Below are 57671 nucleotides of genomic sequence, written 5' to 3' on the forward strand. Positions count from 1 at the left end.
GATTAAGACAAGCCCTTCTTATTAAAGTATTTTTTATATTTGCGGTAATAGTTCAGACTGTTTAATGTCAGTTTTGCGTAGCGTGTTACATTCATATCTTCCTTATAGAATAATGAATTCGTTACTTTACCTTCTTTAATGAGTTGACGTGCTTTTGCTTTCAACTCTGGGTTTTGTGCATATTTGAATAATACACCGTTCGGAATAACCGTCCATAAATGCTCATTATCTGCATAGACTAAATCTTGTTTTTTACCAAGCATGTAGTCATCTGCTACATATTGCATTAAGTTATAGCCAGCTGCTGTCACATAGTAACTTGAGCGACCATTTCGTAAGTTAATTTCGAATAATTTATATTTACCATCGCGGTAATCATATTTCATATCGAAGTTGGCAATACCTTCAAAACCGATATCTTCTAAGAAGAACTTCACTTGGTCCATTAACTCTTTATCGTATGTTGTAATAATTGCTGCGTAACTACCGATTCCTTCAGGTGAGTGTTCCTCAAGAATTGGATTACCTAAACACATTAATTTCGCTTTACCATCTGTTCCAATATACGCATTTAATACACGCATATATGAGTCGTCACCAGGAATGAATTCTTGTACAATCATCGCATCTTGGTAAGACGATGAATAGATTGCTTTTAAAATCGCAGTTTTTTCAGCCTCATCTTGTGCAACGAATACTTTTTTCTTACCTGGGAAAGAACAAGCCCAGTATTCCACTGAATTCGATGCTTTTAAAATGATTGGATATTGAATATCTGGCGAGAAGTTCTCGTAGTTTTCAGCTGTAACGATATCTGTCTTCGGATAGCTGAAATTATACTTTTCACACATCTCGTAGAAATTCTCTTTTAAGAGAATTTGATCCATTAATTCTTCATTAATGTAAGGCACCGTAAAGTCTTTTACAAGCTCATCTTTATTTTTAATAATGAGTTTTACATAATCATCACCGCAACCCATTAATAATAAATTTTGCCCTGCAAATTTCTTCGCAGTACGTTGCATAATTGCTAAAAAGTCTTCTTTTAACTTTGGTTCTTCGTAGAAGTCTAAAATACGACTATTTTGTGTTGGTGTTAAATGTGCACGTCCAATAACGACGGATTTAATTCCATATGCTTCGTAAAAAGCACGTGCCATTCCATAGGCATTCATGTCGGAACCTATTAAAATGGGTAAAAATGATTGCTCTGCCACTTGTTCATCATCTGCCTTATCTTTATTTTCCAAGCACAATTGCTTGTGATTTCATCTCTTTAAAACTTTTAAAAAAGTCTTCTTCATTATGGACGACATATCCTTTTAATGGATCCATTACAATTACTTTTCCATCTTGATAGCCTGTCACAACAACAACATGTAAATTACGATACATTTCGATGCGATGATCTGTTCCTTTAATCGTCCACCCTTGTTTCATTTGCGGTGGTGTTAAATCAAGTGTCACCCATGTAATGACCGGAATTCCTTTATTTACTTTATCCAAAATTTGTTCTTTTGAAGCACCTGTCATGTTATGAACTTTTAATGCTGTTTTTGTTTGCTTAATGTAATTTTGTGCTGCTTTTTCAATTACAGGCGCAAAAGCATACATACCGTCCGTCTCGCTTGCAGGGTTTCCAGCATATTTTTTCGCTGGATCAGGACCAATCCAAACACCATTTGCTCGCACAAGTGGCCCTTTTGGTAAATATTTTTTCTCCATGACTTCTTTTGTCACATTGGCTCCGTAAAATTGTAGAACTGCTGTTAATGCTGTAATTTCACAACCATGTGGAAAAACAGGCTTTTGCAAAACAACAGGTACATTGGCTCCTTTGTGATTACGTACATAGTACGTTTCTAAACGAATATAACTTGTTGATTCTTCTACTTTGACAAGTTGAGCAATCCCTTCGCTCTCACTCTCATAAATAGAAGACGGTGTAAAGAGATACTTCTTACCGTCTTTTAAACCATAGATATCCACTTCTCCATTGGCATCTGCTGTTTTTTCCATAACCAACTCATTCGTATTCGCGTCACGAATGTTCACTTTCATATTAGGGATAGGCGTCCCGCTTCCGAACTCCACAATCAATATTTTAATCGCTTTTTCTGATTGCTCCTCTTTTGCAGGAAAAATGCTCGTACATCCACCTAATAATGCACTAAGTAATAAAATGCAAAAGAGGAGCAAAGACAAACTGACTTTACTTCTCTTAAACAATGTCATTAGCTCCCTCAATCAGATTATCCGAAATATTGGTTATACCATACAAGGAATACATAGATTGACCAAATTTTGCGTTGGTTTTTCGCTTTTCCTTCATAATGATCTGTTAACAATTGTACAATCGCTTTTTGATCGAAGAATTTCGCTGCTGTATCTGATTCGAATGTTGCTTTAATTTGGTTATAGTATTTTTCCTCTTGCATCCATAGACGAATTGGCACTGGGAAACCAATCTTTTTACGTTTTGCCCACTCTTGTGGTAACGCACGTTCAGATGCTTTACGGAATGCGTATTTTGTATTTTCTTCATTGATACGGTAACGTGCAGGTACTTTTGAAGCGACACGCATAATTTCGCGATCTAAGAATGGTACACGTAGCTCAATTGAATGTGCCATTGACATTTTATCTGCTTTTAATAGAATGTCATCCACTAGCCATAAGTTTAAGTCTAGTAATTGTTTTTTCGTTAAATCATCTTCGTTTGGATTTTTACGATAAACAGGCATAACGATTTCTTCAACTGTTGGCGCATCTAAGAATTCTGGTTTTAAGATTGCTGCTGACTCATCTTCTTCGAAAATGTGTGCTTGTCCGATGAATGTTTTTTCAACAGGTAAGCCACCCTTCATTAAGAAGTGTTTACCGCGTACTTCTGGTAATGCTTCTGCTACTTTACCAATTGGTTTACGGATGAATCCTGGTACTTTTTTATATTTACGCATCGTTGGTGAATCATCGTATTCTTCGTAACCACCGAATAATTCATCTGCTCCTTCACCTGAAAGAACAACTGTCACATGTTTACGCGCTAGTTCTGCTAAGAAATAAAGTGGTACGATTGATGGGTTTGAATGTGGTTCATCCATCATGTACTGAATATCACCAATTTTATTGAAGCATTCTTCTGGATCTAATACTTCACTTACGTTTTCAATGCCTAATTCATCAGATAATGCTTTTGCGTTGTCTACTTCTGAGAATTTTTTCGCTGCGAAACCGACTGAGAATGTTTTATCTGGTTTTAAAACAGATGCTACATAACTAGAGTCTACGCCTGAAGATAGGAATGAACCTACTTTTACGCTCTTATCTGAGAATTCGTGTGCCTTAATGGATTCACGTACTGTATCATCAATCTCACTTACGATTTCATCTAGTGGACGCTCTTCTGGATTGAATTTTGGTTCCCAGTAGCGTGTAATTTCAACTTTACCGTTCTCATATGTCATATAATGAGCTGCTGGCATTTTGAATACGCCTTTAAAGAATGTTTCGTTTAATACAGGGAATTGGAATGTTAAGTATGGTTTTAACGCTTTTTCATTTAATGCTTTTTCGAAATGAGGGTGTGGTAAGAAACTTTTGATTTCTGAACCAAACATTAATGTACCGTTCATTTGCGCATAATAAAGTGGTTTAATACCAAACATATCACGTGCCGCAAATAATTTTTTGTTATTTTTATCCCAAATAACAAACGCAAACATGCCACGTAGTTTTTGTACTAATTTTGTACCGTATTCTTCATAACCATGAATTAATACTTCACTATCTGTATGTGTTGTAAATGTATGTCCTTTTGCAATTAAGTCTTCACGAATTGATTCAAAATTGTAAATTTCACCGTTGAAAATCAATACAAGTGAACGATCTTCGTTGTAAATTGGTTGGCTACCATGCTCTACGTCAATAATACTTAAACGACGGAAACCAAGTGCCGCCTCACCATCTGTATAAGCCCCTGCTGAGTCTGGACCACGATGAATAATTTGGTTCATCATATTTTCTAAAACTACATCTGAGTTTGCTACTTCGCCTACGAATCCTGTAAATCCACACATATATTTATATTCTCCTATCTATTACAATCAATGTCCTATTTCAATCTCTTCATTTTAACATTTTTTCTTGTATTCTTCTCGCTTTTTTTCAATTAACTTACGTGTTTTCTATACTCCTGAACAAGGATATGTAATGGAACTTGATATAGTTGTAAGTCTTTGATTTTATATACGCCAATCGCCATTAGTTGATCGATTACATCATCTTTTAATGTCTGTTTTTGTCGGTCTTGTTGTGTCATACGATCGTACTCCTTCTTCTTCAATGCTACACAATCCATACCCTCTCATCGTTTTTTCAAACGATTAAAGTCATTGAGGTTCTACCACTTGTTCGGTTTCTACGCTAATAGGACCTCAAAAAACGAAAGAAGTTGCATAAATCATGATTTTTCAGAAGAAAAAAGGCGAAATATCGTACGTTTTCATTTTATGCCTAAGTTCCCTTTCACACAACCATTTCCCATCATTTTCTACCAATTGATTTGACGCATTTTATTTTTGTTTGAATAGTTCATTCAGATTATTAAATGCCATCACCATTTTCCCATTCACAAAGCCAATCCCTTCTGGTTCTCGCTTTGTCTGCAGTGCTATTCGTTTTAGATTACCTTTCGCATCAATCACACCATATTGACCATCTGACAAAATATAATAAAGCCCTTTTTCATACGTAAAGCCTTGAACTGGTTTTTTAACTGTTGTTCCAACTAATCCTTTTACAACGATTCTTTTCTTCGTATCCAGTACAGCTTGCTTACCTGTTAATGTAATACGATTGATATGATAACCCTCTGTTACTTTCGATACGACAGAAGCTTCGCGTTCATTATGCATGTAGAGTACGTTCGGGTGAATATTAGATGGCAGTATCCATGACTGCTTCACACGCAATGTTTTTTCATCGATTTTGTACATTTGATAGCTTTTCTTACCTGAAATATCTACAACGACATAAATTGAATCTTTATAATTAGAAATCGCTTGTCCATGTCCTATCACAAGACGCGTACTTTTCTTTACTAGTTTTCCTGTTGAATAATAGTGATAAATATAGCCATATGTTGTTTTGTCATCTGTCGCATAGCTCACATAAATATCCTTTTTCGCATTGATTGTAAAACCTTGTAGACTACGAATCGCATTTGCCGCAACCTTCCCTGCTGGATCTCGATAAGGATAAAACCAAGTTTTCATCACTTGTTTATTCGAAAAAGTAATGGTGTTTGTTTTAGCTGCTACGTTCTTTTCAAATGCGACCGTAAGGCAGCTTAAAAATAAAAGTAGAATAAGTATGTATTTTTTCATGTTGTAGCTCCTAGTTGTTTTTTATAATATCGACAACATGAATAGAAAATAGATAAAAAAACACCAAAACACAATTGCGTTTTGGTGTCATCATTTATGCTTTTGTATCTTCGCGGTATTGCATTGTCAAACCACGTAAAAAGTTACGGGCGAAACGGTCGCCACAAGCTTTATAGTTACGATGTGTTGGATTACGTAAAATCGCACCTAACTCACCTTTTGATACACTTACGCCACCATCATATAGTATGTCGAGTACATCTTCACTTGTCATCGATAATGCGATTTTCACTTTTTTAATTAGCATATTATTCGCATGATCTTTCACTGCTTCTACTTTTGGCTTTTCTTGACCTGGCTTCGGCTTTTGTGGTCCACGTTTGAATGTAATTAAGCCATTTAAAAAGGCTTCTAACATGTCATTCGTTACCTCAATATAACCTGCTGGTGGTGCTTCATCTTCTTGCACCTTTTTCAGCATATTTAAGATGTCATCCTTTGTGTACTTCATACCGCCTAAACGGAACATCTCTACTACATCTGTATTTTTAATATCTAACGCATAACGTAGACGAATTAAAATATCGTTATTTGTCATGTTAAACCTCCTACAATCTTTACTTCAATAGTTTAACATTGAACGACGAGAAAGGCGAATGGACATTAGTGTTGTGTAACGTATTTCTCCAACAGATGTTTCGGGATATGGCAGTAGTCATCTGGACAACGCGCAAGGCGGTCTTGGTGTTCTTCTGCACTGCGCACATAATTCGTCAGTGGCTTCACTTCTACTGCGATTTTTGCATGGTCCAAACGTGCATCAATGAATGCTCTCGCTTCTTCCAAATGCTTCGCCTCTGTACTATATAATCCTGTACGATACTTTTCACCAACGTCGATTCCTTGTTTATTGACGCTATACGGATCAATCACTTCGAATAAATATCCCATCAATTGTGTGACTGTCACTACCTGTTCATCAAATGTAACACGTACACATTCTGCATAACCGTCATATGCACCTTCTAATGTCGAGTTTGTGCCATTTGCACGCCCTGCTTCTGTCTCAAATACACCCGGTAATGTTTTAAAAAATGCTTGGACACCCCATAGACATCCACCAGCTACATAAACTGTTTCCATCTCACCACAACCCCTCTATGTAAAAAGGCTAGGAAAAGTCCCAGCCACTAAATTATTTTTCTAATGCGATTTGAATATGCGCTAAATGATGTTCTTCATGCCATGCCAACTTCGCCATCTTCGTTGAGACGAGAATCTCACCATTTTGTTCATGGATAAATGAACGATTCAGTTGATCTTCTGTAAGTGTTTGACCTAATGCGATAATACGCCCATTAATTCCTTCTAACATGCGAATCGAATATTCCACAGGTACTTCTGTATCTGGTGTAATCGCCCATTCTTCTTCTAAAAAGGCTGGAACTGTCGGACAATCATCTGTCAGTGCCAACTTTAGACGTTGATACATATTTAATTGTGAATCTGCAATGTGATGAACAAGTTGACGGACATTCCATGCACCCTCACGATACGTTTTTTCAAGTTCTTCATCACTTAATCCGTCTACTGCATTTCGTAGACGGTCTGTGTACGTATCCATCTGTTCAAGCCACCCTTGGACATCTTCAAACGTTACTTCTTCTGGTACTTGTAATTGACCAATTGGATATTTTACATCCATATGCCATCTCTCCTTTGATGTATAAAACTACTTTATCACATCATACCTACTTTTGATTTTGGAGTACAAATTATACGTGCATGAAATCAGAGAAATTTAGAATCAACCAACATTTTTCCGTCTTTTTTTCGATAAAAAACGAACAAAATAACCCTTTTGCACTAAATTAGGCTTGATTTTTTCAAAATAAAAAACTTCGACATGTTGCCATGTCGAAGCCATTTTTGATTAATTCGCAAGCTGTGTTGCTGGTGTTGTACTTCCTTTTTTCAATGTTAACATCATAACGAATGAGATAATGTATAAGCCCGCTAAATAAAGCATCGCCATCTTCATATCGTAATTTTGTAAGATGTAACCGACTAAGATTGGTGAGAAACCACCAACTGCACGACCGAAGTTGAAGATTGTATTCGTCGCTGTACTGCGGATTTCGGTTGGATATAGACCGCCGATTAATGCACCGTATCCTGCAAACATACCATTTGAGAAGAAACCGACGATGGCTCCACCGATTAATACACCGGCACTACCTGTCGCATATGCGTAAATAAACACTGCACACGCTGATGCTAGTAAGAAAATCCCGAAAGCACGTTTTGTACCGAAACGGTCTAAGAACTGACCAAATGTTAACATACCGATAATCATGCCGACTGCTGTACTAATCGTCCAAAGTGCTGAACCTGATACCGATAAGCCTTGTGATTGTTGTAACATCGACGGTAACCAAATCATTAAACCGTTATAACCAGCGATTTGTACTGTCGCCATAATCATTAATACAATCGTTGTAAATGTTGTTTTTGATGAGTTAAATAACTGACCTAATTTATTTTTCTCTCGTTTGTTACTCGCTTTTTTCAATTTTTGAGCTTCTAACCACTCTGGTGACTCGTCTAAATTTTTACGTACGATGAAAGCGAAAATAACGGGAACTACACCTACGAAGAATAGTGCGCGCCAACCTAATGTTGGTAAGATGACTGCACTTAGTAATGCCGCTAAAATAACACCGTACTGCGCACCAACACTTACATAAGAAGATGCACGACCTTGTTTATTTTTTGGCCAAGCTTCTGCAACAAGCGCCATACCAATACCGTACTCACCACCTGCACCAAGACCAGCGATGAAGCGGAATAAGTACACTTGTTCAATATTTGTCGCAAGACCTGTTAAAGCTGTTCCTACTGCGAACAGCAAAACTGTATATGTGAAAACTTTGACACGACCATATTTATCAGCTAATACTCCGAATAGAATACCACCGATTAACATGCCGATGTTTGTGATGGATGAAATCAATCCACCTGTTGCTAAATCAATGTGAAACTCTGCGATAATCATCGTCATCGCAAATGAGATGAACATAATGTCCATACCTTCTAAAGTCAAACCTGCGACCGACGCAACGACGGTCTTTTTACGATAGTCCATTTCAAAATCCTCCAATGTTCTCTAAGATGTAACCGAGCTCTTTTATGATGAATGGATGATGAAAAGACTCCATTCTCCTTTTGGGCCTCACAGGACCACTTTTAAAAGAGTGACGTAACTTTTAGCACATAAAAATGCCCTTCTCGTCCAAAAGTAGACAAAAAGGGCATGAATAAACAAAGACATCTAAAAATGTAGACAGTTCGCTCTCAAGTTGTTCCCTTTTCAGTCTCTCTGGACTGTTCTTAAAGGTGTGCTATTTCAAATAGTAATTCTAGCAAACTTGAAATCAATGTACAATAAAAATTTTCACTTAAAACGATTTTTTTAAGTCATTAAATCCATCATTTTACAAATCAATCGCTTCGCCGCCTGTTACACCATAAATTTGTCCTGTAATGTAGCTGCCTTCATCAGAAGCAAATAATACATATACAGGTGCCAACTCTACAGGTTGTCCTGCGCGACCAAGTAATGTATCTTGACCAAAATTTGGAATCGTTCCTTCCAATTGACCATGATCTAATTGAAGTGGTGTCCAAATTGGTCCTGGTGCTACACCATTTACACGAATCCCTTTTGGCGCAAAATAACTGGATAAGTTCAAAGTAAAATTCGCAATCGCAGCTTTCGTCCCTGCATAATCCATTAAATGCGTAGAAGGATTAAACGCTTGTACAGATGTCGTCGTAACAATGGCGCTTCCAGGTTCTAAATGTGGTTCAGCTGCTTTCACTGTTTCATACATGCTAATCACATTCACTTTATACGTATCTTCTACCTGTTTGATGTGTAAATCCTGCAGGCTCTCTTGTGCAATTTGCTGTGCCGCATTTAATACAAGAATATCGACACCGCCAAATGCCTCGACTGTCTTTTCGACAATTTCAGAAGCAGCCGCATCTTCACGTAAATCATACGGTAGTAAAAGTGCCTTCTGACCTTCTTGTTCGATAATTTCCTTTACCTCATGCGCATCTGCTTCTTCACCAGGGAAGTATTGAATCGCTACATTTGCTCCCTCGCGCGCATACGCAATCGCCGCTGCACGACCAATACCCGAATCGCCTCCTGTAACGAGCGCATTTCGCCCCTTCAAACGACCATAACCTTTATACGATACCTCACCACAATCTGGCATCGGCTTCATCTTTTGCTGTAAAGCAGGCGTGTCCTGCTCCTGATCTGGAAAACCCTCATTCGAAAACTTCTTACGCGGATCAATTAAATGTTCGTTCTTCATACTCACTCATCCTCTCCCATTTTATCGATCAATTCATGCTATACACACCTACAATTTTTCCCTTTTGAAAAAGGATTAAACGGATGATAGGCAGATTGAACGATTTTTACTAGAGAAAGACATGAAAAAACGCCAGAAGAACTAGCCTCTGGCGTGGTGGCAAAAATTAAATGGTGGCATTTCGACGTGCATTTTCTAAGCACTGTACAAATGAATCCCACTGCTTTGGAATTCTTGATGCCCATGCTTTTCAATTCGTTCGAAAGGTGTGTCGATTTGCAGTGACCACATCGTACCATCAAGAACATGCTCCATGATATATTCGTCTGACCAATTCAGTACGTCAAGCTGTATTAATCGCTTTCGAATACGCTTTAATTCTGTTTCTTTCAGCACATCAATTTTATCTATGCTATATGCAATACGATTTTCATTTTTCCCTGACCAACAAGCACTTGATCTTGCACTTTTTGATTATGTCCATTGGTTTAATAATATTAGAATACATGAATCATTAGATTATTTAACACCTACTGAATATAAGTTGATGCACTCTAAATAATTTGTACAGTTTAGAGTTGACATTCCAAGGTATATTTTATTATGCTTGTAAACAATACTTAGAATGAAGTGTTACTTTATGGAAGAGGAGATATTTTATCTCATTAAAAAAAGGGATATCATGGACACTTTGTTCTATTGTACCATTTTGTACAATTAGTTCATTATAATATATATATTATAATATATATGATTTAATTGTTGTCTTAAGTATTTATTGTTGTCTTAAGTATTTCTAAAATTTCTTAGGAGTGATATGTATGAATAACGGATATTTCAATAATGATTTTGATTCAATTTTCAGAAGAATATTCCAAGATATGCAAGAATCTGTCAATAGCGGTACTAAAAGATATTATATCAATGGCAAAGAAGTTTCTCCGGAACAATTAGCACAATTACGACAGCAGCAAGGTGGGAATTCTGCTGAGCAAAACGCGCATGCATTTCAACAATCTAATTCTCAAAGACAAAATGATGAAGGTAATTATTTAAATCAAATTGGCCGTAATTTAACACAAGAAGCACGCGATGGTTTATTAGACCCAGTAATTGGTCGTGATAAAGAAATCCAAAAAACTGCTGAAGTCTTAAGTAGACGTACTAAAAACAATCCTATTTTAGTTGGTGAAGCTGGTGTAGGTAAAACAGCTATTGTTGAAGGTTTAGCACAAGCTATAGTTAAAGGCAATGTACCATCATCTATTAAAGATAAAGAAATCATCTCAATAGATATTTCTTCCTTAGAAGCTGGTACACAATATCGTGGTGCTTTTGAAGAAAATATTCAAAAATTAGTTGCAGCGGTTAAAGAAGAGAAAAATATTGTGTTATTCTTTGACGAAATCCATCAAATTATTGGTTCAGGTTCAACTGGCAGTGATTCTGGTAGCAAAGGGCTATCAGATATTATTAAACCTGCATTAAGTCGTGGTGAAATTTCAGTTATTGGTGCAACTACACAAGATGAATATCGGAATAATATTTTAAAAGATGCTGCATTAGCACGTCGTTTTAATGAAGTACTTGTTAATGAACCAAGTGCTGATGACACTTTTAATATTCTAAAGGGTATACGTGAAAAATTTGAAGAACATCACCATGTTGAACTACCAGATGATGTATTAAAAGCTTGTGTAGATTTATCCATTCAATATATTCCTCAACGTTTATTGCCAGATAAAGCTATTGACGTACTAGATATTACTGCAGCTCACTTGTCAGCACAAAGTCCCGCAATAGATAAAGTGGAAATTGAAAAGCGCATTGCACAATTACAAGATGATAAAAGTAAAGCCGTGAGTAATGAAGAATATAAAGAAGCTGACAAAATTCAAAAAGAAATTAAAGAACTAGAAGATAAACTAAAAAATAGCAATGTTGCACATAATACTAAAGCTACTGTAAAAGACGTTTTAGATTCAATTGAACGTTTAACTGGTATCCCTGTATCTCAAATGGATGCAAGTGATATCGAAAGATTGAAAAATATTAATAAGCGTTTAAAAGATAAAATTATTGGTCAAGATAGAGCTGTTGATCTTGTCTCTCGTGCAATTCGTCGTAACCGTGCTGGATTTGATGAGGGCAACCGCCCAATTGGTAGCTTCCTTTTCGTAGGTCCTACAGGTGTAGGTAAAACAGAACTTGCAAAGCAGTTAGCAATTGATTTATTCGGTAATAAAGATGCATTAATTCGCTTAGATATGAGTGAATATAGTGATCAAACTGCTGTATCTAAAATGATTGGAACAACTGCTGGTTATGTAGGTTATGATGATAATTCAAACACATTAACAGAGAAAGTTAGACGTAACCCGTACTCAGTTATCTTATTTGATGAAATTGAAAAAGCGCATCCACAAATCTTAACTTTATTACTACAAGTTATGGATGATGGTAACTTAACAGATGGTCAAGGTAATGTCATTAACTTTAAAAACACAATTATTATTTGTACTTCTAATGCTGGCTTTGGTGATGGAAATGAAGAGTTTGATGATATTATGGATGAAATGAAAAAATACTTCCGCCCTGAATTCCTTAACCGTTTCAATGGTATCGTTAAATTCAATCATTTAGGTAAAGATGCATTAAAAGACATTGTGAACTTATTACTAGAAGATGTTCAAAAAACATTAGATAAAAAAGGAATCACAATGGACGTTACACAAGATGTCAAAGATTGGTTAATTGATAAAGGCTACGACGATCAAATGGGTGCGCGTCCGTTACGTCGTGTTGTTGAACAAGAAGTACGCGACAAAATCACAGATTACTACTTAGATCATACAGACGTAAAACATGTAGATATCGTACTTGAAAATGATGAAGTAATAGTTAAAGGTAAATAAACTGTTACACTAAATAAAGAAATTTATATTAAAAAAGAGTTTGGAATATAAATCAAAAACAGCAATAAGAGAATTTCGGTTCTTTGTCAAATGACGTTGGTGAGACTATTTAACAGAATAAACGAGTCGGTTTTTCGAGCGAGTTGTGTTTCATTTATGAAACGCAGCTCGCTCTTTTCAATTTGAAATGAATGAAGATCCGCTGACGGTAGTTCGTGAAATTACGATACCCATAGGCAACACGATTTAAGACTTTGATTTTATTGTGGATGCCTTCAATTCTTCCGTTATTGAATGGATACATAAAACTATTTTCAATGGAACTTAAGTGATGCTTTAATGTGCGCATACTTCTTCTAAAATCGAGTGAAATTTCTTCGTGTAAAGGCTGTTTTAAGAGCGTTTGTAAGGCGTTTATATCTTTGTCTTTCATGGCGTTTAATAGGGATTGATACAGTGTATAGTTGACTTGTAAACGTTCATCATAACTCAATAATGTATCGACAACGGTCCTGTCAAGTCGTTTGCCCAAATAACCCAAACGGTTTATAAACGGCGTAGGTTAGGTCTTTTTCGTTTTTTAAAAGTAGTTTCCAATATCTTTTCAGTCGACGATATTTCTTCTGATCTTCGTTGTGCCCGCGTCTAAAACCATTCATGACTTGGATTCGCAGTTGATTCATCGAACGACTGATCAATTGAACGAGATGGAATCGGTCGATGATGATCTTCGCTTTTGGAAACAGTTCTTGTATGAGTTTTTCATATCCGGCATTCATATCAATCGTAATGGTTTTGACCGAACAGCGTTCACAATAGCTGTAACGCGTGTAGAAATGGTTCTTAATATGAAAACTGAAACGACTCGGTAAAATATCCAAAATCGTGCCGGTTTAGGCATCAATATATTGAAAAGTCAAGTTATAATACAATTAGCTAGGAAAAATATTAATTTACACCACACCTGATATCCAACTCTCTATAGTCGCTTAAAATAGTTTTAGGAACAGCTTTTCATTTATAAAAAAGAGTTAGTTTCCTTTGTTTTTGTTATCATACTTTATATGCCTACGTTAAAGATCACTTTCAGCTTCAAGCAATGCTTTGATTTGATTCATAAACTGTTTCTTCAAGTAACCACTTACGTCTTTAATACCATTGATTTCCACCTATATTTTATTCTATATTAATTCAGATGTTTATACCAATGAACTTACGCTACTATTTCTCAATTAAAAAGCATTAGCACACCGGCATGTTGTTGTGCCAGTGTGCTAATGTACTGTCCTTTCATTACTCGATCATGATGCGTTTAGAGGTGTCGACCTGTTCCTTTTTAGGTACCTTAATTGTCAACACACCTTCTTCTAGTTTTGCCTGAATACTTTCTTCATTTGCATCTGCAAGGAATATGCTTCGTGACATCTGAGCATATTTTCTTTCACGATGAATATATTTTTTGTTTTTATCTTCAGAAACTTCTTCTTTTTTCACTGAAATGTTGAGTCTTCCTTCGTTAAGCGTAATCTCTACATCTTCTTTCTTTACTCCTGGAAGCTCTGCTTCAATTGTGTACTCTGTATCATTGTCCTGAATGTCAATCTTAAATGTATCTGCCGCTAAACTTCTTTGCAATGGCCAGCTACCTGTAAAAAAGTCATCAATCATGTTGGAAAAATCTTCAAAACCAGTATTCGCTACATCATTTCGCTTTCTGTTGAATGGAATTAATCCTGCCATAATAACCACTCCTTTACTTGTTTTCATTTTTTATATTAACATTGTTAAACAACGATTACTCGATCATGATGCGTTTAGAGGTGTCGACCTGTTCCTTTTTAGGTACCTTAATTGTCAACACACCTTCTTCTAGTTTTGCCTGAATACTTTCTTCATTTGCATCTGCAAGGAATATGCTTCGTGACATCTGAGCATATTTTCTTTCACGATGAATATATTTTTTGTTTTTATCTTCAGAAACTTCTTCTTTTTTCACTGAAATGTTGAGTCTTCCTTCGTTAAGCGTAATCTCTACATCTTCTTTCTTTACTCCTGGAAGCTCTGCTTCAATTGTGTACTCTGTATCATTGTCCTGAATGTCAATCTTAAATGTATCTGCCGCTAAACTTCTTTGCAATGGCCAGCTACCTGTAAAAAAGTCATCAATCATGTTGGAAAAATCTTCAAAACCAGTATTCACTACATCATTTCGCTTTCTGTTGAATGGAATTAATCCTGCCATAATAACCACTCCTTTACTTATTTTCATCCTCATTATTAGCACTCTCTGTCGTTGAGTGCTAACTCTAATTATTATATACACCACTTTTTAAAATCTGTCAATAGTTTTTTTATTTTTTCACTAAAAAAAATCGCTCTATATAAAATGAAAAATATATTATTCATTTTATATAGAAAGTCATCCATTCTGTCAACTCCCCTACTGCAAGTCTATTCTATCAACTCAACCCCAAATTCCAGCACTTCCAACACCAACAACAAAAATGATTCCGCCCGTTTATTCACATAAAATAAACGAAGACGAAACCCTATAAACCTTATTACATCAACGCTTTAACTACACTTATTCATCTACCCTTGACATCAACGCTACCACCTCAACATGCGCTGTGTGCGGGAACATGTCGACTGGTTGTACTTCTTTTGTTTTGTAGCCGCCGTCTTCAAGGATTCGAAGGTCGCGGGCAAGTGTTGCGGGGTTGCATGATACATAGACAACCTTCTTCGGCTTTTGTTCTAAGATGGTTGTTAAGAGTGCTTCGTCACAGCCTTTTCGTGGTGGGTCTACCATGAGTACGTCTGCTGTTTTGCCTTCTTTATACCAGCGAGGAATCACTTCTTCTGCTGGGCCTGCTTCAAAGTATGTGTTTGTAAAGCCGTTTAGTGCTGCGTTACGTTTGGCATCTTCAATCGCTTGTGGCACAATCTCAACACCCATCACGGATTTGGCTTGTTTTGCAAGGAATAACGAGATTGTTCCAATACCACAGTACGCATCAATTACCGTTTCATTACCTGTTAAGTCTGCGTAAGCTAATGCTTGTTTATACAGTACTTCTGTTTGGATTGGGTTCACTTGATAGAATGAGCGCGCTGAAATTTCAAAGCGGACATCTCCAATATAATCCTCAATTACTTCGTCGCCCCATAGAGGTAGTGTTTCGTTACCGAAAATCACATTCGTATCTTGTCCGTTCACATTTTGCATAATCGAGCGTACATTTGGTACAAGTGTACGAATCGTCTCAATGATGGCTTCTTTTTGCGCGAGTTTACGTTTTTTCGTTACGAGTACGACCATCACTTCATCCGTCGTACGTGCTTTACGAACGACCACATGGCGCAGTAAGCCTTGTTTTGTTTTTTCATCATAAGGTGTCAAGCCGAGCGCCCATAGTTTCGGTTTTAAGCCTTCTAAAATGGCATCTGCTTCAGCTGTTTGAATCAAGCAGCGATTCGTATCAACAATCGCATGTGACTTCGTTTTATAAAAACCAGCTACAGGTACTTCTCCCTCTAATCCGAATGGAATTTGCGCTTTATTACGATAATGCCATGGCTCTGTCATTCCTTTTACAGGGTGAACAGGTACATCGAGCTTACCGATTCGTTTCATCACATTTTCAACCATGTTTTGTTTCCACTTTAGTTGTCCTTCGTATGACAAGTGTTGTAGTTGGCAACCACCGCATTGATGAAAAATCGGACAGGGTGCTTCGACACGATCTGGTGATGGTTCGATGATGTCGATTATTTTCGCAAAACCATAATTTTTCAATGTTTTTAATACATGTACTTCGGCTGTTTCTTCTGGTAAACCACCTTGGATAAATAACGGGTAGCCGTCTACTTTTGCGACACCCGCACCGTCATGTGTTAAATCTTCTATATGAACCGTTAATCGGTCATTCTTCTTTACAGGTACAGTCATTGTTCACATTCGCAATCGAAAATTTATAAAATCTTATAATGTTACGTCTTTTCGATGTGCGTTCTCCTTTTTAACTTAGTTGTATCCAGTGATACAAAACGCCGTAACGAGCGTATGCACAGTTGCTTCATTCAATCTTATTATTGTACCACGAAACAAACAGGCAAAAAAGAAGGAATCGATTGAATCGACTCCCTCTTTCATATACGAACTATTCTTTTTCATCTCTTGTAGCTGGACCATCCATTTTTGCAATCCAGAAACTGATGATAATCGCTACGACTACAATCACAAATGGTGCATAGAATATTAAAAAGTTTTCCATTTGGAACACACTCCTTTAAGCGTGATGATCTTCTTTACCTTCTGTATAATTTTTATTGAAGACGAATAATTTTAAAATTAACCATAAGGCTGGTACGAGTAAACAAAGACCTAAAACGAATGTAACAACAAGCGCAATCGCCATTGTTTGGTTCGTGAATGAATCATATAGTGTGAGATGTGGATACATCAAGTACGGGTAATGGCTAATACCGTATGCGAAGAACGCAAGTAGGAATTGACCAATTACTAAACCGATCGCTAAACCAAACTTCATCTTTTTGAATAATAGATAGATTGTACCGATGAACATGAGCGCTGATAGTGCGAGTAGATACCATAGGTCTACCATACGATCATAGTGTTCTGGATTATGGCTTTTTAATTCAACCATAATACCGATTACTGAGATGACTAATGGGATTGCCCAAATTAACGCATATTTGCGTAGTAAGTCACGCGCTGCCATATCTTTTGCTTCATTCGCATACCATGTTAGGAATGTTGCAGAGATATACAGACAAGCTGAGATAGATAGTACAACGATACTCCACGTTAATGGGCTTGTGAATAATGCTTTATAATTCAATTCAGGTTGTCCATTTACAATATCAACAAATCCACCTTCTGAAATTGTTAATACGATTGATAGTGCTGCTGGCATTAAGACACCTGCAATACCGTACATCGTTGCATATCCTTTATGCCCTCTTGCACCGTATGCTTCAAATGCGTAATACGAACCCCGAATACATAAAAGAATTAAGATGATACTTCCTGGAATCAACATCGGTTGACCGAAGTAGACAGCTGTTTTCGGGAAGAATCCGATAATTCCAACGAAGAAGAATACGAAGAATACATTCGTTACTTCCCATACTGGTGATAAATAGCGTTGGATGATTTTAGACAGGATGTGTTGCTTCCCCGTCATAATTCCATGTGCGTTGAAGAATCCTGCACCGAAGTCAATTGAACCAACAAGGATATAACCGAATAGGAAGATCCAAAGTACCGTAATCCCTAAAATTTCGATGTTCATTTCGAATCCCCGCCTTTCATTTTACGATCCGCTAATTCACGTTCTACAGGGTTTGATTTAAACATTCTAACTAATACGACCACACTACCGATTCCAAGAATGACATATAGAATACCGAATAGAATCGCCATTAAGCCGACGTTTCCGCTCGTTGTTGCGGCATCTGCGACTTTCATATACTTCACAAGAATCCATGGTTGACGACCAACTTCTGCTAACCACCATCCTGCTTCAATTGCTAAGAATGTTAGTGGTCCACCAAGTACGATGAGCCAGCGGAACCATTTTGAATCAACGAATAACCATTTTCTAATTTTCGCAATGACATACACTAAACTTAATAGAATCATGAACACGCCAATTGTTACCATGAAGTCGAATAGATAGTGAATGTAAAGCGGTGGTGTTTCATCTTTCGGAAATGCATTTAGACCTGTTACTTCTGCGTTAAAGTTATTATGTGCAAGGAAACTTAACATTTTTGGAATACGAATTTCGTATTTAATTTGCTCTGTTTCTTCATTTAACACCCCAAAAAGTATGAGGTCGGCATCTTTTTCTGTTTCAAAATGCCATTCTGCTGCTGCTAATTTTTCTGGTTGGTATTCTGCTAAATATTTTGCTGAGAAGTCCCCGATAATGGCTGTTGCAATAGAGAATACTAAACCAACCTTCATAAATAAGAAAAGTGATTTCTTATAATAAGCATGTCTTGAACCGCGAATCATGCGATACGCTGCAATCGCTGCAAGTAAGAATGCTGATGTCATAAAGGCTGATACAAGTACATGCCCTACTTTTGTAGGCATAGATGGTGAGAACATCGCTACAATCGGTTGAATATTAGTTAACTGACCATCCTGAATATCAAATCCTTGAGGTGAGTTCATGAATGCATTTACGATTGTAATGAATACTGCTGACATTGCTGAACCAACTGCTACTGGAATTAATAATAAGAAATGTTTTTTCTGATTCTCAAATCGATCCCATGTGTACAAGTAAATTCCTAGGAAAATTGCTTCAAAGAAGAACGCAAATGTTTCCATGAAGAGTGGTAACGCAATAACATTACCTGCTACTTCCATAAAACTTGGCCATAAAAGTGATAGTTGTAAACCGAATGCGGTCCCTGTTACAACCCCAACTGCTACGGTAATTACATAGCCTCGCGCAATACGTCGTGCGAGTAAAATATAGTGTTCGTCGTTCTTTTTAATCCCAAGCCACTGTGCAATCATAATCATTAAGGGTACTCCGACACCGATTGTTGCATAGATAATGTGGAATGTTAACGTGAATTCCGTTAACAGACGACTGAAAAATACTGAACTTTCATTCACCATGTTGCTTAGCCTCCTTAGCTAAAAAATGTAACTAACTACAATTGATATGAGCATAATAATTGCTGCAATGCCACAAGTCCAAATTAGAATCCGTTCTTGCTTTTTGTACATAGGCTTCTCCCCTTCATACGCTTATTATACCCCTCTAAAACGCCTTTAAATCGCTAATTCTTGACAGAAATGCTACGTATTCATGTGAAAAGTGTGAGGAAAAATTGCCATTCATGTGACAGTGATGAATGTCACACAAATGCCCTTGATTTTTAAAATGACGCGTGATTTTTTATCGTGAAATATTAATGAAGTTATAAACAGACAATATAAAAAAGACGCATCTATTGCCCACTAAACCCCTTCTTATTTTTCTTACAAACTCATTTTCTGTTTAAATTCTATAGAACAATAAAAAGCTGTAGAAAACATTTATCTCAAAATGTTTCTACAGCTTCCATATTTCTAAACTTATTCTGCTTCTATACGATCTTCTGCACGAATATCTTCAATTGGTACAAATAATTCAATATGGCGTTTTAAATTTTTAAACACAGCTGGTGCATCTCCACCATATTCACCATCTAAATTCAATTGAATCTTATCCTCTGAATAAACTTTAACCTCTTTTGCTTTTGTATAAATCACATGTGAATCTTTTAAATGTTCACCGCGTACAGCAAGTGTAACAAGTTTAATAAAATCAGCGATATTGCATTTTTTTAAGATGAATACGGAGAATAACCCATCATTAATACTTGCATCTGGCGCTAACTTTTCAAATCCACCAACTGAATTCGTTAGACCGATTAAAAACATCATCGCTTCTTCTTCAAAAACTTCACCATCATATTCAATACGCATATTCGTTGCTTTAATCGATGGTAACATCTCAATACCTTTTAAATAATATGCAAGTTGACCTAAAACAGTTTTCAATTTACTTGGTACTTCATAGGTTAACTCTGTAATACGACCACCACCTGCAATATTAATAAAGTAGCGGTCATTTGCTAAGCCAACATCAACGGGTAATGTATCACCCTGTAAGATAATATCGACTGCTTTGTTAATGTCTCGTGGAATTCGGACAGCTCGAGCAAAATCATTCGTTGTTCCCATTGGAATCAAACCGATTTTCGGACGATTTTCAAACTCACTTACACCTGCAACGACTTCGTTCAATGTGCCGTCACCACCAACTGCTACGATTAACTCAAAATCTCTTTTAACCGCTTCTCTCGCTGCTACAGTCGCATCTCCTTCACAAGTTGTTGCATGACAAGAAGTTTCATAACCAGCAATTTCAAACTTCTCTAATACTTCTGGTAGATGTTTTTTAAAAGCTTCACGACCAGAAGTTGGATTATATATGATTCTTGCTCTTTTCATTCTTATACCTTCCTGCTTCTCAAAATTTTCCCTATTGCTAAAACGAATTCTCTCCTTAAGATGTTGCACTTTCCGTTCATTTTTTCCCTAAAATACATATTCCACTCTTTTCGAATGGAATATGAGTCGTTATATGAAATTAGATTACTTTTTCTAAAGCTTGTTTTTGACTTGCATACACCCAATGCCAAAATTGGTCGTTTGAAGCATTTTCCTCACCAATCATCGTATACATCTCTTTTTGAGCGGCATCGAATTCTTCTGATTCTTTTGGTGGTAATGCTTGACGACACTTCATTACGTAAGCTTGTAATTCCGGTGCGCGTGGTCCCCATGTTCCTAAAACTTCACCTTCTTCAGATAAGAAGATATAAATCGGAATAGCGCGTCCACCATTTGTTAGATAGCGATCAATCAAATCAAGGTTCTCGTCGCGTAACACAGCACGTACATCTAAGTCAGCGGCTTCTGCAATCTTGCGTAAGATGGCATTGTTAATCATCGCGTCCCCACACCAATCTTCTGTAATCACTAAGATATGTGGGCGCTTTGCTTTTAATGCTTCAATAAATGCTGAATCATCTGGTAATGTAAATCCATTATAAACACGATACGAATTATCCTTTAAAGTCGACATTTCGTCCATATATAAAGCAAGTGGTTTTCCTTCTTCAAAATACTGTTGTTCTGTTTTCATTCCATTCCCTCCTCGTTCTTTTTATTTCTTTTATGTCTTTATTGTAACAAATTCGTTTACTATTGACTATTTCCATATTTTTAACTAAACTGAATTTCTTATTCTTCTTACTGAAAGGACTTGATTTTATCCAAAAGTCACTCATCAAAAGCTATAATTTTTTATTATTTGGAATGCTCGCCCTCTTTATTCCGTTTCTTCCCGTTTTTATGAAAGCACAGGGAATGTCGGAAACAAAAGTAGGGCTTTTAATTAGTATAGGTAGTCTTATTACAATCATTGTGCAACCTACATTCGGTATGATTAGTGATCGTTTGAAAACGATTCGTAAAGTAATGCTCGTTTTAATTTTACTCACAACCATTAGTGGTTTTTTCTTATATCAAGCATCTAGCATGAGCTGGATCGTTATTTTTACGTTATTGGTGTATGCTTTTTTAATGCCTTTAGATCCACTTTGTGAATCATTAAGTTTTACAACAGCTGAAACATTAAAAATCTCCTATGGCTCTGTGCGCACATATGGCGCACTTGGTTATGCAGTTCTATCATTAATTGTCGGCTACATAATGGACTGGTTTGGTCTACATAGTATTTCTTATTTATTTGCTGTAGCTGGAATACTTGCCTTTCTATCTGTCTGGTTATTACGTGATGCACCACCAAGCCCTGTACCTGTAACGATTGAAGGTTTTAAAAAATTGATTTTAAATAAAGAAATTTTACTGTTTCTTCTATTAATATTAATCGCTTCTATCTCTGCACGTATGAATGATACATTTCTAGGTATTCACGTAATTACGTTGAATGGCGATAACAAACTTGTTGGGCTTGCGTTCTTTATCGCAGCGGCAAGTGAAATTGTCATCTTCGCTTTAAGCTTTATGTGGTTAAAGCCTGGGAAAGAATTATTACTCATCACGATTGCCATCTTCTTCTATGTAGTACGATTCTTCTTATCAGGAATTGTAGATAATCCTTATGCATTAATTGCTGTACAACTGCTACAGATGGTAACATTCCCAATCTTCTATACAGCGGCAATTCAGTACTTATATAAATTAGTACCACGCGAATGGCGTGCAACAGGACAAACTTTACTTGCACTCTTATTCTTTGGGTTTTCAGGTATGGTAGCATCCGCAATTGGTGGTTATGTGTATAATGTATTCGGCGGACACAACTTCTACTTCATGCTAACAGGTATCTCAGCAGTTGCTTTTTTATATGGAATTTTCCTATTAATTCGTCAAAAACGACAAACATCATAAAAAAAGACTTCGACATTTTTACGTGTCGAAGTCTTTTTCTATTAGCGATTGTGATTCCAAAAATCATCCATTGCGTGGTCCATATAGACCCAACCTTTCCAACCAATGTGTAGTGTGTCTGTGAACATGTAATTTTCATTTTCATGTTGTGACATATCTACATAAGCATAACCTGATTCACGCAAGAATTTATTCATTTTTGCGTAATAATCATCACGACGTTCTTTATCAAATTCTGCATAATCATACCACTTTCCATTCATTGGAATAGAAACAAACATTGGTTTTGCACCAACATCTTTAAAAGCATCCATAACTAATTTTAAATCTGCATACTCTGGTGAGTTGGTATATTCTTCGTCTTTTTTATAACCTTTTAATTCTTGTAGATTAGGCTTAACTTTTTTATCATAATAGCTTGTTTTAATACTATATTCATTATTCACACGCGGTTTACCGAATTCTTCTGCATTAGCAAGTTGTTGCTCAAATGTAAGACCTTTCACTAATGTGTCATCTGCTTTGAGATTACGTGGATTATGTCCAATAAATAGCGAATAATACAAATCTTTTTTATGTTGAATACTACGCGTCATACTTCCGAAAGCCATCGCTATTTTACCGACAATCGGATATTTTTTATGGTTGGATAACTCATATTCATACATGGTGCGTAATACTGTATCACGTTTAACTGTATCAAATGTTAGCAGACGCTTCATACCACGCTTTTTAATCTCTGAATCGATTTCTTTATTGAAAGCTAAATCATAAGATTGCAACATCGAGTAGTTCGGTGAAAAATGGAATTCATCTAATCCCTCTTTTACAAACCATTGTGGTGAAACAATGAATACAACTTTTTTGTCTTTTAAGTTTTTCTTCTGTTCCACAATATTTAAAAAGTGAACTAGACTTTGCATACCACCACGCCCTACAAGATACGTATCGTATGGTGCGTCAGTAGCTTTTGCATAATTGTACGGATGGAATGGATCAAATCGTACAAGTTCAGATGAACCTAAAATCGGCATCATATTATCTTGTTGTAACATACGCGATTGCATATATTTCCCTTGATAAACAAGTGGATTCATTTCTGTTTTTGCAGCATCTACTTGTTCATCTGAAATCATTTTTTCAAGCCATTTATTCGGAAAGAATAAGAAGACTAGAAAGAGTGCAACCGCAACAAACAGCGGTACAAACGTTACTTTTTTCATGCAAGCTCTTCTAATTGCATTACAATATTATTCGGTGTATTCCATTCTTCACGATTAAATACTGTAATTGGTACATTGATGCCTAATTCATCTTCGAATGCTACTAACAAGTTGATTGTACCGAATGAATCAAGTAAACCTTCTTGGAATAAATCTAAATCGCGCTCCTCTAAAACAACATCGTCCTCACAAACATCTGCAATAATTTGAATTACTTTTTCTTTATCCATTTTTAAAATCTCCCTTACGTATTAGAATAGTGCGCCTGAGAAAATATAGAAACCAAAACATACAAAATTGAATGTAATGAATACTGAAATCGCATGCGTCCACTTATTATTTTTCCAAAATTTCTTCTTCTTGTTCCATCGTTCGAATACATCGAAACAAATAATGAGCAATGCTTGATACAGACCATACACAATGTAGTGAAGCTCTAAGCCATGCCACGCACCCATTAATAAGAACAATAAGAAGTAACCGATATACGATACTGTATAACGATTTTTAATCCAACGGTTTTTCATCATCCAAAATACAAAGCGCATGTATACGTAGTCACGGAACCAGAATGACAGGCTCATGTGCCAACGTTCCCAGAACTCTTTAATATTTCGGCTAATGAATGGTAAGTTGAAGTTTTTAGGTGTACGAATCCCCATTAGATAACTGACACCAATCGCAAAACAACTATACCCAGCAAAATCAAAGAATAAATACAGACTATATACATACATGTACGCTAGATGCCCTCCAAAAGAATCTAGAACACCGTATGTACGATCCGGTAAGAACACTAAGATTTTGTTATAAAGTAAAAAGGCTAAAATAAATTTATAAAGGAAACCTAAGAAAATCTTATTAATCCCTTTATAAACTAGCTCTCGGTATTCCTCTTTCGTTGGTACTTTTTTAAAATCACGATCAAATCGTTTCCAACGGTCGATTGGACCAGATGAAACAGTCGGGAAGAATAGTAGGAAATAAACCAATTCTGTAATTGGAATATCCTTCTTCATCATGCCGTCTCGTGTTTCCATAATCATTTGTACCGCTCTAAATGTAATATATGAGATACCTAAGAATCCGAAGATGTGTAAATTAAAGAACGGTAAAACTTTTACAAGAACTAACGGTAAAATCGCTAGTAATACACCAATGACAAAAACGGCTGTATGGTTTTTATTTTTACGATACGAATGGTAACCCTTAATTAATAACACTTGGAAAAGTGTAAATAATAAAATCGAAATGGTTGCCTTCCAATTAATCGTATAATTCCCCATATCTAAACCGAAAATCAATGCTAACATAACAACTGTAATAAACAGATTATATTTTCGAGATGATTTTCCTAAGAAACCAAGAATAATCGTTGGTAACAGCGCAATTGCTGTAATTAAGAAGAATAGAAAATCACTATATGGAATCATAAGCCTACTTCAACCGCCAATCTTTTACGGTCTACTTTACCATTCATATTGAGTGGTAGTGAGTCTAAATAGACAAACTTTTTCGGAACCATATAGTTTGGAATGGCTTTTAACAGCTTTTCCTTTAAATTCTTTGTTACTTTAAATGGCTTCTCAGTCATTTCATTGTGCAATGCAACACATGCTGTAAGTGCAGTTACTTCTTCTCCTGATTTAACAGGTAACACGACACACGCACCGACCTCGTCTAAAGCTTCAATTTGCTTTTCGATTTCCTCAATCTCCATACGATAACCATGTAATTTAATTTGGAAGTCCGAACGCCCTGCATAGAAAATATGTCCATCTTGGATATATCCTAAGTCGCCTGCCTTATAAACACGTTCGCCTTCATGCGTTTTGAAAACTTTATTCGTCTGTTCTTCTGCATACAGGTAACCTGATGTACTTACAGTTGGTCCAAAGATGACAAGTTCACCCTTTTCTCCATCTGTTACTTCTTCCATTTGTTCATTCATGATTTTTAAAACCCCTGTATCGACTGGCGCAATTGGTAAGTGTTCATATGTCTTAATCATATCATCTGTTACTTCAACAGCTGTCACAGCTACTGTTGTCTCTGTTGGACCATACAAATTATAGATTGTCGCTTTTTTGAATCGTTGTTTTAATTCTTTAACAACTTGTAACGGTAGTACCTCTCCACAGAACAAGAATGTTTGTAAATCAGGCATTTGTTCATCGTTCCACTCTGGATTCATTAAACAAATCTTCGCGAATGAGGGTGTAGATGTCCATACATTAATTGAGGAATCATGTAATTCTTCAAATAATAAACCAGCATTTTCAATTTGAGATTTTGTTATCGCATGTAACTCTCTTCCACCTGTTAAGGCTGGATATAAGTCCATTACGGATAAGTCGAAGGAGTAAGGTGCTTGATTTAAATACACACCATTTGGAAGCGAGCAAGCTTCGTTAATCCATGCAACAAAATGTCGTAAATTTGATTCAGAGATTTGTACGCCTTTTGGCTTTCCTGTACTACCTGATGTATAGATGATATAAAATACTTCATCTTCGCTAACCCATGTAGTTGGATTGTTTTGAGCTCCTTCTCCCTTTACAATCAAATCATTAGCTGCTTGTTGTTGCACAGCAATTTCTAAATCGAATTGCTCCGTTGTGATCATAAATGAAGATTTCGATGCCTCAACGATATGTGTAATTCGTTCTGAAGGAATCGAAATATCGAGTGGGATATATGGGTGACCTGCTTTTACAACTCCTAAAAATGCGATAATTTGTTTAGGAGACATATGTCCGTAAACTGTAATCGGGCTATTTTTAGGCAAATTCATTTTTTTTATGGTATGCGCCAATGCATTTGATTGTTCCCAAAGTTCACCGTAGGTAACGGTTTGACCTGCTGATCGGTACGCTACTTTTTCTGGATGTTCCTTTGCAACAGATGCAATTTGTTGTAGCACATTCATAATATGCACTTCCTTTCACTAAAACTCGGTATATATAAATGGACCCGCGCTCATATCATGGAAACCGTAAATTAATACAAGTAACACCATAATGGCAAAATAAAAGAACGTTTGACCAATTGCTCGCGGAACACTCATTTTTTCTTCTTCTTTTTTTTCTTTATTTACCATTTGTACGCTCCTTTCCACCTTTTATTCTAACGATTTAAGCTTTAAAAAGTTTCATTTTCTTCGCTAAATATAACATTTATTACACCAATATAAATTTTATATTACAAAAAGGGCAAATGATAGTGGAAAATAGTCACAAATCTTTTCCATACTTTATTACCTCATTTAAAGTAAATGCTTATTAAAAAAATAAAAAAGACGTTCAATGGTATCAAACGAACCATGAACGACTTTTTCAACTTATTAACGTTTGTTAATTTCTTCAATTAGTAATTTATTTACCATTTGAGGGTTAGCTTGACCGCGTGATGCTTTCATGATTTGACCTACTAGGAAACCAATCGCACGATCTTTACCATTTTTAAAGTCTTCAATTGATTGTGGATTATTATCTAGGACTTCTGTCACCATTGCTAATAAAGCACCTTCATCAGAGATCTGTACTAAACCTTTTGCCTTAACGATTTCTTCTGCGTTACCACCGTTTTCAACAAGCTCTTTGAAAACTTTCTTCGCAATCTTAGAAGAAATAGTATCTGCAGAGATTAATTTAATCATACTTGCAAGACCTTCTGGTGTTAAGGCTGTATCGGCTAATTCTTTTTGCTCTGCATTTAAGTAAGCATTTACTTCACCCATTAACCAGTTTGATGCTAGTTTTGCATCTGCACCAGCTGCAACAGTCGCTTCAAAGAAATCAGCTGTTTCTTTTGATAAAGTTAATACGTGCGCGTCATAGGCTGGGATGCCCATCTCTGCTACATAACGTTCTTTACGAGCATCAGGTAATTCTGGAATCATTGCTTTTTCGCGCTCTAACCATGCGTCATCAATTACGATGTCTACTAAGTCAGGCTCTGGGAAGTAACGGTAATCATCTGTACCTTCTTTTACACGCATTAATACAGTTTTACTTGTTTTCTCGTCGAAACGACGTGTTTCTTGCTTGATTTCGCCGCCTGCTTTTAGTACAGCTTCTTGGCGCTGTGCTTCATACTCAATCCCTTTACGAACGAAGTTGAATGAGTTTAAGTTTTTAAGCTCTGTACGTGTACCGAATTCTTCTTGACCGTAAGGACGGATTGAGATGTTCGCGTCACAACGTAGAGAACCTTCCTCCATACGAACGTCTGAAACGCCTGTATATTGGATAATCGCTTTTAGTTTTTCAAGGTACGCATATGCTTCCTCTGGTGTACGAATATCTGGCTCAGAAACGATTTCAACAAGTGGAGTTCCTTGACGGTTATAATCCACTAATGAAGCGTTCGTACCATGTGTTAATTTACCCGCATCTTCTTCCATATGAATACGTGTAATACCGATACGTTTCTTTTCGCCATTTACTTCGATTTCAATCCAACCGTTTTCACCAATTGGTTTATCAAATTGTGAAATTTGATATGCTTTTGGGTTATCAGGGTAGAAGTAGTTTTTACGGTCGAACTTTGTATGTTGGTTAATATCCATGTTTAGCGCAAGAGCTACACGCATTGCATAGTTCACAACTTCTTTATTCACAACAGGTAATACGCCAGGATATCCTAAGTCGATTACTGATGTATTTGTATTGGGTTCAGAACCAAATTTGTTTGGAGATGGTGAGAAAATTTTTGAGTTGGTTTTTAACTCAACGTGTACTTCTAAACCGACAACTGTTTCAAAATTTGTCATGTTATTTTACCTCCCAAGTTTGAGGTGTTTTTGTATGGAAATCTGTTACGCGTTCGAATGCATCTGCAACACGGTAAACAGTTCCTTCTTCGAAATAGTTACCAATGATTTGTAAACCAACAGGAAGATCACCGTCAAAACCACATGGAATTGAGATAGCTGGAACACCTGCTAAGTTAATTGGAACCGTTAAAATATCATTCGCATAAACAGTCATTGGATCTTCGATATTTTCGCCTAGCTTGAATGCAGTTGTTGGTGTTGTAGGTCCAACAATGACATCATACGATTTGAATACTTCATCAAAGTCTTGTTTGATTAATGTACGAACTTGTTGTGCTTTTTTATAGTAAGCATCATACGTACCAGCTGATAATGAGTAAGTTCCTAACATAATACGGCGTTTTACTTCATCACCAAAACCTTGCGCACGTGTTTGTAAGTATAAATCTTCTAAGTTATCTGCTTCTGCACGGAAACCATAACGGATACCGTCAAAACGGGATAGGTTAGATGAAGCTTCAGAAGAAGAAAGGATATAGTAAGCTGCTAAAGCATATTTAGAATGTGGAAGTGATACTTCGTCTACAGTAGCGCCAAGTTCTTTTAACTTGTCGATCGCTGCTTGTACTTGTGCTTTCACACCAGCAGAAACACCTTCACCTAAATATTCTTTTGGAACTGCTACTTTAAGACCTTTAATATCGCCTGTTAATTGTGCAGCGAAATCAGGTACTTCTACGTTTGCAGAAGTTGAGTCATTTGCATCAACGCCTGAAATCGCTTCTAATAATAATGCGTTATCACGCACGTTGCGTGTAATTGGTCCAATTTGATCTAAAGAAGATGCAAACGCTACTAAACCGTAACGAGATACGCGACCATATGTAGGTTTCATACCTACTACACCACAGAATGCTGCTGGTTGACGGATTGAACCACCTGTATCAGAACCTAATGTGAATGGTACTTCGCCTGCTGCTACTGCTGCTGCTGAACCACCTGAAGAACCACCAGGTACATGATTGAAATTCCAAGGATTGTGAACAGGTTTGATGCTTGAGTTTTCGTTTGCAGAACCCATCGCAAATTCATCCATGTTAACTTTACCAACCGTAATCATGCCTGCATCACGTAATTTTTGTACAACTGTTGCATCATAAATTGGGTTGAATCCTTCTAAAATTTTTGAAGCACAAGTTGTTTCAAGTCCTTCAGTTACAATGTTGTCCTTTACACCGATTGGTAAACCAAATAGTGGTCCACGTTCTTCGAAAGGTACTTTGTCCATCTCAGCTGCTTGTGCAGTAGCTGCTTCTTTGTTTAGTGCTAAAAACGCACCTACTTCGCCATCAAGTGCTTCGATACGAGCAAATGCTTCTGCTGTTAAGTCTGCAATTGTTACTTCTTTGTTTTTTAGAAGTTCTTGCATCTCAGCAGATGTATGTTTAAACAATGACATCCGTATTGTTCCTCCTTCAATTAATTTATTCAGACATAATTGGTGGTACTTTAACTAGTCCATCTTGTTGTTCCTTGACGTTTTTCATCATCAAATCACGCGATAAACCTTCTGCTGCCACATCTTCACGAAATACGTTTACAAGCGGTAGAACATGCGTTGTTGGTTCTACATTCGTTGTATCTAATTCGTTCAATTGTGCCGCAAAATCAGTAATTGCAGCGAGTTGACTTGCGAATTTTTCCGCTTCTTCTTCTGTGATTGCAAGACGAGCCAATTTTGCTACGTGTTTCACTTCTTCTACTGAAAGTTTTGCCATTTGTTACACCTCCAAATTCGATAACCATACCTATGATAATATCATTTCTTTCATACAGTAAGCAAGATACTTTTATGTAGTAAAGCGCTCGTAACATCTTGAAAATAAAGGGTTTTCTAAAAGTTTTGAGTTTGTTCACAGCTTAACATCGGTTTTAGTACATGAAAAAACGTAAGTGATGGATGTCGCATCACTTACGTTTTTTTATTCGTTATAAAGATGGACAAATGTTTCGGATTCGCCACTCTTTTTAACAATCAATGCCTCCGGTCCATTTACAGACGTAATACTTACTTCTACTTTTAAATCTTTTGGGAATTGCTTCACGACTTCAGAAGCTGCATATTGTGTAAAACCTGTAATTTCTGAAGAACCATAAAACTTAATTGGAATTTTGATTTTTAAACTCTGCATACGATCTTGTGTATAGTAACCTGTACCAATGATATTCGCTGAGTTTGTAAAGTACGAATCAATTTTCTCTTTGAATGTGATGAAGTTGTCATTTACTTCACGGTACTTATCTTCAGGGTTTGACATTGGGAACTGTAAATACTTTTCGCTAACATTTTTCCAATCGTTAATTGTTGACTTACCTTCGCCTACTTCTGCATAGGCAATATACGTTCCTGGTACAATATCTCCCCGTGCAGATTGTTTATACAGTCCAATCGTAATAGGTATATTGGCTAAACCATCTATATCTCGTAGACGCTTTACAACTTTTGCAGCAATTTTTTTACCTTCTGCATTTAATGTAGCATCTGGAATCGGCTCATCATACGTTGCGCCATAATCTTCCTTTTGATAGTAGTAAACTGAATTTAACGCTAAACCAATTGAAATACCTGCTAATTTCACTTTATTCGAACCCGATTGTTTTAAATAATCTTGTTCGATAATGTGTGCTAAGTAAACAGGAGCTTTTTTTGCACGCTCTGTTGGACTCATACCTTTATCGCTTGGATTTAGACCTTCAGCTGATTGATTTCTACGCGCCAACCACGATTGTACGGTTTCTTTATCTAAATATTGTCCTTCTTGGAAGAAGTATTCGTCTGGGTCATATACATTACGCGAGATACGTGTTAATCCTTGTTCTGCTTCTTGAATATCATAGTTTGAATAGATATTCGATACAATGAGACCACGACTTGCACTTTCTTTATAAGGTAATAATGTACGATAGTATTTTCCTTCTGTAACTGTATTCGGCACAATCGTTGATTGACTATCATCTTTGTCTTGTGTTACAACTTTCTTCTCTTCTTTTGAAAGAGGACTTGTACATCCAGCTAATAAAGCAGCAGCTAGTATCGCAGGAATTAAGCGGCGTTTTTTCATCATTTCCTAAAACTCCTTCATTTAAGATAATTCTTCTATGAGACGTTCCTCATTCCACACTTCAATTCCGAGTTGTTCAGCTTTTGTTAATTTAGAGCCCGCATCCTCACCTGCAATGACAAGGTCTGTTTTCTTACTCACACTCCCTGTCACTTTGCCGCCAAGCTCTTCAATTTTCTTTTGAGCTTCTGAGCGATTTAATTGTGAAAGCTTACCTGTTAATACAATCGTCTTTCCATTAAATACACTATCAATTTCTTCGGTATTGATTTTCTTACCAGTATAATATACATTGACGCCTAATTGGCGTAAACGTTCGATTAATTCACGAACTTCTTCTTTTTCAAAATACGTGACAATAGAATCAGCCATCTTATCACCAATCTCAAACACTGCTGTCAACTGCTCCACTGTCGCATCCATTAACGCATCAATTGATTCAAATTCCTCTGCTAACAGGCGTGCTGCTTTTGCACCTACGTGACGAATTCCTAAACCAAATAATAATCGTTCTAGTGAGTTTTTCTTAGAAGCTTCAATTGCATCTAATAAATTTTGTGCAGATTTTTCACCCATTCGTTCAAGGGCAATTAATTCTTCCTTATTTAATGTATATAAGTCTGAAACGTCTTTCACAAGTCCTTCGCGTAGTAGCTGACTAACTACACGTTCACCGATACCCTCAATATTCATCGCGTTACGTGAAACGAAGTGCGATAATCCCTCTGCGACTTGTGCAAAACAACTTGGATTTACACAACGGAGCGCAACTTCATCATCAATACGTACTAATTCACTGCCACAAGCTGGGCAGTGCGTCGGCATTGTAAAAGGCTCTAGTCCTTCAGGTCGTTGGTCGAATAATACTTGTTTTACTTCTGGAATAATATCACCAGCTTTACGAATAATGACCGCATCACCAATACGAATATCTTTTTCGCGAATGATGTTTTCATTATGTAGCGTTGCACGCTGGACAGTTGTTCCAGCAACTTGAACAGGTTCTAAAATCGCAGTTGGTGTAACAACACCTGTACGTCCAACTGTTAAGTCAATATCCAAAACTTTCGTCATGACTTCTTCAGCGGGGAATTTGTAAGCGATTGACCAACGCGGTGCTTTCACTGTATTCCCAAGCTCTTGTTGCTGGTCATAGCGATCTACCTTTACTACAATCCCATCAATTTCATAAATTAAGTTTGGTCTTTTTTCTGTCCATTCTTGAATGTATGCAAATACTTCTTCAATTGTTTGGCATTTTTTACGTTCGTGGTTCGTAGTGAAACCAAGTTGATCTAAATAATCTAGTGCATCACTATGACTTGCGAGACCATAATCTTCACCACTACCACCAATAGCATAGATGAATGTTGAAAGATTACGCTTTGCTGCAATTTTCGGGTCAAGCTGGCGTAAAGAACCCGCAGCTGCATTACGTGGGTTCGCGAACAGTTCTTCCCCCTGTTCAGCACGTACTTTATTTAAATTTGTGAATGACTTCTTCGGCATATAACATTCGCCGCGCACTTCAATTGTCACAGGTTCTTTTAAGCGAAGAGGAATCGAATGCACTGTTTTTAAATTCTCTGTAATATCTTCACCTACAAAACCATTTCCACGTGTTGCACCACGAACAAATAGACCATTGTCATACATTAGCGAGATGGCTAAACCATCTATTTTTAATTCACATACATAAGAGAAATTATCGCCAATCGATTGGCGAACACGCTCATCAAAGCTTTTTAAATCAGCTTCACTGAACGCATTCCCTAGACTAAGCATCGGATAACGATGTTCTACTTTATTAAATCCTTTTAAAATCTCGCCACCGACACGTTGGGTTGGAGAATCTGGATAAATCAAATCCGGATATTCTTGTTCAATCGCAAGTAATTCATGTAGCATCTTATCATATACATGATCAGGTACAGTCGGTTGGTCTAATACATAATAAGCATGTCCGTATTCATGTAATAACCGATTATATTCTGCGACTTTCTGTTCCAGTTCTTTTCTGTCCATTCTTTTTCCTCCATCTATTTCAGACTATACTTTTTCAATTGGTGCAAATTTCGCAAGTAAACGCTTGATGCCTGTTGGACTTGGGAAAGCAATATCGAGTTCCATTCCTTCACCCTCACCTTTAACACTTACTACTGTACCAATACCCCATTTTTTGTGTGACGCCTTATCTCCAGCAGCCCATGTTACTTTATCGCCACCAGATTCTTTATAATTCGTTGTTGTTTTTAATTTTGTTCCTGTATTCATTGGCTTGCGATAGCCAGATGACTGACGACGTGGTTCTCTTGAAGTTGCTTGATAACCGAAGCTTGTAGAAGCAATCTCCTCTAAAATCGCAGAATCAATCTCTTGAATAAAACGCGATGGACTATTAAAGCTACTACGTCCGAATAATGTACGTGTTTGCGCACATGTAATAATTAGCTGCTGCTCCGCTCGCGTAATGCCAAATGGTGATAGGTAACCCTTTGATATGATCTCCAGGTTTTCCCCCACCCCACACCGTGCTTGCGAGTTTCCCCGCACACGGCGCTCCATCTAATCATCAATAGTCAAATTCGCATTATTTTAATACTTCATAACCACATAATTTTCTATATTTGTTCAATTGTTTTAAATTAATATAGGCAGGTAAATCTTTTAACTTCAAATTCACATCATGTACGAATTTATGCGATGTTTTACTCAACATTATGAGATTACTATAATTATCCGTACCACCTAGACTTAACGGTATTTTATGATGTATATGAATTTCTTGTGGATCCATATATAGATATTCTTTATCTAAAATCGGATCTTTTTTTTGTTGATTCAAGAGACTTGGGATATAAATAATGTTACTACTATTTTTCCCTGTTTTTGTTCGATTTTCAAAGAAATAGTCCAACCATTCAAGTGCCTTATATCTCGTTTGATTCGGTTCCCATAGTTTGTGTACTTCATACATATAATCTGCTGTACTTTTCACACTATGTTGTCTCATTTCCCACAGATTAAGTAGTTGTCCATTTATGATAAAGCTAACATGAGGATTTCGAACTTTATCAATTTTTACTTTTTGTCGACTTCTACACATCTTTTTTATAAGCAATAAATGTATTCTACTTATTAGCCATGTTAAATTCGTACAGATATTGTAATAATTAAATATTCCTCTTATATATACGATGAAGTAATCCAAATTGCCTTTCCATAAACACCATTCAAGCCTAAGTTTAGTTTCTCTCCAAAGTTTCTTTTGGTCTTTTACCGAAATGATAAATGAATTTTGTTTGGTACTGTATGTTTTTCGATATTTATATCCTAAGAACTTCAGTTGTGCATCACCATGAATTGGTATTAACTTTGTTTTATCACGATTTATTTCTAATTCGTTTTCTTTACACCAATCTTCTAGCATCATTATTGCATCGTATATATCATATTTCCCTTTGCTAATTAATACAAAGTCATCTGCGTATCGAATAATTTTTACTACTCTACGATGTTTCAACCAATTAAAGTAAAATTCACGTCCACGTTTGTAATTTTTACCATGGTTTTTATGAATATTGGGGTTTTGGATAATTTGACGACCATTTTCTCGCTCAAAATCATTTATTTTATGAAGGCGAAGCTCAAAATCATGAAACATAACGTTGGCGAGTATTGGTCCTAAAATTGTTCCTTGTCTTAATCCAACTCCATTATATTTTTCTTTTGGTTGTATCAGGTCAATCCACATTAATCGCTTTATACATTTTAGAAATGCTAAGTCATGTATATTGTGGTTTAACTTTAACTTATCAAGTACTTTATCAATTTTTACAGTATCAAAGTATTCTTTCAAGTCGCAATCGTATATATGACCTTCATTATTATATTGTAAAGTAGTTGCGATATAGGACATACACTCTTGAGCATTACGATTTTTCCTAAATCCAAAACTTTCAGGATTAAATTGTGCTTCAAGAATAGGTTCAAGGATATTTTTAACACATTGTTGTGCAATCCTATCATATAAATTGGTTATGCCTAAAGATCGCATTTTTCCATTGCTTTTCGATATCATTACATTTCTTGCTTTACCTCGTTTTGAACCAAATAATCGATTTTTGATTTCCTTTATAACATCTTCAATATCTAATTTCATAATGTCATTAAAGGTTATACCATCTGGACCTGCTGTTTTCTTGCCTTTATTACTACCTATAATTTTAATTGAACAAATAATATTTCTTTCATCAATGACATATTGCCACAAGTGGTTAAATCGTGTTTTAGTTAATGCTTTATCAAATAATATTTGTTCGACATCATTAATACCATATCGCCAAATATCCTTGTCTTTGACCTTCATATTCATCGCCTTCTTTCCACATGGGATAGCGATTACTATTGATGTTAGACTTGGGGCCTTCCCTCCACTTCCATTACAGAAGCTTCTGCAGTACTATGCCCCTACTGACTCCCCTATTCATGCTCTTTCATGCAATTTGCAATCCCCAAGCAATTACTAAACGTTAGGGGTCTCAAACGTTCCGATATTATTAGGTGTATAACTGTACTTAGGTTCCACCTTTATCCCGACTATATCTTTCCAGTAGAACAACCCGTTAGTTCTATCCATCAGAATTCCATACGATAAACCTTTTGGAATATAGTTAATTAGACAATATTTCTATCGCCCGCTCTACGAGACGTACATTCAGTGGTTCGTCATTAGCTATCTAAATCCTAACCATATACAGTTCCCAGCCCGCACCATGTTCACAGTATGTTTAACCTTTCCTCAGCTTGACCTGTTAGGGCTACTTAATGCGTCTTCACCCAACTTCACACAATCTGTTACCAGTATTGCATGTGGGAGTATTAGCTTCCATCTAGTCACGGAGATTATTTGGGTTCTCCGCCGTGGTGTCATAATATCAGTTGTTGCTAGTAAAATTTTTACTAACCCTGCCAATCCTTCACGATTTACGCGATTTCTGACAAACGTTTCATACCATACGCTAAACGTCTTTCCTCTTCCATCTCATCATCATCTTGTAATGAACGCGAGTGTGGGAAGACATTTTCTTCCATACCGATAATGAAAACTACTGGGAACTCTAGACCTTTAGCTGAGTGCATCGTCATTAAGATGACACCTGTTCCTTGTTGTTCTTCTTCCTTACCTAGTGAATCAATATCTGCAATTAATGCAAGGTCTGTTAGGAATGCAACAAGTGATTTATCTTCACTTTGTTGTTCAAATGCTTGTGTTACCGATAAAAATTCATTGATGTTCTCTAAACGGCTTTGTGCTTCAATCGTCTTATCACTCTTTAACATCTCGCGATAACCCGAGCGCTCTAAAATTTCTTCAACTAATTCTGTGACAGACATATATTCTTGCATTTGCGTTAGATTTTGAATCATTGAGTGGAAGTGAATCGCAGCATTTGTCGCCTTCCCTGATAGTCCCATAAAGTCGACTTCTGCTAGTGCATCGAAAATCGAACGATCTGCTTCTAATGCATTCACTGCAATACGGTCAAATGATGTCGCACCAATACCACGCTTCGGCTCATTAATAATACGCGCTAATGATAAGTCATCATCATTATTTGCAATGAGGCGTAAATAAGCTAGTAAATCTTTAATCTCTTTACGATCATAGAATTTTGTACCACCCACAATCGTATAGCTCATATTCGATTTTACAAGCATTTCTTCCATAACACGTGATTGTGCATTCGTACGATAAAGAATCGCAAAATCTTCTGGCTTACGATTATTCATAAGCATTTGCTCTTGAATCGTTTTGACAACGAACTGCGCTTCTGCTTTTTCATCATATGCGCGGAACACCGCAATTTTTTCGCCCTCTTCATTATCAGTTCGTAACTCTTTTTTTATGCGGCTTGTATTATTTTGAATCACATCATTTGCTGCTTTTAAAATCGTTTTAGTTGAACGATAATTTTGTTCTAACATAATTGTTCTAGCGGTTGGGTAGTCTTTTTCGAATGATAGAATGTTTTGAATATCAGCTCCGCGCCAACGATAAATCGATTGGTCTGAGTCCCCTACCACACAAATATTTTCATGTTGTCTTGCTAATAACTTAACCAACGTATATTGTGTATGGTTCGTATCCTGATATTCGTCTACGTGGATATATTGGAAGCGTTGTTGATAATACTCAAGTACATCTGGTACTTCTTTAAATAATCGAATGGTCATCATAATTAAATCATCGAAATCCAGTGATTGATTTTTGCGTAGACGATGTTGATAGTTCTCATATACTTTCGCTACAGCTTGGTCGTATGGATTATTTGCGTCAGCTTGTTGTGAAAAATCACTTGATGTAATACCTTCATTCTTTGCTGAGCTAATCGCATTTAAAAGTGAACGTGGCTCATGTTGTTTCGGGTCCATATTCAATTCTTTTAATGCGTTTTTAATAACAGAAAGTTGATCTGTTGTATCTAAAATCGAAAAGTTTTTATTATAACCAATTCGATCAATATCACGACGTAAAATACGTACACACATCGAGTGGAAAGTTGAAACCCACATGCGATCGCCTGTACCGTTACCTAAAATACCATCAATTCGTTCGCGCATTTCACGTGCTGCTTTATTCGTAAATGTGATAGCTAAAATATTTGACGGTTTAATCATCTTTTCAATTACCAAGTAAGCAATACGATGTGTTAATACACGCGTCTTACCAGAACCGGCTCCCGCCATGATTAGTAAAGGTCCTTCTGTAGCTTGAACAGCTTCAGCTTGTTGTTCGTTCATACCTTTTAATAAATTTTTTGTTAGTTGATTCATCATGCACCATCCTTCTACAAACATTTGTTCTTAAATTATATCGTACCTTTTACGGCTTTAACAGTTTTTAAAGCCTTTTTTAAATCTGTATAAATAATATTCCCTACAACGACTGTATCTGCAAATTGCGCCATCTTTTGTGCTTGTTCTGGCTCCGAAATGCCACCACCATAAAACAGTTGTGTCTGTTCTAATTCATGGGATACAGCTTCTACTACTTCCTCTGAGCCATACATACCGCTATATTCTAAATAAAGAATTGGTAATTTAAAATAATGTTCTGCCATACGTGCATAGGCTACAACATCTTCGAGTGATAAGTCTGTTTTTGCAGTTGTTAAGGTTGCTGCTTTACAGTCTGGATTCAAAATAACATAGCCCTCAGCAACAAGTTCACCCCAGTTCATCAGCTCACCAAACTCTTTAATAGCCTCATGATGTAAATCTTTCACCCACTCTGTTTTTGTACTATTAAGTACCGTTGGAATGAAGAAATAATCGTAACCTAGTGTGACCGATTCAATTGTAGAAACTTCTAAAATAACAGGTACTGAATAACGACGTACACGCGCGAGTAAGTCCAGTACACCATCCTCTGTTACATCATCTGAGCCGCCTACCAAAATACCATCTGTACCTGATTCACAAATTTTTTCTAAATGTTCATCTGAAATTTCTTTCGCAGGATCCAATTTAAAAACATGCTGCCAACTTTTAAATTCCATGACCTTACCACCTATTCTCTCTATTCTTATCATTAGTATACTAAAACTCACATGAAAATGAAGGGATTCAATAAAAATGAGAAATCGCTCGAAACTGCGATTTCTCATTTTGTCTTGTCAAAACACATCTTCATATTGTTTTAACATTTTCTGTTCTTTTCAAGCTGAAAGCCTATTTACGAGATGCGTCAAATGGTTGTTCATCTGGATATAAACGTCCAAGCATCTCATCATACGTATCATTTCCATAGTCGAAACAACGACGTACGCGTGAAATTGTTGCTGTAGATGCGCCTGTTTCGTTTTTGATTGTTTCATATGTTTTTTTCAAGCGTAATAAGTGCGCTACTTCAAAACGTTGCGCAAGTGATTGAATCTCACTCATTGTGCATAAATCATCAAAAAACTTATAGCACTCGTCTAAATCTTTTAGTTCTAATACAGCTTTAAATAATTGGTCTGTTTGATGACCCTTAATTTTTTCAATTTGCATCGTAAACGAAGGCCCCCTTCCACTTCTATTCTATAATTGCATCGTTTTCTTTACAATTCTATTTTAACACCAGAACTGCTTAGAAAAAAGTATTAACACTTTCATTCTGTAAATCATTAAAGTATTTTATCGCATTACAGATGGGAAGAGTACGCGTTTTTTCAAAACGTCGAAAATACCGCGTTGTGTTACACGAATATATGGTAAATGTGTTGATTGTAAAAATAACAGTGTATAGATGGCATCACCATGATGGAAACCACGCTCTTTTAACGCTTCTTTTAGTGCTTTTTCTTGTTCAATAATTTCTTCAACTGGTTGTTTTGACACATATCCACCCATTGTTAGTGGGATAGAAGCTAGCACTTTATGATCATCAATTAAGACGATTCCGCCACCCATTTTTTTCATTTCGTTGAAAGCTTGGTGCATCGCATGAATATCTTTACCAATTAAAATAATATCGCCCGTACAAGAGTACGACGTCGCAAAGCCTTGTAATGAGCTAGCAAAACCTTTAATAAGTGTATTTACACGCCATTTACCTTCTCGGTCAACAAGCATTAAATAACATTCATCATGGTCGTAACTTAATGTACCTTCATTAGTATGCAAGTTCGTGCTATACAACTTCGTAATGACATCGTTCACCATCTCAATTCCAAATGGCATTGAGAATTGGAAGTCGTCATCTGTCAATTCAACTGGCATTGAAAACTTATTAAAATCGCCCCAATCAATATCTTCCATTGTATGAACGCGTTCATTTGAGCGCTTCAGCCATACACCTTTTGATAATACATCTGTTGGTGTTGGATGGTATTCATCTTCTAAAATATTTAATGTAGCAAAGCGACCTGTCGCAATTAGACCATGTGAATGTGTCACATCGTAGTAGTTCGCAATATTATAAGATGCCATTTGATATGCATCAATTGGTTCTACGCCTGCATCGAGTGCCACTTGAATACATTGATCCATCAAGCCTTTTTCATAAAAGCTTGGTGTTGCACCGTCTGTTGTCATCATTAAGTGTTCAAAAATTTTCAGTTTTCGTTCCACAATTCCCTTTAATAAATCAGGAAGATCTGGACGAATCGATGAATAACGTAATGTCACTGCATAGCCATGAAGAATACGTTCTTCTACTTCTTCTACTGTCATCGCTTCATGGTCACCATCTGCACCGAATAATTTTAAACGAGCTAATGTACGTGAAGAAGCACCTGGTAGATGTGTTTCAATCTTTTTATGATGCGCACGCGTTCCTTGTAGCCAGTATAATAGTTGGTCATCTCCAGCTAGTAATCGTGGCCAAGCTGTTAATTCGCCGCCCATCAATACATCTTGACGCTCTCCCCATTCCATTAATGAAGCTGACGTAAAGAGATTGTGTTCACGTAGCAATTCTGTTTGTGAATCGTAACGCATCCACCAATAAAAGTGGAATGGTCGTTCTTTTAATGCATCCATAATACGAAATGCTTCTTCATTTTTTAATGATAAAAATAATGTTAAATTATCTGAAAGAAATGTCGTTGTTCCTGTCTGTCCTGCATAGTCTGCTAATGTTAATGGGTTATAGAGTTGATATGGATGAACATGTGGCTCAATGTAACCCGGTACAACTGTTTTACCTGCTGCATCCACGATTTCTGTGCCTTCCATCTTCGGTGGCATTTTAGGCCCTGCATATACAATACGCTCTCCTAAAATCCAAATATTTCCCTCTACCCAATCTTTATAAATACTGTGCAAATAGCGAGCATTCGTAATCACCATTGAAGGAGATTTCTTTCCATCAATGACTGCGACTTGTTCGCGTATGTCATGTATTTTCCAATTTATGTGCTTCATAACTCAAACATCTCCTCCTATAAGTCTGTTGCATTAATTTATGATGATTAATGAATACAACGCATGAGTGATAATATGCTATCACACTCGTCGTTCATGGAACAAGCTTAATTTAGAATGCACAAACTTTTGTTGAATTTCGAATCAATTTTCTATTTTATGCATATTCTATTTTATAACTTCGTCTATGAAAACGCTATCATTAACCTTTAAGTTATAAAAATATTTACATAACTATAACTTTAGATTTAACAAGTGAAAAAATAAAGGTAGAAGATGAAGTCATCCTCTGCCTTTATTTAGATTATTTATTTTACAGCTGAAAAAGTTCGCCAACCGATATCTTTTCTAAAGAAGAAATGTTGCCAATCTTTCTGTGCTAATCCTGCATATACTTTTTCTTGTGCTTCTTTTAAGTTTCTGCCTGTCGATGTTACTAATAAGACACGACCACCGTTTCCGACAAAACCTTCTCCTGCTGCTTTTGTTCCTGCGTGGAAGATATTATGTGTCTTCGCTAACTCCGTTAAGTTCGGCAGTGCATGTCCATTTTCAACAGATTGCGGATAACCTTCTGAAGCAATGACAACACCTAGAACTGATTCATCCGACCATTGTAAATCAAATGGAACACCCGCAAGAAGTGCATCCATAAATAAGCCGAAATCAGAAGCCATACGTTGTAATACAACTTGTGCTTCTGGATCACCAAAGCGTGCATTAAACTCAATCACTTTTGGACCATTCTTCGTTAAAATTAATCCTGCATATAAAATACCTGTGAATGGTGTACCTTCTGCATCCATCGCTGCAACAGTCGGCTTCACAATCGTCTCAAATGCTTCATCAACAATTGACTGCGGAATTTGTGGAACGGGTGAATAAGCACCCATACCGCCTGTATTTGGCCCTTTGTCGCCGTCATATGCACGTTTATGATCTTGTGCAATTGCCATTGGGTAGATTTGTCCTGCATGAACGAATGACATGAACGAGAATTCTTCACCATCTAAAAATTCCTCAATAACAACACGAGAAGATGAATCACCAAAACGTTGGTTGCCAATCATATCTTCTACTGCTTCAATGGCTTCTTGTTCCGTCATCGCAACAATAACACCTTTACCTGCTGCTAAACCATCTGCTTTAATCACAATTGGTGCACCTTGTGCGCGAATATAAGCAACTGCCTCATCTACTTGTGAGAATGTTTCATATGCTGCTGTTGGAATTTCATATTTCTTCATTAAATCTTTCGCAAAGGATTTACTACCTTCTAATTGTGCTGCTTTTTTACGAGGACCGAATGCACGAAGACCTGCTTCTTCAAATGCGTCGACAATTCCTTCAGTTAAAGGTTGCTCAGGTCCAACAAATGTTAAACCGATTCCTTCTGTAATCGCAAAATTAATTAACTCTTCAAAAGAAGACTGTGCGATTGGCACAATGGTTGCATCTTCTTTCATTCCGTCATTTCCTGGTGCGACAAAAACTTGCTCAACAGATGGTGCTTTTTTAAACTGTTTGACAATCGCGTGTTCACGACCGCCACTACCAATTACAAGAACTTTCATACTCCTTATTCCTCCTGTTAAAAATAGGGACTATCCAATATGATAGGACAGCCCCAATTTAATTTAGATTAATGTTTAAAGTGACGAACGCCTGTTAAAACCATTGTGATGCCTGCTTTATTCGCTGCATCAATTGATTCTTGGTCACGTTTTGAACCACCTGGGTGGATGATTGCCGTAATGCCTGCTTCAATAGCTGCTTCAACTGTATCTGGCATTGGGAAGAATGCATCAGATGCAAGTGCTGCACCCGCTGCTTTTTCACCGGCTTGTTCTAAAGCGATTTTTGCAGAACCTACACGATTCATTTGACCCGCACCAATTCCAAGTGTCATTTGCTCATCTGTAATTACAATGGCATTCGACTTCACGTGTTTCACAACAGACCAGCCTAAGCGCATAGCCGCCCATTCTTCTTCTGTTGGTTGACGATCTGTTACAACTTGAATATCTGCTTCATCAAAACCATAGCGATCTGGCTCTTGTACTAATAGACCACCTTCTACAGATACTGTATTAAATGCATCTTGTGTATGTTGATCGAAAGAGATTGTTAGTAAACGAATATTCTTCTTCACTGTTAATAGTTCAATCGCTTCTTTTGAGAAAGAAGGTGCAATAATAATTTCTAAGAAAATAGAAGCTAATTGCTCTGCTGTTTTTGCATCAACCTCACGATTTAGCGCAACAATACCGCCGAAGATTGATGTTGCATCTGCTTCGTATGCTTTATTGAATGCTTCTGCAATCGATTCACCTGTACCAACGCCACATGGGTTCATGTGCTTCACCGCGACAGCTGCTGGTTGTTTAAATTCCTTGATGATTTGAAGTGCTGCATTTGCATCTTGAATATTGTTATATGATAATTCTTTACCATGTAATTGCTCTGCGTAAGCAACAGAGAAATCAGAAGCAAGACGTTTTTGATAGAACGCAGCTTTTTGATGTGGGTTCTCACCATAACGTAATGTTTGTTTTAATTCATAAGTTAAAGTCATTTGTTCTGGGAATTCTTCGCCTAATTCTGCTGATAAATAATTCGAAATATATGAATCATATGCTGCTGTATGACGGAATACTTTTGCTGCTAAACGACGACGTGTTTGTAAAGTTGTTTGACCTGCATCTTTTAATTCAGCTAAGACACCTTCATAGTCATTTGCATCAACAATTACTGTTACGTATTGTTGGTTTTTTGCAGCTGAGCGTAGCATTGTTGGACCGCCAATATCGATGTTTTCAATTGCATCTTCGAATGTTACATCTGGTTTTGAAATTGTTTCAACAAATGGATATAAGTTAACACATACAATCTCAATCGGTTCAATACCATGTTCTTTCATTTGTGCTTGGTGTTCAGCGTCATCATATTTTGCAAGAAGTCCACCATGAATCATCGGATTTAATGTTTTTACACGTCCACCTAAGATTTCTGGGAATTTTGTTACTTCATCAACAGATGTCACAGGTACACCATTATCTTGAAGATGTTTTTTCGTACCGCCTGTTGATAATACTTCGTAGCCTAATGCTACAAGTTCTTTTGCAAATTCTAATACACCTGATTTATCCGAAACACTAATTAACGCTCTTTTTGTCACAATTTTTCCTCCTCAGATTTAAGCGGGAAATTCCCTATATGTAAAGATTTAATGCCACAATTTTTGTAAAGCTGCTTTATACACATCATGCTCAACTGCATGAATTGCCGCTTCTGTTCGCTCTCTATCTCCATCAATCACATCAACAGCCTTTTGCATAATAATCGTGCCTGTATCCATTCCTTCATCTACATAATGAACCGTTACACCTGTCACTTTCACACCGTGATTGAGTGCTTGTCCAATTGCATCTTTCCCTGGGAAAGAAGGCAATAATGAAGGATGAATATTCACGATTCGTGAACGGTATGCGTCTAATAATGTTTCACCAATTAAACGCATATATCCCGCTAGTACAAGCCACTCCACTTCTTTTTCTTCTAATACTTCTAAAATCGCTGCTTCATAAGCTTGTTTAGAAGAAAAATCTTTTGGACGAATGGCTAGTACTGAAATCCCCTTTGTTTTTGCACGTTCCACAACATAAGCATCTGGTTGATCTGTTACAACTAAACGAATCGTTGCTTGCAGTTCCCCTTGTTCAATTGCTTCAGCAATGGCTTGAAAATTCGAACCACTACCTGAAGCAAATACTGCAATGGACTTTTTAGTCATTACACTAAACTCCCATCATGCTCACCGTTGAATCGTACACCTTCACCAGCAACCACACGACCAATTGTGTAAGCTTTTTCGCCATGTTTTTCGACTAACTCAATGACTTTTTCAGCTTGTGCTGCTGGAACAGCTAAGACAAAACCGATTCCCATGTTGAACACATTATATAAATCTTTTTGTTGTAACTTTCCTTGTTCTGCTAGTAAATCAAAGATTGGTAGAACTGGCCAAGTGCCTAAATCAACTTCCGTTGCTAAACCTGCTGGCATCATACGTGGTAAGTTCTCATAGAAACCACCGCCTGTAATATGTGCCATACCATGTACATCCACTTCTTTTAATACATCTAGTACCGGTTTTGCATATAATTTTGTCGGCGTTAATAATGCCCCACCAATTGGACCAAGTTGCTCGTAACCTGCTACAACTGTATCTGGTGTGAAGCCTGCATCTGCAAACATAATTTTACGAACAAGTGAATAACCGTTTGAGTGAACACCACTTGAAGCAATCCCTACAAGTACGTCACCTTCTTGGATTTTTTCACCTGTTACAATATTTGCTTTTTCAGCTGCACCTACTGCAAATCCAGCTAAATCATATTCATCTTCTTCATATAGACCAGGCATCTCTGCTGTTTCGCCACCGATTAATGCAGCCCCTGATTGTACACAACCATCTGCTACACCTTTAACGATTTGCTCGATTTTTTCTGGTACTGCTTTACCTACTGCTACATAATCTAAGAAATAAAGTGGTTCTGCGCCTTGTGCGACAATATCATTTACACACATCGCAACACAGTCAATTCCGATTGTGTCGTGCTTATCCACCATAAATGCTAATTTTAATTTTGTTCCTACACCATCTGTACCTGAAATTAATACAGGTTCTTTTAAATTCAGTTCAGATAAATCGAACATACCACCAAAACCACCGAATGTACCCATGATGCCTTTTCTTGCTGTGCGTTCTACATGTGATTTCATACGTTGTACAGCTTCATAACCTGCTTCAATATTTACGCCTGCTTGTTCATATGCTTTTGACAAGATCTTGGCCTCCTAGACTAATAATTCTTTTTCGTGCGGTAAAATCGTATCTGGGAAAATTTCTGTTGGATACTTACTTGTGAAACAAGCTAAGCAAAGTCCTTTATTCTCCCCTTCATATGGACGGTCAATCGATTCAACCATGCCCTCTACTGATAAAAATGTTAAGGAATCTGCACCAATCGCTTCACACATCTCATCCACTGAATGACTTGAAGCAATCAATTCTTCATGTGTTGATGTATCAATACCGTAATAACATGGATCTGTCATTGGTGGTGAGCTGATGACAACATGTACCTCTGCTGCGCCAGCTTCTTTTAACATTTTGACAATACGACGTGATGTTGTACCACGTACAATCGAATCGTCTACCATGATGACACGTTTGTCTTTTACTACTTGAACAACTGGTGATAATTTCATCTTCACACCACGTTCACGTAATTCTTGTGTTGGTTGAATGAATGTACGACCAACATAACGGTTTTTAATTAAACCTAATTCATAAGGAATACCACTTTCTTCTGCAAAACCAATCGCAGCAGAAATACTTGAATCAGGAACGCCTGTTACTACATCCGCTTCGATATGAGCGCATTCTTTTGCTAATTGTTTACCCATACGTTTACGTGCCATATGCACATTAATGCCATCAATATTAGAATCTGGTCGTGCTAAGTAGACATATTCCATCGCACACATCGCACGATTTTGAATTTCTGCAAAGCGAACTGATTGAACACCTTCATCATTGATGATCAGCATCTCACCTGGTTCCACTGAACGAACTGTTTCAGCACCAATTAAATCGAATGCACATGTTTCTGATGCTACGACATAAGCCTCGCCTAGCTTACCTAATGAAAGTGGGCGTAAACCATTACGGTCACGCGCTACAATCATCTCGTCTTTCGTCATCACTAAGAATGAATACGCGCCTTCTAATAACGTCAATGCATTTTTAACTTTTTCGCTGAATGTTGCATGTGTACTCTTTTTAATTAAATGCGCTAATACTTCCGTATCTGAACTTGAATGAAAAATACTACCTTGTCGCTCTAAATATTTTTTCAAGCGATTCGCATTTACTAAGTTACCATTATGCGCAATCGATAAACTACCTGTAGATGAGTGGAAAAGAAGGGGTTGAACATTTTCAATCCCCGCCCCTCCTGCTGTTGTATAGCGAACATGTGCAATCGCTGCTTTACCGTCTACAGACTTTAACTTTTCTTCGTTGAATACATCATTTACAAGTCCTTCGCCTTTAACTGCTTTTAGATGATGACCATCTGATACAACAATCCCAGCGCCTTCTTGACCACGATGTTGTAAAGCATGTAAACCATAGTAGCTTAGGTGTGCTGGACTTTGATTACCCCAAATCCCAAAAACACCACATTCTTCATTTAAGCCTCTGATTTCAGCAAGCATGGTATTGCCCCTTTCCAAGCATCTTGGAATTCTGCTACAGTGCCTTCAATTAACGGTTGTTGTTCGGATGAATTGATGACAATGTTGGCTTCTTCTGTTACGACACCGATTTGTTTTGCATCTGCTACCACTTCTTCAAAACGTGCTGCAAATTCTGGTTTTACAGTTACAACAAAGCGTGATTGTGATTCACTGAATAGAGCAGTTGTTGCCGATCCTTCTAACGTTACATTCACACCTAAGTTTGTACCGAATGTTGTTTCTGCGATTGCCACAGCTAAACCACCTTCTGCTACATCATGCGCTGATGCAACAAGTCCTGCTTGGATTGCTTGTAGTAATGCTTTTTGGCGTGCTGCTTCTACTTCTAAATCAATTGATGGTGCTTGTCCGAAAATACGACCGTTCATTAATTTTTGTAATTCTGAACCACCGAATTCTGTTTTCGTTTCACCAATTACATAAACAAAGTCACCTGCATGCTTCACTTCTTGCGTTGTTGCGTGTTGTAAATCTTCTACTAAACCGACCATACCGATTGTCGGTGTTGGGTAGATGGCTTCATTACTACGTTCGTTATAAAGTGATACGTTACCGCCGATTACAGGAGATTCTAATGCTAGACATGCTGCTGCAATACCATCTGCTGATTTTTCGATTTGCCAGAAGATTTCAGGCTTTTCTGGGTTACCGAAGTTTAAGCAGTCTGTAATTGCTAATGGACGACCGCCTGAACATACGATATTACGTGCTGCTTCTGCAACTGCAATTTTACCGCCTGTTTCAGGGTCTAAGTAGATATAACGTGAGTTACAGTCAGTTGTCATTGCTAAACCTTTATTCGTACCACGTACGCGAATAATCGCTGCATCTGAACCTGGTTTTACAACAGTATTTGTTCTTACTTGATGGTCGTATTGTTCATAAACCCATTCTTTTGAAGCGATTGTTGCTTGTTGTAATAATGCGCTTAATGTCTCTTTATAATCTGTTACTTCTGGTTCTGCATTTTCGATTTGTTGGAACTCTGTATAGTAAGCTGGAACTGCTGAAGGCTTATGATAAACAGGGGCATCTTCTGCTAATGCATCTGCTGGCACTTCTGCAACAATCTCACCTTTATGTTTTAAGCGGAACATTTTATCGTCTGTTACAACACCTACTGATACGGCATCTAATCCGTATTTTGCAAATAGATCAACGATTGGTTGTTCTTCACCTTTTTTCACAACGACTAACATACGCTCTTGAGATTCAGATAACATCATTTCATAAGCTGTCATACCTGTTTCACGTTGTGGAACAGCATCAAGATTCATCTCAATACCCATGCCTGCTTTAGAAGCCATTTCTGCTGCTGAAGAAGTTAAACCTGCTGCACCCATATCTTGAATACCAACTAATGATTCGAACTTCACAAGTTCTAAACAAGCTTCTAATAATAGTTTCTCCATGAATGGATCGCCTACTTGAACTGCTGGGCGCTTTTCTTCTGCATTCTCGTCTAATTCTTCTGAAGCGAATGTTGCACCATGAATACCGTCACGACCTGTTTTTGCACCTACATACATCACTGTGTTCCCAACACCAGAAGCAACACCTTTTTGAATGTCTTTATGATCGATTAAACCCACACACATCGCATTCACAAGTGGATTTCCTTCGTAGCAAGGGTCGAACTGAATTTCGCCACCTACTGTTGGAATACCGATACAGTTACCGTAACCAGCGATTCCTGCGACAACTTCTTCAAATAAGAATTTCACACGTTTTGAAGCATCTAACTCACCGAAACGAAGTGAGTTTAACATTGCTACTGGACGTGCACCCATTGAAAATACGTCACGAATAATTCCACCAACACCTGTTGCTGCACCTTGGTATGGTTCAATTGCTGAAGGGTGGTTATGTGATTCCATTTTAAATACAACCGCTTGTTCATCACCAATATCAACGATTCCAGCACCTTCACCAGGACCTTGTAGTACGTGCTTTCCTTCTGTTGGGAATTTACGTAGAACTGGTTTTGAGTTTTTATATGAGCAGTGTTCTGACCACATAACAGAGAATAAACCTGTCTCTGTCCAATTCGGTGTGCGTCCTAAAATCGATTCCACTAACGCAAATTCTTCATCTGTTAACCCCATAGAAGCATATAATTTTTGCTCCTTAATTTGTTGTGCTGTTGGCTCAAGCTTGGTTGACATTTGATTCCCTCCACTGTTTTACAATTGATTTGAATAAAGCAAGACCTTGCGCATTCCCAAGTACCTCATCTGCTGCACGCTCTGGGTGTGGCATCATGCCTAAAACATTCCCACGTTCGTTCACAATACCTGCGATATCCGCTAAACTACCGTTTGGATTTTCTGATTCATATGTGAACACGATTTGATTGTTTTGTTGTAGTTGTTCCAATGTTTCTGCGTCACAGTAATAGTTTCCTTCACCATGTGCAATTGGAATTGTGATAACCTCATCTTTGTTGTACTGATTTGTAAATAACGTATCATTATTCACAACGCGTAAATTTACGTCCTTACAAATGAATTTTAAATTCTTATTACGTAATAACGCACCAGGTAGTAATCCTGCTTCCGTTAGAATTTGGAATCCATTACATACGCCTAATACTGGCTTTCCAGCTTCTGCTGCTTTCTTTACTTCTTCCATTACATTCGATTGGTTCGCCATTGCGCCACAACGTAAGTAATCACCGTAGGAGAATCCACCAGGTACTAAAATACCGTCATATGCACTTAAATCTGTTGCATCATGCCATACGTATTCCACTTCTTCGCCTAATACGTCTTTAATCGTATGATACATATCTAAGTCACAGTTTGAACCTGGGAATACAAGTACTGCGAATTTCATGTTAGTTGGCCTCCTCGACTTCATAACGATAGTCTTCAATCACTGTATTTGTTAGTAGTTTTTCACACATTTCTTTAATTAACGTATCCATGTCGCGCTCTTTTGGTTCGATTTGTAGCTCTAAGTATTTACCGATTCGTACATCTGCTACTTCCTCGTACCCCATGTTATGTAGGGAACCTTGTACTGCCGAGCCTTGTGGATCAAGAATGCTTTCACGAAGTGTTACATAAACTTTTACTTTTTTCATTTTGTAAATCCTCCTAGACGAGATAATATGATTTCGTATACTTCTGTTAAACTTCCTAAATTACGGCGAAACACGTCTTTATCTAAGTGTTGCTTTGTTTCTTCATCCCATAGACGACATGTATCTGGTGAAATTTCATCTGCTAATAGTACAGTGCCTTGTTCATCGCGACCAAATTCTAATTTAAAGTCAACGAGCGTTACACCGATTTCATGGAAAAATGGTTGTAACACAGCGTTTACTTCTAAGCCTTTTTGATAAAGTGTTTCCACTTCTTCTGGTGTTGCAATTTCTAAAATATCAATATGTTCTGTTGTAATGAACGGGTCTCCTAATGCATCATCTTTGTAGTAATACTCAACGATTGGACGTTTTAGTTTTGTACCTTCTTCAATTCCTAATCGCGTTGCTAAACTACCTGCTGCAATATTGCGTACAACTAATTCAATTGGAATAATCTCAACTTTTTTCACCAATTGTTCTGTATCGGAAATTTGACGGATAAAGTGTGATGGAATACCTGCTGCATGAAGTTTTTCAAAAATAAGTGATGTAATCTTATTATTTAAAACACCTTTACCAGCAATTTCTTCTTTCTTTTCTCCGTTGAAAGCTGTTGCGCTGTCTTTATAAGCTACAAACAATACATTTTCCTCATTTGTCGCATATAATCTTTTCGCTTTACCTTCATACAATAGTTGACCTTTTTCCACGTTCATTCCCCCGGTAAATAATTTTAAGTATTACGTTTTTTTGAAATATTAAAACTTTTAAAAGTTCATCCATTCCTTTCTCATCAACGAATTGAATCGTTGATGAGATGGAATGAAATAGGTTCTTTAGTTTAAGCCTAATCTTTCAAAAATCATGTCTACATTTTTCAAATGATAGTTATAATCGAAGCAGTCTTCAATTTCAGCAGGTGATAGTAATGAAGAAATTTTTTCATTCTCTTCTACTAACGGACGGAATTGAATTTGTTCATCCCAAGAACGAGCTGTTAATGGTTGAACTGTATCATATGCTTCTTCACGAGATAGACCTTTTTCAATTAACGCAAGTAACACACGTTGTGAGTAAATTAAACCAAATGTACGTGTCATGTTACGCTTCATGTTTTCTGGGAATACTGTTAAGTTTTTCACAATGTTACCAAAACGATTTAGCATATAGTTCAGTGCAATCGTTGTATCTGGAATAATGACACGTTCTGCTGATGAGTGTGAAATATCGCGTTCATGCCATAAAGGAACATTTTCAAATGCAGTTACCATATGACCACGTACTAAACGTGCCATACCAACCATATTTTCTGAACCGATTGGATTACGTTTATGTGGCATTGCTGAAGAACCTTTTTGTCCTTTTGCAAACCCTTCTTCCACTTCACGTGTTTCAGATTTTTGTAAGCCGCGAATTTCTGTTGCAAACTTCTCGATTGATGTTGCGATTAGTGCAAGCACTGAGAAATATTCTGCATGACGATCACGTTGTAATGTTTGTGTTGAAATCGGTGCAGGTGTTAAACCTAATTTTTCACATACATATGCTTCTACGAATGGATCGATATTTGCATACGTTCCAACTGCGCCTGAAATTTTACCTGCTTCAATCGTTTTAGCAGCTGCTTCAAAACGAACTTGGTTACGACGCATTTCTTCTAACCAAAGTGCTAGTTTTAAACCGAAAGTTGTTGGCTCTGCATGCACACCATGTGTACGTCCCATGCAAACCGTCATTTTATGTTCTTTTGCTTTTTCAGTGATAATATCAATAAAGTTTTGAATATCTTTACGGATAATATCGTTCGCTTGTTTAATTTGGTAAGAAAGAGCTGTATCAACAACATCTGTTGAAGTTAAACCGTAATGTACCCATTTACGTTCCTCACCTAATGTTTCTGATACTGCACGTGTAAATGCAACAACATCATGACGTGTTTCTTTTTCGATTTCTAAAATACGATCGATTTCAAACGATGCATTTTCGCGTAATTTTTGAACATCTTCTTTTGGAATAATCCCTAACTCTGCCCAAGCTTCACATGCTAGAATTTCTACTTCTAACCATGCTTGATAGCGATTTTCCTCTGTCCAGATAGCTCCCATTTCAGGTCGTGTATAACGTGCGATCATAAATAAAGTCTCCTTCTACTCTGCCCATATACCAGAGTTCTTGATTTCGTCTAGGGTATGATTTACATCATCCGTCATTATTGTAACATGACCCATCTTTCGATTGTTCTTTGCTTCTTGTTTTCCGTAAAGATGAATGGACCAATCAGGGTATTTTGAGATTGAATTCGTTACAGGTACGACATGTTGCCCTAAGATATTCACCATAATCGATGGACTCCATAATTTTGGTTTACGTAATGGCCAGCCGCAAATGGCACGAATATGTTGATGGAACTGCGAAATATTACATGCTTCAATTGAATAATGACCTGAATTATGAGGTCGTGGTGCTAATTCATTAATCAAAATTTCTCCTGACGCTAATACAAACATTTCAACAGCAAGTGTTCCTATTAAATTCAGTTCGTCTGCAATTTTCTCAGCAGCCTCTATGGCTAATTTTTCGGTACTTTGTGTAATACGTGCTGGCACGATTGTTTCATGTAGAATATGATTCACATGAATATTTTCACCAACTGGTAAGCAATATGTTTCACCATGTACATTACGTTGTACGATAACTGAAATCTCCATTTCAAATGGAATAAATGCTTCTGCCACACAAGCCGAATGTGTGAATAAATCTTTTGCTAGCGATAAATCTTCAGCTGTCTTTACAATTTGCTGGCCTTTACCGTCATAACCTCCGCGTGCTGTTTTCACAACACAAGGATAACCAACTTGCTCAATTTTCTGCTCTAACTCTTGAAAATTGCGAGCTGTAATATAAGGTGCTACTGGTGTTTCTGCATTCGTTAAGGCAGCTTTTTCTAAAATACGATCTTGCGTCGTTTGTACAAGTTCTGCCCCCTGTGGTACGTACGCAATCTCTGTTAATCTTTTTAATCCTGCATAATCAATATTCTCAAATTCATATGTAATCACATCACTGACTTCAGCTAACTCTTCTAAAGCAGCTTCATCATCATATGGTGCTACGATGCGAATATCAGCAATTTGACCACAAGGTGAGTCCATTGCGGGTTCTAATACCGCAATTTTAAATCCTGCTTCTTTTGCAGCAATGGCCATCATTCTTCCCAATTGTCCACCGCCAATGATGCCGATTGTTTGTCCTGGAAATATGATTTTACTCACTTAGGTCACCTGTGCTTTCTATTGCTTTCATTTTCATTGCTTGTCTTCTTGTTTCTAATTTTTCTGCGATTTCTACATCTGTAATTGATAGAATCTGCGCGGCAAGTAATCCTGCGTTCGTCGCACCTGCTTTACCAATTGCTACAGTTGCTACAGGTACGCCGCCTGGCATTTGTACAATTGATAATAATGAATCAAGACCATTTAACGCACGTGACTGCACAGGTACACCAATAACTGGTAACGTCGTTTTTGCTGCAACCATTCCTGGTAGATGTGCGGCACCACCAGCACCTGCAATAATTACTTGAATTCCTCTTGCTCTTGCTTCTTCTGCATATTCAAACATTAAATCTGGTGTTCTATGTGCAGAAACAACTTTTTTCTCGTAATCTAACTCTAATTCTTCTAAAATATCGCAGGCATGTTTCATTGTTTCCCAATCACTTGAACTGCCCATAATAACGCCAATTTTCGGATTCATTTTTTATACGCCCCTTTGAACAAATAAAAACCCCTAAAGTAACGCGCTCTCCACCATAGTCATATGACTACGTGCGAAAAGCAGCTACTTAAGGGGTTCAAATATACAAATGTTCGCATTTACAAAACATTTAAGCAATATTTGTAATATCCTAAAGTCTTGTTGCTTCCCGCATAGTCCGACATTACGGTGCCGGGTAGAGACGCTAGAGCCTATTCTCTAGCATATATGTGGGATTTGTTGTTTTCATGTACATTGTAACAATGCAAAGCAAACAAGTCAACAAGGATGCGAACTATTTATGAAATAAATTATTTTATCGTTCGTGTTTTTTATTCTTCTATTTTTAAACCTTTAAACTGAATGAGCTGTCGAACAGGTACAGGTTCACCATTTTGCATCTCAAATAATGGTTCTTCTCTACGTCCTACCGGCATATAGCCTTCTTGTCGCATACGCTCTAAGCATGCTTCAATTGTTTCTGTTTCCTGAACTTCATACCAAACTGTTTTCTTTCCCAAAGTGACACTTCCTTATATAATGTTTAAGTTTCTCCATTATATAAGACTTGGAATCTTTTGTGCAACCTTACTATCGATTGCTGCTTGTGCGACATCGTTTGTAACATCTGTTTCAAAAACATTTGGAATGACCATACCACGTTCAATTTGTTCAGCTGTAACTAATTCTGAAACGGCTTTTACAGCAGCCATCTTCATCTCATCATTAATATCTGTAGCTTGTACTGCTAGAGCACCTTTGAAGATACCTAGGAAAGCTAACATATTATTCACTTGGTTTGGATAGTCTGAGCGCCCTGTCGCAATCACGCGTACGCCCCACTCCATCGCATGTTCATATGTGATTTCAAGATTTGGATTCGCTAATGCAAAAACAATCGGATCTTGATTCATCGACTGAATCATTGCCTCCGTTAAAACATTTGCAACCGATACACCAATAAAGATATCTGCACCAACTAATTGCTGAAGTAATAAAGCTTTCCCGTTGCCAAAAACCTATAAAAATCTATAAGCAATGTTTATTTCCTGTTTCTTTGTATCTGCTTTTGCCGAAGCTACTCACATTTGGTATGATACTCCACAGGCGTTAATTCGGGTACAACGAACCCTACACATTAGTAGTGTCTTGTAAGTGACTAAGCTACTAATTCTCCATATTTAGCTAAATTTAACGCAGCATTCATATCTCTGTCTATCTCTAATCCACAGTCACACTTGTAAACTCTATCAGATAATTTTAAATCTGATTTAATTTGTCCACAGCACGAACATGTTTTAGAAGATGGGAAGAAACGTCCAACTTGTATAAATTCAATTCCGTATTTTTCACATTTGTATTTCAATTGACGGAGAAATTCATACATCTTTTGTTTGGCTACTGCTTTAGCTAAATGACGGTTTTTCATCATTCCAACTACATTCAAATCTTCCATCACAACTTTACAAGGTTTGGTTTTCACTATTGTATTTGTTGCTTGATGAATGTGGTTGTTTCTAATGTTAGCTAACCGTCTGTGTAGATTTCGTATTTGCTTTTCGATTTTTATAATGTTACATGTTTTGACAAATCGGTCTCCCTCCTTATTCATCTCATATTTTCGGGAAACGCTTCGCTGTAACCTACGTAAACGTTTCTCAATATTTCTCACTTCTTTTGTTTTGTTAATGTTTTTGAACACCATTTCGTTCGAGCAAATTGCTAATTCTTTAACTCCTAAATCTACTCCAATTACTTCATTCGTTAATTCTTGTTTTACTTGTTCTTGCTCTACTCCAACAGAGATATACCAATACTTTCCGTCAAAAGATACTCTAGGATTAGTATATTTCACCCCCATTGGGACTTGTTCAGAAGTTGCAACCCATCCTACTTTCTCAATTAACACCGTGTTCTTTTTTACTTTAAGTTTCACATTGTCATTATAGAAAGAAGATTTAGATTTCTTCTTAGACTTGAATCTTGGACGTTTCGCCAAACCTTTAAAGAATCTCTTATACGCATTACAAGCATCTTTAACAGCTTGCTTAGCTACATTATTTGATACTTCACTCAACCATTGGAAGTCCTCTTGTTTTTTAATTTGTGTGATTTCTTTTCTCAAAACATTGTCAGATAAGAATTTCAACCCTCGTTGATAATTTTCTTGTTGTCTAGCTAATGTCCAATTGTATACCCATCTTGCCACACCAGTAGATTTCCATAGTTGAATTTCTTGTTCTTTAGTTGGTTTAATTCGTATCTTCTTTGCTAGTATCATTCTCTTTCAACTCCTTAATTAATTTCTTAACCTTATTCGCCCGTCTCCCTTGTAATTTGCAACTAAATACAGTAACAATTTGAATTAAATCTTCGACCAACTCTTGATTATCTGTCATTGGAGTATTGTCGATAACCTCAATCTTTGTTCCGTATTTAGCAAATAAATTTTCCAAGAGTTCAAATCCGAATCGTAATAACCTATCTTTGTATAAAACTACAACCCTATCTACTTTGTAATTTAGGACTAAATCAATAACATCATTTAACCCTTTTTTGTTGTAGTTTATACCACTACCTATATCTTTCACAATCTTAAATGGATTACCTTGAGACAGTAAGTATGATTCCATGTTTTCCACTTGTCTCTGTAAATCATCCTTTTGCTTATGAGAAGATACTCGACAGTAGCCGATAGTTATTCTCGATTCTGATTCAGGAGAATGTAAACCAAGAAAATATTCAAGTTGTTGTTGAGAGT

The 57671-nt window shown here is 37.0% G+C and carries 53 protein-coding genes, 3 pseudogenes and 1 riboswitch (1 of these 57 cut by a window edge); of the genes and pseudogenes, 3 read left to right on the plus strand and 53 right to left on the minus strand.

Going from position 1 to position 57671, the window contains the following annotated elements; translation table 11 throughout:
* Positions 1-2 precede the first annotated feature (2 nt).
* The 11 genes from MHB75_RS10275 to MHB75_RS10325 all read right to left on the minus strand — a co-directional run bounded on the left by MHB75_RS10275 (position 3) and on the right by MHB75_RS10325 (position 10171).
* Positions 3-1175, minus strand: coding sequence for a carboxylate--amine ligase (locus tag MHB75_RS10275; protein ID WP_068457215.1), 1173 nt, complete (start codon positions 1173-1175; stop codon positions 3-5).
* Between the two features lie 64 nt (positions 1176-1239).
* Positions 1240-2229, minus strand: coding sequence for a C39 family peptidase (locus MHB75_RS10280; RefSeq protein WP_340997533.1), 990 nt, complete (start codon positions 2227-2229; stop codon positions 1240-1242).
* Positions 2230-2252: 23 nt separating this feature from the next.
* Entirely contained in the window at positions 2253-4079 is a 1827-nt protein-coding gene (asnB, locus tag MHB75_RS10285) for an asparagine synthase (glutamine-hydrolyzing) (RefSeq protein ID WP_141274352.1), read from the minus strand.
* Between the two features lie 92 nt (positions 4080-4171).
* Entirely contained in the window at positions 4172-4321 is a 150-nt protein-coding gene (fbpA, locus tag MHB75_RS10290; protein WP_121177588.1) for a Fur-regulated basic protein FbpA, read from the minus strand.
* Positions 4322-4574: 253 nt separating this feature from the next.
* Complete coding sequence (locus MHB75_RS10295) at positions 4575-5387, minus strand: hypothetical protein (RefSeq protein WP_340997536.1); 813 nt, start codon at positions 5385-5387, stop codon at positions 4575-4577.
* Between the two features lie 94 nt (positions 5388-5481).
* Positions 5482-5985, minus strand: coding sequence for a YehS family protein (locus MHB75_RS10300; protein WP_340997538.1), 504 nt, complete (start codon positions 5983-5985; stop codon positions 5482-5484).
* Positions 5986-6050: 65 nt separating this feature from the next.
* Positions 6051-6530, minus strand: a complete 480-nt coding sequence (locus MHB75_RS10305) for a peptide-methionine (S)-S-oxide reductase (protein WP_340997539.1) — start codon at positions 6528-6530, stop codon at positions 6051-6053.
* A gap of 52 nt (positions 6531-6582) precedes the next feature.
* Positions 6583-7092: a YfiT family bacillithiol transferase gene (locus MHB75_RS10310; protein ID WP_340997541.1), complete on the minus strand. Its 510-nt coding sequence runs from the start codon at positions 7090-7092 to the stop codon at positions 6583-6585.
* 228 nt (positions 7093-7320) lie between these two features.
* Positions 7321-8532 carry an MFS transporter gene (locus MHB75_RS10315; protein WP_340997542.1) on the minus strand — a complete coding sequence of 404 codons (1212 nt, stop codon included), beginning with the start codon at positions 8530-8532 and terminating at the stop codon, positions 7321-7323.
* Positions 8533-8881: 349 nt separating this feature from the next.
* Entirely contained in the window at positions 8882-9775 is an 894-nt protein-coding gene (locus MHB75_RS10320) for an SDR family oxidoreductase (protein WP_340997543.1), read from the minus strand.
* Between the two features lie 195 nt (positions 9776-9970).
* A complete protein-coding gene (locus tag MHB75_RS10325) occupies positions 9971-10171 on the minus strand; it encodes a hypothetical protein (RefSeq protein WP_141274344.1) in 201 nt (66 codons plus the stop codon).
* 40 nt (positions 10172-10211) lie between these two features.
* Between MHB75_RS10325 and MHB75_RS10330 the strand changes: the two are divergent.
* Positions 10212-10337 (plus strand): annotated as a pseudogene (locus MHB75_RS10330) (IS3 family transposase); the annotation flags it as partial.
* A gap of 259 nt (positions 10338-10596) precedes the next feature.
* Entirely contained in the window at positions 10597-12690 is a 2094-nt protein-coding gene (locus MHB75_RS10335) for an ATP-dependent Clp protease ATP-binding subunit (protein ID WP_340997546.1), read from the plus strand.
* Between the two features lie 154 nt (positions 12691-12844).
* Here MHB75_RS10335 and MHB75_RS10340 read toward each other — a convergent pair whose 3' ends face one another.
* The 10 genes from MHB75_RS10340 to MHB75_RS10380 all read right to left on the minus strand — a co-directional run bounded on the left by MHB75_RS10340 (position 12845) and on the right by MHB75_RS10380 (position 21434).
* Complete coding sequence (locus MHB75_RS10340; protein WP_340997549.1) at positions 12845-13222, minus strand: transposase; 378 nt, start codon at positions 13220-13222, stop codon at positions 12845-12847.
* On the minus strand, positions 13206-13571 hold the full coding sequence (locus MHB75_RS10345) for a transposase (RefSeq protein WP_340997551.1): 366 nt from the start codon (positions 13569-13571) through the stop codon (positions 13206-13208). Before MHB75_RS10345 ends, MHB75_RS10340 begins: the two co-directional genes overlap by 17 nt.
* Before the next feature lie 412 nt (positions 13572-13983).
* Positions 13984-14430, minus strand: coding sequence for an Hsp20/alpha crystallin family protein (locus MHB75_RS10350; RefSeq protein WP_340997553.1), 447 nt, complete (start codon positions 14428-14430; stop codon positions 13984-13986).
* Between the two features lie 55 nt (positions 14431-14485).
* On the minus strand, positions 14486-14932 hold the full coding sequence (locus MHB75_RS10355) for an Hsp20/alpha crystallin family protein (protein WP_340997555.1): 447 nt from the start codon (positions 14930-14932) through the stop codon (positions 14486-14488).
* A gap of 342 nt (positions 14933-15274) precedes the next feature.
* Positions 15275-16642 carry a 23S rRNA (uracil(1939)-C(5))-methyltransferase RlmD gene (rlmD, locus tag MHB75_RS10360; protein WP_340997557.1) on the minus strand — a complete coding sequence of 456 codons (1368 nt, stop codon included), beginning with the start codon at positions 16640-16642 and terminating at the stop codon, positions 15275-15277.
* A gap of 211 nt (positions 16643-16853) precedes the next feature.
* On the minus strand, positions 16854-16967 hold the full coding sequence (gene cydS / locus MHB75_RS15115) for a cytochrome bd oxidase small subunit CydS (RefSeq protein ID WP_373863126.1): 114 nt from the start codon (positions 16965-16967) through the stop codon (positions 16854-16856).
* A gap of 15 nt (positions 16968-16982) precedes the next feature.
* On the minus strand, positions 16983-18008 hold the full coding sequence (locus MHB75_RS10365; protein WP_340997558.1) for a cytochrome d ubiquinol oxidase subunit II: 1026 nt from the start codon (positions 18006-18008) through the stop codon (positions 16983-16985).
* The gene (locus tag MHB75_RS10370; protein WP_141274286.1) at positions 18005-19354 is read right to left on the minus strand and encodes a cytochrome ubiquinol oxidase subunit I; all 1350 of its coding nucleotides are present in this window, start codon (positions 19352-19354) and stop codon (positions 18005-18007) included. Before MHB75_RS10370 ends, MHB75_RS10365 begins: the two co-directional genes overlap by 4 nt.
* Positions 19355-19816: 462 nt before the next feature.
* Positions 19817-20737, minus strand: a complete 921-nt coding sequence (locus MHB75_RS10375) for a diacylglycerol kinase (protein WP_340997560.1) — start codon at positions 20735-20737, stop codon at positions 19817-19819.
* 139 nt (positions 20738-20876) lie between these two features.
* Positions 20877-21434, minus strand: a complete 558-nt coding sequence (locus MHB75_RS10380) for a thioredoxin family protein (protein WP_141274288.1) — start codon at positions 21432-21434, stop codon at positions 20877-20879.
* A 143-nt stretch (positions 21435-21577) separates the two neighbouring features.
* On the opposite strand from MHB75_RS10380, the gene MHB75_RS10385 reads away from it, so the two are divergent.
* On the plus strand, positions 21578-22705 hold the full coding sequence (locus tag MHB75_RS10385; protein WP_255314766.1) for an MFS transporter: 1128 nt from the start codon (positions 21578-21580) through the stop codon (positions 22703-22705).
* A gap of 41 nt (positions 22706-22746) precedes the next feature.
* Here MHB75_RS10385 and dltD read toward each other — a convergent pair whose 3' ends face one another.
* The 32 genes and pseudogenes from dltD to MHB75_RS10545 form a co-directional block, all read right to left on the minus strand.
* The gene (dltD, locus tag MHB75_RS10390) at positions 22747-23928 is read right to left on the minus strand and encodes a D-alanyl-lipoteichoic acid biosynthesis protein DltD (protein WP_340997562.1); all 1182 of its coding nucleotides are present in this window, start codon (positions 23926-23928) and stop codon (positions 22747-22749) included.
* Positions 23925-24158 (minus strand): D-alanine--poly(phosphoribitol) ligase subunit DltC, encoded by a 234-nt coding sequence (dltC, locus tag MHB75_RS10395; RefSeq protein WP_087682254.1) that lies wholly within the window; start codon positions 24156-24158, stop codon positions 23925-23927. The genes dltD and dltC overlap by 4 nt, the downstream gene beginning before the upstream one ends.
* Positions 24159-24179: 21 nt before the next feature.
* The gene (gene dltB, locus MHB75_RS10400; protein WP_141274290.1) at positions 24180-25361 is read right to left on the minus strand and encodes a D-alanyl-lipoteichoic acid biosynthesis protein DltB; all 1182 of its coding nucleotides are present in this window, start codon (positions 25359-25361) and stop codon (positions 24180-24182) included.
* Complete coding sequence (dltA, locus tag MHB75_RS10405; protein WP_255314765.1) at positions 25358-26857, minus strand: D-alanine--poly(phosphoribitol) ligase subunit DltA; 1500 nt, start codon at positions 26855-26857, stop codon at positions 25358-25360. The genes dltB and dltA overlap by 4 nt, the downstream gene beginning before the upstream one ends.
* An 18-nt stretch (positions 26858-26875) precedes the next feature.
* A complete protein-coding gene (locus MHB75_RS10410) occupies positions 26876-27028 on the minus strand; it encodes a teichoic acid D-Ala incorporation-associated protein DltX (protein ID WP_231726972.1) in 153 nt (50 codons plus the stop codon).
* Positions 27029-27271: 243 nt separating this feature from the next.
* Positions 27272-28702: an Asp-tRNA(Asn)/Glu-tRNA(Gln) amidotransferase subunit GatB gene (gene gatB, locus MHB75_RS10415; RefSeq protein WP_340997568.1), complete on the minus strand. Its 1431-nt coding sequence runs from the start codon at positions 28700-28702 to the stop codon at positions 27272-27274.
* Position 28703: 1 nt separating this feature from the next.
* Positions 28704-30164, minus strand: a complete 1461-nt coding sequence (gene gatA, locus MHB75_RS10420; protein WP_141274292.1) for an Asp-tRNA(Asn)/Glu-tRNA(Gln) amidotransferase subunit GatA — start codon at positions 30162-30164, stop codon at positions 28704-28706.
* 25 nt (positions 30165-30189) lie between these two features.
* On the minus strand, positions 30190-30483 hold the full coding sequence (gene gatC / locus MHB75_RS10425) for an Asp-tRNA(Asn)/Glu-tRNA(Gln) amidotransferase subunit GatC (protein ID WP_141274293.1): 294 nt from the start codon (positions 30481-30483) through the stop codon (positions 30190-30192).
* Between the two features lie 204 nt (positions 30484-30687).
* A complete protein-coding gene (locus MHB75_RS10430; RefSeq protein WP_340997572.1) occupies positions 30688-31830 on the minus strand; it encodes a CamS family sex pheromone protein in 1143 nt (380 codons plus the stop codon).
* Between the two features lie 18 nt (positions 31831-31848).
* Positions 31849-33852 carry an NAD-dependent DNA ligase LigA gene (ligA, locus tag MHB75_RS10435; RefSeq protein ID WP_141274294.1) on the minus strand — a complete coding sequence of 668 codons (2004 nt, stop codon included), beginning with the start codon at positions 33850-33852 and terminating at the stop codon, positions 31849-31851.
* Between the two features lie 24 nt (positions 33853-33876).
* Positions 33877-34314 (minus strand): annotated as a pseudogene (locus MHB75_RS10440) (ATP-dependent DNA helicase PcrA); the annotation flags it as partial.
* 103 nt (positions 34315-34417) lie between these two features.
* A complete protein-coding gene (locus MHB75_RS10445) occupies positions 34418-36196 on the minus strand; it encodes a reverse transcriptase domain-containing protein (RefSeq protein WP_340997574.1) in 1779 nt (592 codons plus the stop codon).
* Between the two features lie 626 nt (positions 36197-36822).
* Positions 36823-38664 (minus strand): annotated as a pseudogene (gene pcrA / locus MHB75_RS10450) (DNA helicase PcrA); the annotation flags it as partial.
* Positions 38665-38699: 35 nt separating this feature from the next.
* Positions 38700-39389 (minus strand): heptaprenylglyceryl phosphate synthase, encoded by a 690-nt coding sequence (locus MHB75_RS10455; RefSeq protein WP_340997575.1) that lies wholly within the window; start codon positions 39387-39389, stop codon positions 38700-38702.
* A 172-nt stretch (positions 39390-39561) separates the two neighbouring features.
* Entirely contained in the window at positions 39562-39882 is a 321-nt protein-coding gene (locus MHB75_RS10460) for a YerC/YecD family TrpR-related protein (RefSeq protein WP_068450765.1), read from the minus strand.
* 126 nt (positions 39883-40008) lie between these two features.
* Complete coding sequence (locus MHB75_RS10465) at positions 40009-41739, minus strand: adenine deaminase C-terminal domain-containing protein (RefSeq protein WP_141274298.1); 1731 nt, start codon at positions 41737-41739, stop codon at positions 40009-40011.
* Between the two features lie 308 nt (positions 41740-42047).
* The gene (purD, locus tag MHB75_RS10470; protein ID WP_340997581.1) at positions 42048-43313 is read right to left on the minus strand and encodes a phosphoribosylamine--glycine ligase; all 1266 of its coding nucleotides are present in this window, start codon (positions 43311-43313) and stop codon (positions 42048-42050) included.
* A 68-nt stretch (positions 43314-43381) separates the two neighbouring features.
* The gene (gene purH / locus MHB75_RS10475) at positions 43382-44917 is read right to left on the minus strand and encodes a bifunctional phosphoribosylaminoimidazolecarboxamide formyltransferase/IMP cyclohydrolase (protein ID WP_338838248.1); all 1536 of its coding nucleotides are present in this window, start codon (positions 44915-44917) and stop codon (positions 43382-43384) included.
* A gap of 48 nt (positions 44918-44965) precedes the next feature.
* Entirely contained in the window at positions 44966-45532 is a 567-nt protein-coding gene (gene purN, locus MHB75_RS10480; protein ID WP_340997584.1) for a phosphoribosylglycinamide formyltransferase, read from the minus strand.
* Positions 45532-46587 (minus strand): phosphoribosylformylglycinamidine cyclo-ligase, encoded by a 1056-nt coding sequence (gene purM / locus MHB75_RS10485; protein ID WP_340997585.1) that lies wholly within the window; start codon positions 46585-46587, stop codon positions 45532-45534. The genes purN and purM overlap by 1 nt, the downstream gene beginning before the upstream one ends.
* A gap of 12 nt (positions 46588-46599) precedes the next feature.
* The gene (gene purF / locus MHB75_RS10490; RefSeq protein ID WP_340997586.1) at positions 46600-48024 is read right to left on the minus strand and encodes an amidophosphoribosyltransferase; all 1425 of its coding nucleotides are present in this window, start codon (positions 48022-48024) and stop codon (positions 46600-46602) included.
* Positions 48000-50231: a phosphoribosylformylglycinamidine synthase subunit PurL gene (gene purL, locus MHB75_RS10495; protein WP_340997587.1), complete on the minus strand. Its 2232-nt coding sequence runs from the start codon at positions 50229-50231 to the stop codon at positions 48000-48002. Before purL ends, purF begins: the two co-directional genes overlap by 25 nt.
* Positions 50215-50901, minus strand: coding sequence for a phosphoribosylformylglycinamidine synthase subunit PurQ (gene purQ / locus MHB75_RS10500; protein ID WP_340997588.1), 687 nt, complete (start codon positions 50899-50901; stop codon positions 50215-50217). The genes purL and purQ overlap by 17 nt, the downstream gene beginning before the upstream one ends.
* A gap of 1 nt (position 50902) precedes the next feature.
* Entirely contained in the window at positions 50903-51151 is a 249-nt protein-coding gene (gene purS / locus MHB75_RS10505) for a phosphoribosylformylglycinamidine synthase subunit PurS (protein ID WP_068450744.1), read from the minus strand.
* On the minus strand, positions 51148-51864 hold the full coding sequence (gene purC, locus MHB75_RS10510) for a phosphoribosylaminoimidazolesuccinocarboxamide synthase (protein WP_068450742.1): 717 nt from the start codon (positions 51862-51864) through the stop codon (positions 51148-51150). The genes purS and purC overlap by 4 nt, the downstream gene beginning before the upstream one ends.
* 126 nt (positions 51865-51990) lie before the next feature.
* Positions 51991-53286 carry an adenylosuccinate lyase gene (gene purB / locus MHB75_RS10515; protein ID WP_087682261.1) on the minus strand — a complete coding sequence of 432 codons (1296 nt, stop codon included), beginning with the start codon at positions 53284-53286 and terminating at the stop codon, positions 51991-51993.
* 15 nt (positions 53287-53301) lie between these two features.
* The gene (gene purK / locus MHB75_RS10520; RefSeq protein ID WP_340997592.1) at positions 53302-54426 is read right to left on the minus strand and encodes a 5-(carboxyamino)imidazole ribonucleotide synthase; all 1125 of its coding nucleotides are present in this window, start codon (positions 54424-54426) and stop codon (positions 53302-53304) included.
* Positions 54419-54910: a 5-(carboxyamino)imidazole ribonucleotide mutase gene (gene purE / locus MHB75_RS10525; RefSeq protein ID WP_068450736.1), complete on the minus strand. Its 492-nt coding sequence runs from the start codon at positions 54908-54910 to the stop codon at positions 54419-54421. The genes purK and purE overlap by 8 nt, the downstream gene beginning before the upstream one ends.
* 154 nt (positions 54911-55064) lie before the next feature.
* A riboswitch (purine riboswitch) is annotated at positions 55065-55162 on the minus strand.
* Between the two features lie 80 nt (positions 55163-55242).
* Positions 55243-55431: an NETI motif-containing protein gene (locus tag MHB75_RS10530; RefSeq protein WP_087682262.1), complete on the minus strand. Its 189-nt coding sequence runs from the start codon at positions 55429-55431 to the stop codon at positions 55243-55245.
* A gap of 36 nt (positions 55432-55467) precedes the next feature.
* Positions 55468-55836 (minus strand): malic enzyme-like NAD(P)-binding protein, encoded by a 369-nt coding sequence (locus MHB75_RS10535; protein ID WP_445667003.1) that lies wholly within the window; start codon positions 55834-55836, stop codon positions 55468-55470.
* Positions 55837-56069: 233 nt separating this feature from the next.
* Positions 56070-57191 carry an RNA-guided endonuclease InsQ/TnpB family protein gene (locus MHB75_RS10540; RefSeq protein WP_340996986.1) on the minus strand — a complete coding sequence of 374 codons (1122 nt, stop codon included), beginning with the start codon at positions 57189-57191 and terminating at the stop codon, positions 56070-56072.
* Positions 57163-57671: the 3' portion of an IS607 family transposase gene (locus MHB75_RS10545; protein WP_340995165.1), read on the minus strand. It continues 124 nt past the right edge of the window; the window shows 509 of its 633 coding nt (coding positions 125-633); its start codon lies off the right edge, out of view — the gene reads right to left on this strand; its stop codon occupies positions 57163-57165. Before MHB75_RS10545 ends, MHB75_RS10540 begins: the two co-directional genes overlap by 29 nt.

Origin of the sequence: Kurthia sp. FSL E2-0154 (assembly GCF_038003625.1) — a bacterium.
Taxonomy (GTDB): domain Bacteria; phylum Bacillota; class Bacilli; order Bacillales_A; family Planococcaceae; genus Kurthia; species Kurthia gibsonii.

Coding starts and splice junctions, on each gene's coding strand:
- MHB75_RS10460 (WP_068450765.1), bottom strand. CDS start 39,882: ATGCAAATTGAAAAAATTAAGGGTCATCAAACAGACCAATTATTTAAA.
- ligA (WP_141274294.1), bottom strand. CDS start 33,852: ATGGACAGAAAAGAACTGGAACAGAAAGTCGCAGAATATAATCGGTTA.
- MHB75_RS10305 (WP_340997539.1), bottom strand. CDS start 6,530: ATGGAAACAGTTTATGTAGCTGGTGGATGTCTATGGGGTGTCCAAGCA.
- MHB75_RS10335 (WP_340997546.1), top strand. CDS start 10,597: ATGAATAACGGATATTTCAATAATGATTTTGATTCAATTTTCAGAAGA.
- MHB75_RS10365 (WP_340997558.1), bottom strand. CDS start 18,008: ATGAACATCGAAATTTTAGGGATTACGGTACTTTGGATCTTCCTATTC.
- dltA (WP_255314765.1), bottom strand. CDS start 26,857: ATGAATGTGCTACAACAAATTGCATCTGTTGCAAAGGAACATCCAGAA.
- MHB75_RS10445 (WP_340997574.1), bottom strand. CDS start 36,196: ATGAAGGTCAAAGACAAGGATATTTGGCGATATGGTATTAATGATGTC.
- dltB (WP_141274290.1), bottom strand. CDS start 25,361: ATGATTCCATATAGTGATTTTCTATTCTTCTTAATTACAGCAATTGCG.
- gatA (WP_141274292.1), bottom strand. CDS start 30,164: ATGTCATTGTTTAAACATACATCTGCTGAGATGCAAGAACTTCTAAAA.
- purF (WP_340997586.1), bottom strand. CDS start 48,024: ATGCTTGCTGAAATCAGAGGCTTAAATGAAGAATGTGGTGTTTTTGGG.
- MHB75_RS10540 (WP_340996986.1), bottom strand. CDS start 57,191: ATGATACTAGCAAAGAAGATACGAATTAAACCAACTAAAGAACAAGAA.
- MHB75_RS10430 (WP_340997572.1), bottom strand. CDS start 31,830: ATGATGAAAAAACGCCGCTTAATTCCTGCGATACTAGCTGCTGCTTTA.
- dltD (WP_340997562.1), bottom strand. CDS start 23,928: ATGAAAAAAGTAACGTTTGTACCGCTGTTTGTTGCGGTTGCACTCTTT.
- MHB75_RS10410 (WP_231726972.1), bottom strand. CDS start 27,028: ATGGTAAATAAAGAAAAAAAAGAAGAAGAAAAAATGAGTGTTCCGCGA.
- MHB75_RS10315 (WP_340997542.1), bottom strand. CDS start 8,532: ATGGACTATCGTAAAAAGACCGTCGTTGCGTCGGTCGCAGGTTTGACT.
- MHB75_RS10355 (WP_340997555.1), bottom strand. CDS start 14,932: ATGGCAGGATTAATTCCATTCAACAGAAAGCGAAATGATGTAGTGAAT.
- gatB (WP_340997568.1), bottom strand. CDS start 28,702: ATGACAAATTTTGAAACAGTTGTCGGTTTAGAAGTACACGTTGAGTTA.
- MHB75_RS10300 (WP_340997538.1), bottom strand. CDS start 5,985: ATGACAAATAACGATATTTTAATTCGTCTACGTTATGCGTTAGATATT.
- purL (WP_340997587.1), bottom strand. CDS start 50,231: ATGTCAACCAAGCTTGAGCCAACAGCACAACAAATTAAGGAGCAAAAA.
- MHB75_RS10535 (WP_445667003.1), bottom strand. CDS start 55,836: ATGATTCAGTCGATGAATCAAGATCCGATTGTTTTTGCATTAGCGAAT.
- MHB75_RS10275 (WP_068457215.1), bottom strand. CDS start 1,175: ATGAATGCCTATGGAATGGCACGTGCTTTTTACGAAGCATATGGAATT.
- asnB (WP_141274352.1), bottom strand. CDS start 4,079: ATGTGTGGATTTACAGGATTCGTAGGCGAAGTAGCAAACTCAGATGTA.
- MHB75_RS10465 (WP_141274298.1), bottom strand. CDS start 41,739: ATGAAGCACATAAATTGGAAAATACATGACATACGCGAACAAGTCGCA.
- MHB75_RS10295 (WP_340997536.1), bottom strand. CDS start 5,387: ATGAAAAAATACATACTTATTCTACTTTTATTTTTAAGCTGCCTTACG.
- purD (WP_340997581.1), bottom strand. CDS start 43,313: ATGAAAGTTCTTGTAATTGGTAGTGGCGGTCGTGAACACGCGATTGTC.
- gatC (WP_141274293.1), bottom strand. CDS start 30,483: ATGGCAAAACTTTCAGTAGAAGAAGTGAAACACGTAGCAAAATTGGCT.
- MHB75_RS10310 (WP_340997541.1), bottom strand. CDS start 7,092: ATGGATGTAAAATATCCAATTGGTCAATTACAAGTACCAGAAGAAGTA.
- purE (WP_068450736.1), bottom strand. CDS start 54,910: ATGAATCCGAAAATTGGCGTTATTATGGGCAGTTCAAGTGATTGGGAA.
- fbpA (WP_121177588.1), bottom strand. CDS start 4,321: ATGACACAACAAGACCGACAAAAACAGACATTAAAAGATGATGTAATC.
- MHB75_RS10380 (WP_141274288.1), bottom strand. CDS start 21,434: ATGAAAACAGAACAACAGTATTTTGAAGAAGGAAAACCACTTGCTTTA.
- purS (WP_068450744.1), bottom strand. CDS start 51,151: ATGAAAAAAGTAAAAGTTTATGTAACACTTCGTGAAAGCATTCTTGAT.
- MHB75_RS10370 (WP_141274286.1), bottom strand. CDS start 19,354: ATGGTGAATGAAAGTTCAGTATTTTTCAGTCGTCTGTTAACGGAATTC.
- cydS (WP_373863126.1), bottom strand. CDS start 16,967: ATGGAAAACTTTTTAATATTCTATGCACCATTTGTGATTGTAGTCGTA.
- MHB75_RS10375 (WP_340997560.1), bottom strand. CDS start 20,737: ATGAAAAGAGCAAGAATCATATATAATCCAACTTCTGGTCGTGAAGCT.
- purB (WP_087682261.1), bottom strand. CDS start 53,286: ATGATCGCACGTTATACACGACCTGAAATGGGAGCTATCTGGACAGAG.
- purN (WP_340997584.1), bottom strand. CDS start 45,532: ATGACTAAAAAGTCCATTGCAGTATTTGCTTCAGGTAGTGGTTCGAAT.
- purQ (WP_340997588.1), bottom strand. CDS start 50,901: ATGAAATTCGCAGTACTTGTATTCCCAGGTTCAAACTGTGACTTAGAT.
- MHB75_RS10350 (WP_340997553.1), bottom strand. CDS start 14,430: ATGGCAGGATTAATTCCATTCAACAGAAAGCGAAATGATGTAGCGAAT.
- dltC (WP_087682254.1), bottom strand. CDS start 24,158: ATGGATAAAGAAAAAGTAATTCAAATTATTGCAGATGTTTGTGAGGAC.
- MHB75_RS10320 (WP_340997543.1), bottom strand. CDS start 9,775: ATGAAGAACGAACATTTAATTGATCCGCGTAAGAAGTTTTCGAATGAG.
- MHB75_RS10455 (WP_340997575.1), bottom strand. CDS start 39,389: ATGGAATTTAAAAGTTGGCAGCATGTTTTTAAATTGGATCCTGCGAAA.
- rlmD (WP_340997557.1), bottom strand. CDS start 16,642: ATGACTGTACCTGTAAAGAAGAATGACCGATTAACGGTTCATATAGAA.